This window comes from Escherichia sp. MOD1-EC5495, from assembly GCF_002965965.1.
Taxonomy (GTDB): domain Bacteria; phylum Pseudomonadota; class Gammaproteobacteria; order Enterobacterales; family Enterobacteriaceae; genus Escherichia; species Escherichia ruysiae.
Map to the genome: position 1 here is coordinate 1 of NZ_PTRI01000009.1, position 57,671 is coordinate 57,671.

55 protein-coding genes, 2 pseudogenes and 1 other annotated feature (1 of these 58 running past the window's edge) are annotated in these 57,671 nt (G+C 52.2%); of the genes and pseudogenes, 40 read left to right on the top strand and 17 right to left on the bottom strand.

Going from position 1 to position 57,671, the window contains the following annotated elements:
- Positions 1–354: 354 nt before the first annotated feature.
- Positions 355–1,386: a 16S rRNA (guanine(1207)-N(2))-methyltransferase RsmC gene (gene rsmC, locus BEG40_RS08795; protein ID WP_105285250.1), complete on the bottom strand. Its 1,032-nt coding sequence runs from the start codon at positions 1,384–1,386 to the stop codon at positions 355–357.
- Between the two features lie 102 nt (positions 1,387–1,488).
- Here rsmC and holD point away from each other — a divergent pair, with 102 nt between their 5' ends.
- The 8 genes and pseudogenes from holD to BEG40_RS08835 all read left to right on the top strand — a co-directional run bounded on the left by holD (position 1,489) and on the right by BEG40_RS08835 (position 7,955).
- Complete coding sequence (gene holD, locus BEG40_RS08800) at positions 1,489–1,902, top strand: DNA polymerase III subunit psi (RefSeq protein ID WP_000204035.1); 414 nt, start codon at positions 1,489–1,491, stop codon at positions 1,900–1,902.
- Positions 1,871–2,317 carry a ribosomal protein S18-alanine N-acetyltransferase gene (gene rimI, locus BEG40_RS08805; protein ID WP_105285251.1) on the top strand — a complete coding sequence of 149 codons (447 nt, stop codon included), beginning with the start codon at positions 1,871–1,873 and terminating at the stop codon, positions 2,315–2,317. The genes holD and rimI overlap by 32 nt, the downstream gene beginning before the upstream one ends.
- Positions 2,318–2,331: 14 nt before the next feature.
- Positions 2,332–3,010 (top strand): annotated as a pseudogene (gene yjjG / locus BEG40_RS08810) (pyrimidine 5'-nucleotidase).
- Positions 3,011–3,100: 90 nt separating this feature from the next.
- Positions 3,101–4,690 carry a peptide chain release factor 3 gene (gene prfC, locus BEG40_RS08815; protein WP_000175939.1) on the top strand — a complete coding sequence of 530 codons (1,590 nt, stop codon included), beginning with the start codon at positions 3,101–3,103 and terminating at the stop codon, positions 4,688–4,690.
- Between the two features lie 402 nt (positions 4,691–5,092).
- A complete protein-coding gene (gene osmY / locus BEG40_RS08820; protein WP_105285252.1) occupies positions 5,093–5,698 on the top strand; it encodes a molecular chaperone OsmY in 606 nt (201 codons plus the stop codon).
- 115 nt (positions 5,699–5,813) lie between these two features.
- Positions 5,814–5,975, top strand: coding sequence for a DUF1328 domain-containing protein (locus tag BEG40_RS08825; RefSeq protein WP_000490275.1), 162 nt, complete (start codon positions 5,814–5,816; stop codon positions 5,973–5,975).
- A 121-nt stretch (positions 5,976–6,096) separates the two neighbouring features.
- Positions 6,097–7,170: a patatin-like phospholipase family protein gene (locus tag BEG40_RS08830; RefSeq protein ID WP_010352666.1), complete on the top strand. Its 1,074-nt coding sequence runs from the start codon at positions 6,097–6,099 to the stop codon at positions 7,168–7,170.
- Positions 7,167–7,955 carry a metal-dependent hydrolase gene (locus BEG40_RS08835; RefSeq protein ID WP_105285253.1) on the top strand — a complete coding sequence of 263 codons (789 nt, stop codon included), beginning with the start codon at positions 7,167–7,169 and terminating at the stop codon, positions 7,953–7,955. The genes BEG40_RS08830 and BEG40_RS08835 overlap by 4 nt, the downstream gene beginning before the upstream one ends.
- Positions 7,956–8,069: 114 nt before the next feature.
- Here the strand turns inward: BEG40_RS08835 and BEG40_RS08840 are convergent, their stop codons facing one another.
- Complete coding sequence (locus BEG40_RS08840; protein ID WP_105285254.1) at positions 8,070–8,933, bottom strand: YjjW family glycine radical enzyme activase; 864 nt, start codon at positions 8,931–8,933, stop codon at positions 8,070–8,072.
- Entirely contained in the window at positions 8,905–10,455 is a 1,551-nt protein-coding gene (locus BEG40_RS08845) for a YjjI family glycine radical enzyme (RefSeq protein ID WP_105285255.1), read from the bottom strand. Before BEG40_RS08845 ends, BEG40_RS08840 begins: the two co-directional genes overlap by 29 nt.
- A gap of 257 nt (positions 10,456–10,712) precedes the next feature.
- Here BEG40_RS08845 and deoC point away from each other — a divergent pair, with 257 nt between their 5' ends.
- The 4 genes from deoC to deoD all read left to right on the top strand — a co-directional run bounded on the left by deoC (position 10,713) and on the right by deoD (position 15,121).
- A complete protein-coding gene (gene deoC, locus BEG40_RS08850; protein WP_001295412.1) occupies positions 10,713–11,492 on the top strand; it encodes a deoxyribose-phosphate aldolase in 780 nt (259 codons plus the stop codon).
- Between the two features lie 232 nt (positions 11,493–11,724).
- On the top strand, positions 11,725–13,047 hold the full coding sequence (gene deoA, locus BEG40_RS08855; RefSeq protein ID WP_000477829.1) for a thymidine phosphorylase: 1,323 nt from the start codon (positions 11,725–11,727) through the stop codon (positions 13,045–13,047).
- Positions 13,048–13,098: 51 nt separating this feature from the next.
- Positions 13,099–14,322 (top strand): phosphopentomutase, encoded by a 1,224-nt coding sequence (deoB, locus tag BEG40_RS08860; RefSeq protein WP_000816471.1) that lies wholly within the window; start codon positions 13,099–13,101, stop codon positions 14,320–14,322.
- Between the two features lie 79 nt (positions 14,323–14,401).
- A complete protein-coding gene (gene deoD, locus BEG40_RS08865; RefSeq protein ID WP_000224882.1) occupies positions 14,402–15,121 on the top strand; it encodes a purine-nucleoside phosphorylase in 720 nt (239 codons plus the stop codon).
- A 148-nt stretch (positions 15,122–15,269) separates the two neighbouring features.
- On the opposite strand, the gene BEG40_RS08870 is transcribed toward deoD, so the two are convergent.
- Genes BEG40_RS08870 through BEG40_RS08880 form a run of 3 tightly spaced genes read right to left on the bottom strand, consistent with a single transcriptional unit; the run spans position 15,270 to position 17,253 of the window.
- A complete protein-coding gene (locus BEG40_RS08870; RefSeq protein ID WP_000566148.1) occupies positions 15,270–15,533 on the bottom strand; it encodes a helix-turn-helix domain-containing protein in 264 nt (87 codons plus the stop codon).
- Between the two features lie 31 nt (positions 15,534–15,564).
- Positions 15,565–16,581, bottom strand: a complete 1,017-nt coding sequence (gene lplA, locus BEG40_RS08875; protein WP_105285256.1) for a lipoate--protein ligase — start codon at positions 16,579–16,581, stop codon at positions 15,565–15,567.
- A 27-nt stretch (positions 16,582–16,608) separates the two neighbouring features.
- The gene (locus BEG40_RS08880; protein WP_105285257.1) at positions 16,609–17,253 is read right to left on the bottom strand and encodes a YtjB family periplasmic protein; all 645 of its coding nucleotides are present in this window, start codon (positions 17,251–17,253) and stop codon (positions 16,609–16,611) included.
- Between the two features lie 105 nt (positions 17,254–17,358).
- Between BEG40_RS08880 and serB the strand changes: the two genes are divergently transcribed.
- Genes serB through nadR form a run of 3 tightly spaced genes read left to right on the top strand, consistent with a single transcriptional unit; the run spans position 17,359 to position 21,011 of the window.
- Positions 17,359–18,327 carry a phosphoserine phosphatase gene (serB, locus tag BEG40_RS08885; RefSeq protein ID WP_001132950.1) on the top strand — a complete coding sequence of 323 codons (969 nt, stop codon included), beginning with the start codon at positions 17,359–17,361 and terminating at the stop codon, positions 18,325–18,327.
- A gap of 48 nt (positions 18,328–18,375) precedes the next feature.
- The gene (gene radA / locus BEG40_RS08890) at positions 18,376–19,758 is read left to right on the top strand and encodes a DNA repair protein RadA (RefSeq protein WP_001029698.1); all 1,383 of its coding nucleotides are present in this window, start codon (positions 18,376–18,378) and stop codon (positions 19,756–19,758) included.
- A 20-nt stretch (positions 19,759–19,778) separates the two neighbouring features.
- Positions 19,779–21,011, top strand: a complete 1,233-nt coding sequence (gene nadR / locus BEG40_RS08895) for a multifunctional transcriptional regulator/nicotinamide-nucleotide adenylyltransferase/ribosylnicotinamide kinase NadR (RefSeq protein WP_105285258.1) — start codon at positions 19,779–19,781, stop codon at positions 21,009–21,011.
- A gap of 234 nt (positions 21,012–21,245) precedes the next feature.
- Here the strand turns inward: nadR and ettA are convergent, their stop codons facing one another.
- A complete protein-coding gene (gene ettA, locus BEG40_RS08900; RefSeq protein ID WP_000046760.1) occupies positions 21,246–22,913 on the bottom strand; it encodes an energy-dependent translational throttle protein EttA in 1,668 nt (555 codons plus the stop codon).
- A gap of 210 nt (positions 22,914–23,123) precedes the next feature.
- Here ettA and sltY point away from each other — a divergent pair, with 210 nt between their 5' ends.
- Positions 23,124–25,061, top strand: a complete 1,938-nt coding sequence (gene sltY, locus BEG40_RS08910) for a murein transglycosylase (protein ID WP_105285259.1) — start codon at positions 23,124–23,126, stop codon at positions 25,059–25,061.
- A gap of 89 nt (positions 25,062–25,150) precedes the next feature.
- Complete coding sequence (gene trpR, locus BEG40_RS08915) at positions 25,151–25,477, top strand: trp operon repressor (protein ID WP_000068670.1); 327 nt, start codon at positions 25,151–25,153, stop codon at positions 25,475–25,477.
- Between the two features lie 84 nt (positions 25,478–25,561).
- On the opposite strand, the gene yjjX is transcribed toward trpR, so the two are convergent.
- The gene (gene yjjX, locus BEG40_RS08920) at positions 25,562–26,083 is read right to left on the bottom strand and encodes an inosine/xanthosine triphosphatase (RefSeq protein WP_105285260.1); all 522 of its coding nucleotides are present in this window, start codon (positions 26,081–26,083) and stop codon (positions 25,562–25,564) included.
- A gap of 51 nt (positions 26,084–26,134) precedes the next feature.
- On the opposite strand from yjjX, the gene gpmB reads away from it, so the two are divergent.
- Complete coding sequence (gpmB, locus tag BEG40_RS08925; protein ID WP_000942335.1) at positions 26,135–26,782, top strand: 2,3-diphosphoglycerate-dependent phosphoglycerate mutase GpmB; 648 nt, start codon at positions 26,135–26,137, stop codon at positions 26,780–26,782.
- Here the strand turns inward: gpmB and robA are convergent.
- Positions 26,779–27,648, bottom strand: a complete 870-nt coding sequence (gene robA / locus BEG40_RS08930; RefSeq protein WP_000371672.1) for an MDR efflux pump AcrAB transcriptional activator RobA — start codon at positions 27,646–27,648, stop codon at positions 26,779–26,781. The two genes, gpmB and robA, sit on opposite strands and share 4 nt — an antisense overlap.
- A 211-nt stretch (positions 27,649–27,859) precedes the next feature.
- On the opposite strand from robA, the gene creA reads away from it, so the two are divergent.
- The 4 genes from creA to creD are packed head-to-tail and all read left to right on the top strand — an operon-like array spanning position 27,860 to position 31,869.
- Positions 27,860–28,333: a protein CreA gene (gene creA, locus BEG40_RS08935; RefSeq protein ID WP_000875485.1), complete on the top strand. Its 474-nt coding sequence runs from the start codon at positions 27,860–27,862 to the stop codon at positions 28,331–28,333.
- A 12-nt stretch (positions 28,334–28,345) separates the two neighbouring features.
- Entirely contained in the window at positions 28,346–29,035 is a 690-nt protein-coding gene (gene creB / locus BEG40_RS08940) for a two-component system response regulator CreB (protein WP_001188653.1), read from the top strand.
- Positions 29,035–30,459 (top strand): two-component system sensor histidine kinase CreC, encoded by a 1,425-nt coding sequence (creC, locus tag BEG40_RS08945; RefSeq protein ID WP_105285261.1) that lies wholly within the window; start codon positions 29,035–29,037, stop codon positions 30,457–30,459. Before creB ends, creC begins: the two co-directional genes overlap by 1 nt.
- Before the next feature lie 57 nt (positions 30,460–30,516).
- On the top strand, positions 30,517–31,869 hold the full coding sequence (gene creD, locus BEG40_RS08950; protein WP_105285262.1) for a cell envelope integrity protein CreD: 1,353 nt from the start codon (positions 30,517–30,519) through the stop codon (positions 31,867–31,869).
- Positions 31,870–31,925: 56 nt separating this feature from the next.
- Here the strand turns inward: creD and arcA are convergent, their stop codons facing one another.
- Positions 31,926–32,642, bottom strand: coding sequence for a two-component system response regulator ArcA (gene arcA / locus BEG40_RS08955; protein WP_001194358.1), 717 nt, complete (start codon positions 32,640–32,642; stop codon positions 31,926–31,928).
- A 95-nt stretch (positions 32,643–32,737) separates the two neighbouring features.
- On the opposite strand from arcA, the gene yjjY reads away from it, so the two are divergent.
- The 7 genes from yjjY to BEG40_RS08990 all read left to right on the top strand — a co-directional run bounded on the left by yjjY (position 32,738) and on the right by BEG40_RS08990 (position 39,544).
- On the top strand, positions 32,738–32,878 hold the full coding sequence (gene yjjY, locus BEG40_RS08960) for a YjjY family protein (RefSeq protein ID WP_001303782.1): 141 nt from the start codon (positions 32,738–32,740) through the stop codon (positions 32,876–32,878).
- Between the two features lie 399 nt (positions 32,879–33,277).
- Positions 33,278–33,964, top strand: a complete 687-nt coding sequence (locus tag BEG40_RS08965; RefSeq protein WP_105285263.1) for a tRNA/rRNA methyltransferase — start codon at positions 33,278–33,280, stop codon at positions 33,962–33,964.
- Between the two features lie 213 nt (positions 33,965–34,177).
- Complete coding sequence (gene thrL, locus BEG40_RS08970) at positions 34,178–34,243, top strand: thr operon leader peptide (protein ID WP_001386572.1); 66 nt, start codon at positions 34,178–34,180, stop codon at positions 34,241–34,243.
- Positions 34,179–34,298, top strand: a sequence feature (Thr leader region). Its footprint overlaps the gene before it by 65 nt.
- A 25-nt stretch (positions 34,299–34,323) precedes the next feature.
- Positions 34,324–36,786 carry a bifunctional aspartate kinase/homoserine dehydrogenase I gene (gene thrA, locus BEG40_RS08975; protein WP_001264717.1) on the top strand — a complete coding sequence of 821 codons (2,463 nt, stop codon included), beginning with the start codon at positions 34,324–34,326 and terminating at the stop codon, positions 36,784–36,786.
- Between the two features lies 1 nt (position 36,787).
- On the top strand, positions 36,788–37,720 hold the full coding sequence (gene thrB, locus BEG40_RS08980; protein ID WP_016159427.1) for a homoserine kinase: 933 nt from the start codon (positions 36,788–36,790) through the stop codon (positions 37,718–37,720).
- Positions 37,721–39,007 (top strand): threonine synthase, encoded by a 1,287-nt coding sequence (thrC, locus tag BEG40_RS08985; protein WP_105285264.1) that lies wholly within the window; start codon positions 37,721–37,723, stop codon positions 39,005–39,007.
- A 222-nt stretch (positions 39,008–39,229) separates the two neighbouring features.
- Entirely contained in the window at positions 39,230–39,544 is a 315-nt protein-coding gene (locus BEG40_RS08990) for a DUF2502 domain-containing protein (protein ID WP_194309646.1), read from the top strand.
- A gap of 163 nt (positions 39,545–39,707) precedes the next feature.
- On the opposite strand, the gene yaaA is transcribed toward BEG40_RS08990, so the two are convergent.
- Together yaaA and BEG40_RS09000 are read right to left on the bottom strand one after the other, a co-directional pair.
- Positions 39,708–40,484, bottom strand: coding sequence for a peroxide stress protein YaaA (gene yaaA / locus BEG40_RS08995; protein ID WP_021550163.1), 777 nt, complete (start codon positions 40,482–40,484; stop codon positions 39,708–39,710).
- A gap of 69 nt (positions 40,485–40,553) precedes the next feature.
- Positions 40,554–41,984 carry an alanine/glycine:cation symporter family protein gene (locus tag BEG40_RS09000; RefSeq protein ID WP_105285265.1) on the bottom strand — a complete coding sequence of 477 codons (1,431 nt, stop codon included), beginning with the start codon at positions 41,982–41,984 and terminating at the stop codon, positions 40,554–40,556.
- A 279-nt stretch (positions 41,985–42,263) separates the two neighbouring features.
- Here BEG40_RS09000 and tal point away from each other — a divergent pair, with 279 nt between their 5' ends.
- On the top strand, positions 42,264–43,217 hold the full coding sequence (tal, locus tag BEG40_RS09010) for a transaldolase (protein ID WP_000130187.1): 954 nt from the start codon (positions 42,264–42,266) through the stop codon (positions 43,215–43,217).
- Positions 43,218–43,331: 114 nt separating this feature from the next.
- Positions 43,332–43,919 carry a molybdopterin adenylyltransferase gene (gene mog / locus BEG40_RS09015; protein WP_001295414.1) on the top strand — a complete coding sequence of 196 codons (588 nt, stop codon included), beginning with the start codon at positions 43,332–43,334 and terminating at the stop codon, positions 43,917–43,919.
- A gap of 34 nt (positions 43,920–43,953) precedes the next feature.
- Here mog and satP read toward each other — a convergent pair whose 3' ends face one another.
- The 3 genes from satP to BEG40_RS09030 form a co-directional block, all read right to left on the bottom strand.
- Positions 43,954–44,520, bottom strand: a complete 567-nt coding sequence (gene satP / locus BEG40_RS09020; protein WP_000528538.1) for an acetate uptake transporter — start codon at positions 44,518–44,520, stop codon at positions 43,954–43,956.
- Positions 44,521–44,667: 147 nt separating this feature from the next.
- Positions 44,668–45,381 (bottom strand): acidic protein MsyB, encoded by a 714-nt coding sequence (msyB, locus tag BEG40_RS09025; RefSeq protein WP_105285267.1) that lies wholly within the window; start codon positions 45,379–45,381, stop codon positions 44,668–44,670.
- Positions 45,382–45,407: 26 nt separating this feature from the next.
- Positions 45,408–45,812 carry a DUF2541 family protein gene (locus tag BEG40_RS09030; protein ID WP_000835565.1) on the bottom strand — a complete coding sequence of 135 codons (405 nt, stop codon included), beginning with the start codon at positions 45,810–45,812 and terminating at the stop codon, positions 45,408–45,410.
- Positions 45,813–46,188: 376 nt separating this feature from the next.
- Between BEG40_RS09030 and dnaK the strand changes: the two genes are divergently transcribed.
- Positions 46,189–48,105 (top strand): molecular chaperone DnaK, encoded by a 1,917-nt coding sequence (gene dnaK, locus BEG40_RS09035; protein ID WP_000516135.1) that lies wholly within the window; start codon positions 46,189–46,191, stop codon positions 48,103–48,105.
- A gap of 88 nt (positions 48,106–48,193) precedes the next feature.
- Positions 48,194–49,324: a molecular chaperone DnaJ gene (dnaJ, locus tag BEG40_RS09040; RefSeq protein ID WP_001118464.1), complete on the top strand. Its 1,131-nt coding sequence runs from the start codon at positions 48,194–48,196 to the stop codon at positions 49,322–49,324.
- A 106-nt stretch (positions 49,325–49,430) separates the two neighbouring features.
- Here dnaJ and mokC read toward each other — a convergent pair whose 3' ends face one another.
- Positions 49,431–49,583, bottom strand: a complete 153-nt coding sequence (gene mokC, locus BEG40_RS09045) for a type I toxin-antitoxin system toxin MokC (RefSeq protein ID WP_000809168.1) — start codon at positions 49,581–49,583, stop codon at positions 49,431–49,433.
- Between the two features lie 583 nt (positions 49,584–50,166).
- On the opposite strand from mokC, the gene nhaA reads away from it, so the two are divergent.
- Together nhaA and nhaR are read left to right on the top strand one after the other, a co-directional pair.
- Positions 50,167–51,333 carry a Na+/H+ antiporter NhaA gene (gene nhaA / locus BEG40_RS09055; protein ID WP_000681376.1) on the top strand — a complete coding sequence of 389 codons (1,167 nt, stop codon included), beginning with the start codon at positions 50,167–50,169 and terminating at the stop codon, positions 51,331–51,333.
- 59 nt (positions 51,334–51,392) lie between these two features.
- Positions 51,393–52,298 carry a transcriptional activator NhaR gene (gene nhaR / locus BEG40_RS09060; RefSeq protein WP_000062880.1) on the top strand — a complete coding sequence of 302 codons (906 nt, stop codon included), beginning with the start codon at positions 51,393–51,395 and terminating at the stop codon, positions 52,296–52,298.
- 95 nt (positions 52,299–52,393) lie between these two features.
- Here nhaR and rpsT read toward each other — a convergent pair whose 3' ends face one another.
- Positions 52,394–52,657: a 30S ribosomal protein S20 gene (gene rpsT / locus BEG40_RS09065; protein ID WP_001274019.1), complete on the bottom strand. Its 264-nt coding sequence runs from the start codon at positions 52,655–52,657 to the stop codon at positions 52,394–52,396.
- 102 nt (positions 52,658–52,759) lie between these two features.
- Here rpsT and BEG40_RS09070 point away from each other — a divergent pair.
- From BEG40_RS09070 to fkpB, 5 genes and pseudogenes are all read left to right on the top strand, one after another.
- Positions 52,760–52,977: pseudogene (locus BEG40_RS09070) on the top strand (DUF2575 domain-containing protein).
- A 7-nt stretch (positions 52,978–52,984) separates the two neighbouring features.
- Positions 52,985–53,926 carry a bifunctional riboflavin kinase/FAD synthetase gene (ribF, locus tag BEG40_RS09075; protein WP_016159418.1) on the top strand — a complete coding sequence of 314 codons (942 nt, stop codon included), beginning with the start codon at positions 52,985–52,987 and terminating at the stop codon, positions 53,924–53,926.
- Positions 53,927–53,968: 42 nt separating this feature from the next.
- Positions 53,969–56,785 (top strand): isoleucine--tRNA ligase, encoded by a 2,817-nt coding sequence (gene ileS / locus BEG40_RS09080; RefSeq protein ID WP_105285268.1) that lies wholly within the window; start codon positions 53,969–53,971, stop codon positions 56,783–56,785.
- Positions 56,785–57,279, top strand: a complete 495-nt coding sequence (gene lspA, locus BEG40_RS09085) for a signal peptidase II (protein WP_000083379.1) — start codon at positions 56,785–56,787, stop codon at positions 57,277–57,279. The genes ileS and lspA overlap by 1 nt, the downstream gene beginning before the upstream one ends.
- A gap of 86 nt (positions 57,280–57,365) precedes the next feature.
- Positions 57,366–57,671, top strand: partial view of an FKBP-type peptidyl-prolyl cis-trans isomerase gene (gene fkpB / locus BEG40_RS09090; protein ID WP_000004655.1) — the 5' portion only. Its footprint extends 144 nt past the window's final position; 306 of the gene's 450 nt are visible here — the first part of the coding sequence; the start codon lies at positions 57,366–57,368; the stop codon falls past the right edge of the window.

Consider the following 57,671-nt stretch of genomic DNA (forward strand, 5'->3'; position numbering starts at 1 on the left):
CGTAAGGACACTAACACCTGAAGCTAGCGCGTCTACCAATTCCGCCACCTTCGCATACCATCAATTCTTAAAAAGAATTGCTACCACGGAGGCGCATTCTAGTGGTTTTCAGCTTTTCGTCAATAGTTAATTATCGCCTGATGCGTAATTGCTGGAAAAATGGTCATCAGGAGGCTAACGTGCAGGTTTTGTATGTCGGATAAGGCGTTCACGCCGCATCCGATATGGCATGTGGCAATGGATGCCAGATGCGACGCTGGTGCGTCTTATCTGGCCTACAAAGGGCTAACGAGCAGGTTTGGTAGGTTGGATAAGGCGTTCACGCCGCATCCAACAAGGCTTGCGGCGAGAGACTTAACCTTTCTTCGCCTGGCGGGTCATAATGGCGCGATACACCTTGAAGCGTCCGGTTTGCGCAATGACTTCGTGGAAGCCAAATGTCTCATCCAGCACGTCCGGATAAGGCAGGAAGGCGTTCGCCACAATCCGCAACTCGCCGCCGCTATTAAGATGACGCACCGCACCGCGAATCAGCGTTTGTGCTGCATCCAGGCTGGTTTGCATCCCATCGTGGAACGGTGGGTTGGAGATGATCATATCAAAACGACCTTTCACCTCGGAAAAAACGTTGCTGGCAAAGACTTCACCTTCAACGCTGTTGGCAGCAAGCGTCGCGCGGCTGGCTTCTACCGCCGGTGCAGAGACATCGCACAAGGTGAGACGAATCTTCGGCGAATGGCGCGCAAAGGCAACTGAAAGCACACCCGCACCGCAGCCGACATCCAGCACTTTGCCTTTTGTGTGCGGGGTTAACGTCGAGAGCAGCAACTGGCTGCCGACATCCAGACCGTCGCGGCTAAACACACCAGGCAGCGTTTTGACCGTCAGACCATCGACGCTGTATTCGCCCCAGAATTTATCGGCATCGAACACTGGCTGCTTTTCCAGACGACCAAAATAGAGACCGCAGCGACGGGCGCTGTCTACCTTATTCAATGGCGCATAATCTGCCAGCATTTGCTCGGCGCTGCGCACGCCGCTACGGTTTTCGCCAACGACGAAAATATCTGTCCCCACCGGCAGCAGAGAAAGTAAATTCATCAACTGGAACTGGGCTTCCGGTTTGTTCTTCGGCCAGTAGTAAATCAGCGTATCGCAATCTGCGACATCATCCGCCGTGGCGACCAGACTAAAACGGGCGTTATCTCCCATCTGGCGGCTTAATACCTGCCAGTGGTGGAATTGCTGGGTATGAGCACGACTGGTCGCGGTATCTAAACGCGCGGGCAGGTCATCCTGTAAGTCACCGGCAAACAGAATACGGCTTTGTTCGAAATCATCACTGTGGCGCAGCAAGACTTCACTTGCCGGGGTAAATGCAGACATGGAATGCTCCTCAATTGATACTGGCGGCGATTATAGCCATATGTTGGCGCGGTATCGACGAATTTGCTATATTTGCGCCCCTGACAACAGGAGCGATTCGCTATGACATCCCGACGAGACTGGCAGTTACAGCAGCTGGGCATTACCCAGTGGTCGCTGCGTCGCCCTGGCGCGTTGCAGGGAGAGGTCGCCATTGCGATCCCCGCACACGTTCGTCTGGTGATGGTGGCAAACGATCTTCCCGCCCTGACCGATCCCTTAGTGAGCGACGTTCTGCGCGCATTAACCGTCAGCCCTGATCAAGTGCTGCAACTGACGCCAGAAAAGATCGCGATGTTGCCGCAAGGCAGTCGCTGCAATAGCTGGCGGTTGGGCACTGATGAACCGCTATCACTGGAAGGCGCTCAGGTGGCATCACCGGCGCTCACCGAATTACGGGCAAACCCAACGGCACGCGCCGCGTTATGGCAACAAATTTGCACATATGAACACGATTTTTTCCCTCGAAACGACTGATTTACCTGCGGCTTTCCACATTGAACAACGCGCCCACGCCTTTCCGTGGAGTGAGAAAACCTTTGCCAGCAATCAGGGCGAACGCTATCTCAACTTTCAGTTAACGCAAAACGGCAAAATGGCGGCGTTTGCGATTACGCAAGTGGTGCTGGATGAAGCTACATTGTTCAATATTGCGGTCGATCCCGACTATCAGCGTCAGGGACTGGGAAGGGCGCTGCTTGAACATCTGATCGACGAACTGGAAAAACGCGGCGTGGCGACGCTATGGCTGGAAGTCCGTGCTTCAAATGCTGCCGCCATTGCCCTGTACGAAAGTTTAGGCTTTAACGAGGCGACGATTCGCCGCAATTACTACCCCACCACGGACGGTCGCGAAGACGCCATCATCATGGCGTTGCCAATCAGTATGTAAGACAAGGTGGAATAATGAAGTGGGACTGGATTTTCTTTGATGCCGATGAAACGCTGTTTACTTTTGACTCGTTCACCGGCCTGCAGCGGATGTTTCTTGATTACAGCGTCACCTTTACCGCTGAAGATTTTCAGGACTATCAGGCCGTTAACAAGCCACTGTGGGTGGATTATCAAAACGGCGCGATCACTTCATTACAGCTCCAGCACGGGCGTTTTGAGAGCTGGGCCGAACGGCTGAACGTCGAGCCGGGTAAACTCAACGAGGCCTTCATTAATGCGATGGCGGAAATCTGTACGCCGCTGCCGGGGGGCGGTTTCCCTGCTTAACGCCATTCGTGGCAACGCCAAAATCGGCATCATCACCAACGGCTTTAGCGCCTTGCAACAGGTGCGTCTGGAACGCACGGGGCTGCGTGATTATTTCGATTTGCTGGTGATTTCCGAAGAAGTTGGCGTTGCCAAACCGAATAAGAAAATTTTCGATTATGCGCTGGAACAGGCGGGCAATCCTGACCGTTCACGTGTGCTGATGGTTGGTGACACCGCTGAGTCCGATATTCTCGGTGGCATCAATGCCGGGCTTGCGACCTGCTGGCTGAATGCGCACAATCGCGAGCAACCAGAAGGCATCGTGCCCACCTGGACCGTTTCTTCGTTGCACGAACTGGAGCAGCTCCTGTGTAAACACTGATTGCCTCCCCCCCGTTGATGGGTAAAATAGCCGCAATTTTTCGTTTTCAACAAGCGCGGCGCGATGCCGCTTACTCAAGAAGAAAGAATTATGACGTTGTCTCCTTATTTGCAAGAGGTGGCGAAGCGCCGCACTTTTGCCATTATTTCTCACCCGGACGCCGGTAAAACTACCATCACCGAGAAGGTGCTGCTGTTCGGACAGGCTATTCAGACCGCCGGTACAGTAAAAGGCCGTGGTTCCAACCAGCACGCTAAGTCGGACTGGATGGAGATGGAAAAGCAGCGTGGGATCTCCATTACTACGTCTGTGATGCAGTTTCCGTATCACGACTGCCTGGTTAACTTGCTCGACACCCCGGGGCACGAAGACTTCTCGGAAGATACCTACCGTACCCTGACGGCGGTGGACTGCTGCCTGATGGTTATCGACGCTGCAAAAGGTGTTGAAGATCGTACCCGCAAGCTGATGGAAGTTACCCGTCTGCGCGATACGCCGATCCTCACCTTTATGAACAAACTTGACCGTGATATCCGCGACCCGATGGAACTGCTCGATGAAGTTGAAAACGAGCTGAAAATCGGTTGTGCGCCGATTACCTGGCCGATTGGCTGCGGCAAGCTGTTTAAAGGCGTTTACCACCTATATAAAGATGAAACCTATCTCTATCAGAGCGGTAAAGGCCACACCATTCAGGAAGTACGCATTGTTAAAGGGCTGAACAACCCGGATCTCGACGCTGCGGTCGGTGAAGATCTGGCACAGCAGCTGCGTGACGAACTGGAACTGGTGAAAGGCGCGTCTAACGAGTTCGACAAAGAGCTGTTCCTTGCAGGTGAAATCACCCCGGTATTCTTCGGTACTGCGTTGGGTAACTTCGGTGTTGATCATATGCTGGATGGTCTGGTGGAGTGGGCGCCTGCGCCGATGCCGCGTCAGACCGATACCCGTACCGTAGAGGCGAGCGAAGATAAATTTACCGGCTTCGTATTTAAAATTCAGGCCAACATGGACCCGAAACACCGCGACCGCGTGGCGTTTATGCGTGTGGTATCCGGTAAATATGAAAAAGGCATGAAGCTGCGCCAGGTGCGTACCGCGAAAGATGTGGTGATCTCCGACGCGCTGACCTTTATGGCGGGCGACCGTTCGCACGTTGAGGAAGCGTATCCGGGCGACATCCTTGGTCTGCACAACCATGGCACTATTCAGATCGGCGACACCTTTACCCAGGGTGAGATGATGAAGTTCACCGGTATTCCGAACTTCGCACCGGAACTGTTCCGTCGTATTCGCCTGAAAGATCCGCTGAAGCAAAAACAGCTGCTCAAAGGGCTGGTACAGCTTTCCGAAGAGGGCGCGGTGCAGGTGTTCCGTCCCATCTCCAACAACGATTTGATCGTCGGTGCGGTTGGTATACTGCAGTTTGATGTGGTGGTGTCGCGCCTGAAGAGCGAATACAACGTCGAAGCGGTGTATGAGTCAGTCAACGTCACCACCGCCCGCTGGGTAGAATGCGCGGACGCGAAGAAATTCGAAGAGTTCAAGCGTAAGAACGAAAGCCAACTGGCGCTCGATGGCGGCGATAACCTCGCTTACATCGCTACCAGCATGGTCAATCTGCGCCTGGCGCAGGAACGTTATCCGGACGTTCAGTTCCACCAGACCCGCGAGCATTAATTCTTGCCTCCAGGGCGCGGCAGCCGCTGCGCCCTGTCAATTTCCCTTCCTTATTAGCCGCTTGCGGAATGTTCTTAAAACATTCGCTTTCGCTTATGTTTGCTCGCTTTTTAGCCGATACGGCGAGCGGTTTCAAAATTGTGATCTATATTTAACAAAGCAATGACATTTTTGTCGGCGTTAAATACCGTTATGTATGTAGGTAACAGCATTTAAAACCGTTAACTGTCATTCGATTGATATTAATAACTGATTCAGAAGCTGTAACGGTCGTTATTCATCACCCATCGCTTTTGTGATGGCGACCATTGACTTCTGTCGAGGGTGAAGTCTCTCCCTATTCAGCAATGCAACCTCGTGTTGCCTGGCTCAAATTACGAGCAAACATACAGGAATAAATCGATGACTATGACAAGACTGAAGATTTCGAAAACTCTGCTGGCTGTGATGTTGACCTCTGCCGTCGCGACCGGTTCTGCCTATGCGGAAAACAACGCGCAGACCACCAATGAAAGCGCAGGGCAAAAAGTCGATAGCTCTATGAATAAAGTCGGTAATTTCATGGATGACAGCGCCATCACTGCGAAAGTGAAGGCAGCTCTGGTGGATCATGAAAATATCAAGAGCACTGATATCTCTGTCAAAACCGATCAAAAAGTCGTGACGTTAAGCGGATTTGTTGAAAGCCAGGCACAGGCCGAAGAGGCAGTGAAAGTGGCGAAAGACGTTGAAGGCGTGACCTCCGTCAGTGACAAACTGCACGTTCGCGACGCTAAAGAAGGCTCTGTGAAGGGCTACGCGGGTGACACCGCCACCACCAGTGAAATCAAAGCCAAACTGCTGGCGGACGACATCGTCCCTTCACGTAAAGTGAAAGTTGAAACCACCGATGGCGTGGTTCAGCTCTCCGGTACTGTAGATTCTCAGGCACAGAGTGACCGTGCTGAAAGCATCGCCAAAGCGGTTGATGGTGTGAAAAGCGTTAAAAATGATCTGAAAACTAAGTAATTCGTCGTAATTCGTCCTCCCGAACTTTGTCGGGAGGCGCGATGTGCACCACACTAAAAATATCGCATTGAGTGAATATCAAGCGGTGACATTAACTATGGTAAAGGAGAGGCTTATGTTTCGTTGGGGCATCATATTTCTGGTTATCGCGTTAATCGCCGCCGCACTTGGGTTTGGTGGTCTGGCCGGTACTGCAGCGGGTGCTGCGAAAATTGTCTTTGTCGTCGGGATTATTCTGTTCCTGGTGAGTTTGTTCATGGGCCGAAAACGACCCTAGATTTCAGACGATTAAGAAAATTTTATCCAAAGCCAGTCCAGCGGACTGGCTTTTGCGGTTTTAGCGAATAATAAATTGCGTTACTTTGTCATTCTTTCACAACAAAAACAGGAAGGCAGAGGTGGGGCAGCGAATACCTGTAACGCTTGGTAATATTGCGCCGTTGTCGCTAAGGCCGTTCCAGCCTGGACGAATTGCGCTGGTGTGCGAAGGCGGCGGGCAGCGTGGAATTTTCACGGCTGGTGTGCTGGATGAGTTTATGCGCGCGCAGTTTAATCCTTTCGATCTCTATTTTGGCACGTCCGCCGGGGCGCAAAATCTTTCGGCCTATATCTGCAACCAGCCTGGTTACGCGCGTAAAGTCATCATGCGCTACACCACAAAACGTGAATTTTTCGATCCAGTGCGTTTTGTCCGTGGAGGAAATCTTATCGATCTCGACTGGCTGGTGGAGGCGACTGCAAGCCAGATGCCGTTGCAGATGGATACCGCTGCGCGGTTGTTTGATAGCGGCAAATCGTTTTATATGTGCGCCTGCCGCCAGGACGATTACACGCCGAACTACTTTTTGCCAACCAAACAAAACTGGCTGGATTTGATTCGCGCCTCCAGTGCTATTCCCGGTTTTTATCGCACCGGAGTTTCACTTGATGGGATTAACTATTTTGATGGGGGCGTCAGCGATGCGATCCCGGTTAAAGAAGCGGCAAGACAGGGGGCGAAAACGCTGGTGGTGATCCGCACTGTGCCGTCGCAAATGTACTATACGCCTCAGTGGTTTAAACGTATGGAACGTTGGTTGGGTGACAGTAGCCTACAACCGCTGGTCAATCTGGTGCAGCATCATGAAACCAGTTATCGCGCCATCCAACAATTTATTGAGAAACCGCCCGGCAAGTTACGCATTTTCGAAATTTATCCGCCGAAACCGTTGCATAGCATCGCGCTTGGCAGCCGGCTTCCGGCGCTACGCGATGACTATAAACTTGGGCGTTTATGCGGTCGCTATTTCCTGGCCACAGTCGGTAAAATGCTAACCGAAAAAGCACCGTTCACTCGCCATCTGGTGCCTGTGGCGACGCCGGAACCAATCGTCATTCCGCCTGCGCCAGTCGCCAACGATACGCTGGTTACCGAGGTGATAGACGCCCCGCAGGCGAATGACCCGACATTTAACAATGAGGATCTGGCTTGATTTGCCGTTTTATCGACACCCACTGCCATTTTGATTTTCCGCCGTTTAGCGGTGATGAAGAGGCCAGCCTGCAACGCGCGGCACAAGCGGGCGTAGGCAAGATCATTGTTCCGGCAACCGAGGCGGCAAATTTTGCCCGCGTGCAGGCGTTAGCGGAAAATTATCAGCCGCTGTATGCCGCATTGGGCTTGCATCCTGGTATGTTGGAAAAACATAGCGATGCGTCGCTGGAGCAGTTACAGCAGGCACTGGAAAGGCGCCCGCCGAAGGTGGTGGCAGTAGGGGAGGTAGGCCTGGATCTCTTTGGCGACGATCCACAATTTGATCGCCAACAGCGGTTGCTCGACGAACAACTGAAAATGGCGAAACGCTACGATCTGCCGGTGATCCTTCATTCACGGCGCACGCATGACAAACTGGCGATGCATCTTAAACGCCACGATTTGCCGCGTGCTGGCGTGGTTCACGGATTTTCTGGCAGCCTGCAACAGGCCGAACGGTTTGTGCAACTGGGCTACAAAATCGGCGTAGGCGGCACTATCACTTACCCGCGAGCCAGTAAAACCCGCGATGTCATCGCAAAATTACCGCTGGCGTCGTTGTTGCTGGAAACTGATGCGCCGGATATGCCGCTAAATGGTTTTCAGGGGCAGCCTAACCGCCCGGAGCAGGCCGCCCGTGTGTTTGCCGTGCTTTGTGAGTTACGCCTGGAACCAGCGGATGAAATTGCCGACGTGTTGCTTAATAACACGTATGCGGTGTTTAACGTGCCCGATGGCTGGTAAGGCCGTCCGTAAGTGAACACTGGTGCTGCTTGTTCCCCTCACCCTAACCCTCTCCCCAGAGGGGGTAGGGGACTGATTGTGCTTGATGTTGAGTTTTGCGACATCTCTGGCTTATCACAAATACAGCGCCGGAAATATCAATCGACTTACCCCGCGCTCCTTTAACGCGCCAGCCAACTGCTCAACATCTTCCGGCGTGGCGCTCGGCCAGCTTTGCGCCTCGCCATACACGCCGTGGGCATGAAACGCGTTCAGGCGTACCGGAACATCGCCAAGTCCCTTGATAAACGCCGCCAGCTCATCGATGTGTTGCAAATAATCCACCTGATTGGGGATTACCAATAAACGCAGTTCCGCCAGCTTGCCGCGCTCTGCAAGCAAACTGATGCTGCGCTTAATCTGTTGATTATCTCGTCCGGTTAACTGTTGATGACACGCGCTACCCCACGCTTTGAGATCGAGCATTGCGCCGTCGCATACCGGAAGCAATTTTTCCCAGCCGGTTTCGCTCAACATGCCGTTACTGTCCACAAGACAGGTGAGATGGCGCAATTGTGGATCATTTTTGATAGCAGTAAACAGCGCCACCACAAACGGTCGCTGCGTCGTGGCTTCGCCGCCGCTCACCGTTATCCCTTCAATAAACAACACCGCTTTGCGGATATGACTAAGCACCTCGTCCACGCCCATGGTTTGTGCCATCGGCGTGGCATTCTGCGGGCACATCTTCAGGCAGGTGTCGCACTGCTCGCAGACTGCAACGTTCCACATTACTTTGCCGTCGGCAATCTGCAACGCCTGATGTGGACACTGCGGCACACATTCCCTGCAATCATTGCAGCGTCCCATCGTCCACGGATTGTGACAATTTTTGCAGCGCAGATTGCAGCCCTGTAAAAACAGAGCCAGACGACTGCCTGGCCCGTCAACGCAGGAGAAAGGGATGATCTTACTGACTAAAGCGCATCTGCTGTTCATGGCTTATCACGCGCGGCTGGCGTTCCAGAATACGAGTGTTACGTGCAGCTTCTTCGCCCAGCCAGGTGGTATTGGTACGTGAACCTTTGGCACGATATTTTTCTAAATCCGACAAACGCACCATATAACCGGTAACGCGAACCAGATCGTTACCGCTGACGTTGGCGGTAAATTCACGCATTCCGGCTTTAAAGGCACCGAGGCAAAGCTGTACCAGCGCCTGCGGATTACGTTTGATGGTTTCGTCGAGCGTCAGAATGTCGCTGATCCCGGAGTAATAATATGCATGATGCGGGGCGACGGTTTGCAGATGGGTGATTGGATCTGGCTCATCGCCATACGGCAGGCGCGCCCCCGGCGTGGTGCCGATATCGGAACTGATCCCCGACTGTGCGTGTAACATGGCGCGTTTTTGCCAGCCATATTTCACTGGCGTGCTGGCGACAAACTCCGCCAGTTGCGCGCTGATGCGATAACCCACTTCATTTGCGGTAGCTTCTTTACCGTAGCGCGCGGCAATCCCTTCTTTCTCGCACAGCAAGTTAACCGCTTCCGCCAGCCCGTACATGCCAAACATCGGCGCAAAACGTTCAGGATCAATCAACCCTTCTTTGATCAGGAAGCTATTCTCAAAGAAGTGTGATTGTTGATAGAGAAATTCACATCGCGCATCGATGATGGCGATCTGCTGCTGGCAGTAGTGCGGTAGAGTGCGCGTAAAGAAGTCATCCAGCGATTCACTGCGCTCGGCAATGGCTTTCAGGTTAAGGCGTACCAGCGTACTGCCACCGCCAGCCAGCGGCAGCGAGTTGTAACAGCTTACGATCCCGTAACCCCCTTTTGTGAAAATTTTATCATGCACGGGACCGTTGGCGATGTGCGGTTTGCTACATTCACAGATGTTTTTCGCCACTTCCAACAGCAGGTCATCAGGGGTGATTTCAGGATCGTAGATAAAAGTCAGGTTGGGTGAAACCTGCTTCAGCTCTGCGTCTGCCCGTAAAATCGCACGGGTAATGGGTGAATCAGACGGGCCGATATTGGCGTGCATAAAGGCGTCAGGCAGGGTTCTGTCGAGGTAACGCCAGAAACGTTTTATTCGAATATCGATCTCGTCTTGTGTTAGAATTCTAACATACGGTTGCAACAACGCATCCAGTTGCCCCAGGTAGACCGGCATCGATGTGACCGAAGGAACGTGGTGGTAAAGAATGGTCAGCAGAGAGAGTGCATCATCAAGATCTTTCGCGCCTTCCAGCTCCAGCCATTCAGAACCGTTCGCCAGAAAACGGGCGTAATTGGGTAAGACATAGCGCGGTTTGTACGGCGCATGACCTTCAAACATATCGCAGATTACGCCTTCATCCAGCGCGCGGCGGGCTTCGGCAGGAAGCTGTGGGTAAGGCAGATTGTTTTCTGCTTCCAGCGCCAGAAAATGGCGCTTCTGCTCTGGGCTAAGTACCGGACTGGTGACAATTTGCTGGCAACGTTGTTGCAGCGCAATTTCATGAGAAGTGGGCATCTTCTTTTCCTTTTATGCCGAAGGTGATGCGCCATTGTAAGAAGTTTCGTGATGTTCACTTTGATCCTGATGCGTTTGCCACCACTGGCGCATTCATTTGAAAGTGAATTATTTGAACCAGATCGCATTACCGTAATGCAAATTTGTAAGTAGATTTTCTTAATTGTGATGTATATCGAAGTGTGTTGCGGAGTCGATGTTAGAATACTAACAAACTCGCAAGGTGAATTTTATTGGCGACAAGCCAGGAGAATGAAATGACTGATCTGAAAGCAAGCAGCCTGCGTGCACTGAAATTGATGGACCTGACCACTCTGAATGACGACGACACCGACGAGAAAGTGATCGCCCTGTGTCATCAGGCTAAAACTCCGGTCGGCAATACCGCCGCTATCTGTATCTATCCTCGCTTTATCCCGATTGCTCGCAAAACGCTGAAAGAGCAGGGCACCCCGGAAATCCGTATCGCTACGGTAACCAACTTCCCACACGGTAACGATGACATCGAAATCGCGCTGGCAGAAACCCGTGCGGCAATCGCCTACGGTGCCGATGAAGTTGACGTGGTGTTCCCGTACCGCGCGCTGATGGCGGGCAACGAGCAGGTTGGTTTTGACCTGGTGAAAGCCTGTAAAGAGGCTTGCGCAGCGGCGAACGTGCTGCTGAAAGTGATCATCGAAACCGGTGAACTGAAAGACGAAGCTCTGATCCGCAAAGCGTCTGAAATCTCCATCAAAGCGGGTGCTGACTTCATCAAAACCTCTACTGGTAAAGTCGCGGTGAATGCGACGCCGGAAAGCGCGCGCATCATGATGGAAGTCATCCGCGACATGGGCGTAGAAAAAACCGTTGGTTTCAAACCGGCGGGCGGCGTGCGTACTGCGGAAGATGCGCAGAAATATCTCGCGATTGCAGATGAACTGTTCGGTGCTGACTGGGCAGATGCGCGTCACTATCGCTTTGGCGCTTCCAGCCTGCTGGCAAGCCTGCTGAAAGCTCTGGGCCACGGCGACGGTAAGAGCGCCAGCAGCTACTAAGCTGTCTTTTGCCAGAGGGCGGATGCTACGGGTCGGGTGCCCCTGTAGGACTGATAAGACGCGTCAGCGTCGCATCAGGCTGTCAGCAGTGATGCCGGATGCGGCGCGAACGCCTTATCCGGCCTACGGGGCGAGTGCCGTGTAGGCATGATAAGAAGCGGTCAGCATCAGGCAATAACAACATCCGCCACCTGGCAACAACGCCTTCAAACTTATTCCACGGGAGGTTACCTTGTTTCTCGCACAAGAAATTATTCGTAAAAAACGTGATGGTCATGCGCTGAGTGATGAAGAAATTCGCTTCTTTATCAACGGCATTCGCGACAACACTATCTCCGAAGGGCAGATTGCCGCCCTCGCGATGACCATTTTCTTCCACGATATGACAATGCCGGAGCGTGTCTCGCTGACGATGGCGATGCGAGATTCAGGAACCGTTCTCGACTGGAAAAGCCTGCATCTGAATGGCCCGATTGTTGATAAACACTCCACCGGCGGCGTCGGCGATGTGACTTCGCTGATGTTGGGGCCAATGGTCGCGGCCTGCGGCGGCTATATTCCGATGATCTCTGGTCGTGGCCTCGGCCATACTGGCGGTACGCTCGACAAACTGGAATCAATCCCTGGCTTCGATATCTTCCCGGATGACAACCGTTTCCGCGAAATCATTAAAGATGTTGGCGTGGCAATTATCGGCCAGACCAGCTCACTGGCTCCGGCGGATAAACGTTTCTACGCAACCCGCGATATTACCGCAACCGTGGACTCCATTCCGCTGATCACCGCCTCTATTCTGGCGAAGAAACTTGCGGAAGGTCTGGACGCGCTGGTGATGGACGTGAAAGTGGGTAGCGGCGCGTTTATGCCGACCTACGAACTCTCTGAAGCCCTCGCCGAAGCGATTGTTGGCGTGGCTAACGGCGCTGGCGTGCGCACCACTGCGCTGCTCACCGATATGAATCAGGTCTTGGCATCCAGTGCCGGTAACGCGGTTGAAGTGCGTGAAGCGGTGCAGTTCTTGACGGGTGAGTATCGTAACCCGCGTCTGTTTGATGTCACGATGGCGCTGTGCGTGGAGATGCTTACCTCCGGCAAACTGGCGAAAGATGACGCCGAAGCGCGCGCGAAATTGCAGGCGGTGCTGGACAACGGTAAAGCGGCAGAAGTCTTTGGTCGTATGGTCGCGGCACAAAAAGGCCCGACTGACTTCGTTGAGAACTACGCGAAGTATCTGCCGACAGCCATGCTGACGAAAGCAGTCTATGCTGATACCGAAGGTTTTGTCAGTGAAATGGATACCCGCGCGCTGGGGATGGCAGTGGTTGCAATGGGCGGCGGTCGCCGTCAGGCATCTGACACCATCGATTATAGCGTCGGCTTTACTGATATGGCGCGTCTGGGCGACCAGGTAGACGGTCAGCGTCCGCTGGCGGTTATCCACGCGAAAGACGAAAACAGCTGGCAGGAAGCGGCGAAAGCGGTGAAAGCGGCAATTAAACTTGCCGATAAAGCCCCAGAAAGCACACCAACTGTCTATCGTCGTATCAGTGAATAATTGTATACTGATCTGATCATTTAAATTTGAAGCACTGAGTACGGAGAACATATGAAACGTGCATTTATTATGGTGCTGGACTCATTCGGCATCGGCGCTACAGAAGATGCAGAACGCTTTGGTGACGTCGGGGCTGACACCCTGGGTCATATCGCAGAAGCTTGTGCTAAAGGCGAAGCTGATAATGGTCGTAAAGGGCCACTGAATCTGCCAAATCTGACCCGTCTGGGGCTGGCGAAAGCACACGAAGGTTCTACCGGTTTCATTCCGGCAGGAATGGACGGCAACGCTGAAGTTATCGGCGCGTACGCATGGGCGCACGAAATGTCATCCGGTAAAGATACCCCGTCTGGTCACTGGGAAATCGCCGGTGTACCGGTTCTGTTTGAGTGGGGATATTTCTCCGATCACGAAAACAGCTTCCCGCAAGAACTGCTGGATAAACTGGTCGAACGCGCTAATCTGCCGGGTTACCTTGGTAACTGCCACTCTTCCGGTACGGTCATTCTGGATCAACTGGGCGAAGAGCACATGAAAACCGGCAAGCCGATTTTCTATACCTCCGCTGACTCAGTGTTCCAGATTGCCTGCCATGAAGAAACCTTTGGCCTGGATAAACTCTACGAACTGTGCGAAATCGCCCGTGAAGAGCTGACCAACGGCGGCTACAACATCGGTCGCGTTATCGCCCGTCCGTTTATCGGCGACAAAGCCGGTAACTTCCAGCGTACTGGTAACCGTCACGACCTGGCTGTTGAACCGCCAGCACCGACCGTGCTGCAAAAACTGGTTGATGAAAAACACGGCCAGGTGGTTTCTGTCGGTAAAATTGCGGACATCTACGCTAACTGCGGTATCACCAAAAAAGTGAAAGCGACCGGTCTGGACGCGCTGTTTGACGCCACCATTAAAGAGATGAAGGAAGCGGGTGATAACACCATCGTCTTCACCAACTTCGTTGACTTCGACTCTTCCTGGGGCCACCGTCGCGACGTCGCGGGTTATGCTGCGGGTCTGGAACTGTTTGACCGCCGTCTGCCGGAGCTGATGTCACTGCTGCGCGATGACGATATCCTGATCCTCACCGCTGACCACGGTTGTGACCCGACCTGGACAGGTACTGACCACACCCGTGAACACATTCCGGTACTGGTGTATGGCCCGAAAGTAAAACCGGGTTCACTGGGGCACCGTGAAACCTTCGCAGATATCGGTCAGACTCTGGCAAAATATTTTGGCACTTCTGATATGGAATATGGCAAAGCCATGTTCTGATAATGGGTGCGGCTTGATGCCCTCACCCCGGCCCTCTCCCACAGGGAGAGGGTGAAAACATGTTGATAAGGATAAAACAATGGCTACCCCACATATTAATGCAGAAATGGGCGATTTCGCTGACGTAGTTTTGATGCCAGGCGACCCGCTGCGTGCGAAGTATATTGCTGAAACTTTCCTTGAAGATGTCCGTGAAGTGAACAACGTTCGCGGTATGCTGGGCTTCACCGGTACTTACAAAGGCCGCAAAATTTCCGTAATGGGTCACGGTATGGGTATCCCGTCCTGCTCCATTTACACCAAAGAGCTGATCACCGATTTCGGCGTGAAGAAAATCATCCGCGTGGGTTCCTGTGGTGCTGTTCTGCCGCACGTAAAACTGCGTGACGTGGTGATTGGTATGGGTGCCTGCACCGACTCCAAAGTTAACCGCATCCGTTTTAAAGACCATGACTTTGCCGCTATCGCTGACTTTGACATGGTGCGTAACGCGGTAGACGCGGCTAAAGCTCTGGGCGTTGATGCTCGCGTTGGTAACCTGTTCTCCGCTGACCTGTTCTACTCTCCGGACGGCGAAATGTTCGACGTGATGGAAAAATACGGCATCCTTGGCGTGGAAATGGAAGCCGCTGGCATTTACGGCGTAGCAGCAGAATTTGGTGCGAAAGCCCTGGCTATCTGCACCGTATCTGACCACATCCGCACTCACGAGCAGACCACTGCTGAAGAGCGTCAGACCACCTTCAACGACATGATCAAAATCGCACTGGAATCCGTTCTGCTGGGCGATAAAGAGTAATTGTTTTTCGCTGAAAGGCGATTGTCGTGTTCAGCCGGAGCGGGAGACTGCTCCGGCTTTTTAGTATCTATTCATCAATAGCAACTGATTTATAGATTTACTATTATTTTTCATGTGGATAGAAAATAAAATCCATTCAAGTATCTATTCATGTATGTTCAGCCGTCATCCAGGAAGGGCATATCAGCAACTCTGGCGGACAACCATAAATTCCTGCCATTTTGCTTTTGATGTTTGAGCTAAGCCGCTCCGTCTTTTCGATCCGTTTTAGAGAATTAATCGAGATACCTAACATTTTACTTAATTCAGCAAGCGATAATTTATGCCTGATACGTACAGCGGCTAGCCAGGAAATACGCTGGCTGAACATTAAGTTGATAATCTCCCGCTCCTGGTTTTCCAGATCGATCATATTTCCTTCCTTTGGTATTTTAATCAGCGAGTTACCGCACTGCCCCAGCCATCCACGCCGACAATTCCCGTAGCTCTTTTTCCTGTTCCGGGAAGTCAACCAACAGAGCTTCGCACTCTTGTTGCAGCATATCCGCGCGGTACAGACAGCCTTGCAGTCGCCCGGCGAGAGCTTCCAGCGGTGCGGGGTTGAGGTTATCGGTAAACACCTGAGCGCGGGTGATATGGCCTTTTTCAACGTCGAAGTGCAGTTCCACGCCGCCCCATGTGAAGCGTTCATCCAGCAGATGCGAAAATGCCGGAGCCTGACCGAAGTTCCACTCCCAGCTACTCTGGCGGGCAAAGGTTTCGGCGAAGTTTGGCAGGTCTGGCGTTTTGTCCGGTGAGATGATTTCCGCTTCCACGCGCTCGCCATAATGGGCGAAAAAGGCCTCGGTTATGGCCTCGCAAATTTGCTCATGGGTAATTCCCGGTAGCAATTCGGTCAGATTAGTCACGCGGGAACGTACCGAAGTAATGCCTTTCGCCGCCAGTTTCTTTTTATCCGGATTGAGATAGTTTGCCAGGCGGCTGAGGTCGGCATTGAGCAGTAAAGTACCGTGGTGGAAGCCGCGATCTTTGGTTTCACGATAGGCCGAGCCAGAGACTTTGCGGTCGCCTTCGGCGGTTTTCACCACCAGATCGTTGCGCCCGGAGGCTTCGGCGGTGACGCCGAGCGCGTTCAGCGCATTGAGCACAATCGACGTGGAGATGGTTTTATCGTACTCCGGCTTGCCAGCCATAAAGGTAAAGCAGGTATTGCCGAGATCGTGGAACACCGCGCCACCGCCGCTACTGCGCCGCGCCAGTCGGACGTTATCTTCTTCCATCCGCCGGGTATTACACTCTTTCCACGGGTTCTGCGCGCGACCAATCACTACGGTGTCGGCATTGCGCCAGAGAAACAGAACGCGCTGCGTGGCGGGCATCTGGCGAAAAATACATTCCTCAACCGCCAGGTTAAACCACGGGTCGTAAGAGTCAGAAATAAGCAGGCGTAATGTGGACATAACGATTTCCTTTCTTGTAGTAATGGGTCACTCTTTTTTCTCGCTTTCTTCCTCTTCCGGCACCGGTTTGCTGGCGGTTAACAGGAAGGGGGATTGCTGCCAGCGGGTGCGCTTACCCTGCAACAACGTGCGGGTAAGCACCACGCCGATTGCCAGCGAGAGCAGCAACATCAGGCGTAAAATGTTAGTGGTGTTATCCACCTGTTGGGCTTCGGTGGCGAGCGTATGGGTGTCGAGCGTCAGGCGCAGGTAGCCGAGCGGACTATTTCTCCCGGCAATCGGTTCGACAATCTGCTGGTTAAAATAGCCGCCCGCTTTTTTACCGTCGAGCGCCAGTCGATCGCGCACTTCGACGCTTTCGCCTGCGCGGGCGATAAGATCGCCTTGCTCGTCATACACGCCCGCGTCGAGGATGCGGCTTTCGTCTGTTAACTGGCTGAGGATTGCCTGAATGCGTTTTTCATCCGGAGAGTCGGTACGCATTAGCGGCGCAACGTTCAGCGTCACCTGACGCGCCAGGGTGCGAGCCAGTTCTTCAAGTTGCGGATTACGCTGTCGCTGGTGGTTTTGACTAAACCATGACGCCCCCTGCATCAGCGCCACTAACAAGGCGAGGCAGAACAGGACAATCACTGCCCGATGCAGCCGGAATTTCAGTTTTGTGCGAGCCATCTTCCACCCTTTGAAAATTTGAGACTTAATGTTGCCAGAAGCAATGGATACAAGGTAGCCTCATGCGTTATTTTCCCTGCTTCGAACGATTTTACAGGAGCCTTAATGCCTAACATTACCTGGTGCGACCTGCCTGAAGATGTCTCTTTATGGCCTGGTCTGCCTCTTTCATTAAGTGGTGATGAAGTGATGCCACTGGATTACCACGCAGGTCGTAGCGGCTGGCTGCTGTATGGTCGTGGGCTGGATAAACAACGTCTGACCCAGTACCAGAGCAAACTGGGCGCGGCGATGGTGATTGTTGCCGCCTGGTGCGTGGAAGATTATCAGGTGATTCGTCTGGCAGGTTCGCTCACCGCACGGGCTACGCGCCTGGCCCATGAAGCGCAACTGGATGTCGCGCCGCTGGGGAAAATCCCGCACCTGCGCACGCCGGGTTTGCTGGTGATGGACATGGACTCCACCGCCATCCAGATTGAATGTATCGATGAAATTGCCAAACTGGCCGGAACGGGCGAGATGGTGGCGGAAGTAACCGAACGGGCGATGCGCGGCGAACTTGATTTTACCGCCAGCCTGCGTAGCCGCGTGGCGACGCTGAAAGGCGCTGATGCGAACATTTTGCTTCAGGTACGTGAAAATCTGCCGCTGATGCCAGGCTTAACGCAGCTGGTACTCAAGCTGGAAACGCTGGGCTGGAAAGTGGCGATTGCCTCCGGCGGCTTTACCTTCTTTGCTGAATACCTGCGCGACAAGCTGCGCCTGACCGCCGTAGTAGCCAATGAACTGGAGATCATGGACGGTAAATTTACCGGCAATGTGATCGGCGACATCGTTGACGCGCAATATAAAGCGAAAACCCTGACCCGCCTCGCGCAGGAGTATGAAATCCCGCTGGCGCAGACCGTGGCGATTGGCGATGGTGCCAACGACCTGCCGATGATCAAAGCAGCAGGGCTGGGGATTGCCTACCATGCCAAGCCAAAAGTGAATGAAAAGACGGAAGTCACCATCCGTCACGCTGACCTGATGGGGGTGTTCTGCATCCTCTCCGGCAGCCTGAATCAGAAGTAATTGCACGCCCGTCATCCTGCGGGCAGCACAGCATTAACGAGGTACACCGTGGCAAAAGCTCCAAAACGCGCCTTTGTTTGTAATGAATGCGGGGCAGATTATCCGCGCTGGCAGGGGCAGTGCAGCGCCTGTCATGCCTGGAACACCATCACCGAGGTGCGTCTTGCTGCGTCGCCAACGGTGGCGCGTAACGAGCGTCTCAGTGGCTATGCTGGTAGCGCGGGAGTGGCGAAAGTCCAGAAACTCTCCGATATCAGTCTTGAAGAACTGCCGCGTTTTTCCACCGGATTTAAAGAGTTCGACCGCGTATTAGGCGGCGGGGTAGTGCCGGGAAGCGCCATTCTGATTGGCGGTAACCCAGGTGCGGGGAAATCCACGCTGCTACTGCAAACGCTGTGCAAACTGGCCCAGCAGATGAAAACGCTGTATGTCACTGGCGAAGAGTCGCTGCAACAGGTGGCAATGCGCGCTCATCGTCTCGGCCTGCCGACTGACAATCTCAATATGCTGTCGGAAACCAGCATCGAACAGATCTGCCTGATTGCCGAAGAAGAGCAGCCGAAGCTGATGGTGATCGACTCCATCCAGGTGATGCATATGGCGGATGTTCAGTCTTCGCCTGGCAGCGTGGCGCAGGTGCGTGAAACGGCGGCTTATCTGACGCGATTCGCTAAAACGCGCGGCGTGGCGATTGTCATGGTCGGGCACGTAACTAAAGATGGCTCGCTGGCTGGTCCGAAAGTGCTGGAACACTGTATTGACTGTTCGGTGCTGCTGGACGGCGACGCCGACTCCCGTTTTCGCACCTTACGCAGCCATAAAAACCGCTTCGGCGCGGTGAATGAGCTGGGCGTATTCGCGATGACCGAACAGGGACTGCGTGAAGTCAGCAATCCTTCGGCAATCTTCTTAAGCCGTGGCGATGAAGTGACCTCTGGCAGTTCAGTGATGGTGGTATGGGAAGGGACGCGCCCGCTGCTGGTGGAGATTCAGGCGCTGGTCGATCACTCGATGATGGCGAACCCACGCCGCGTGGCGGTCGGGCTGGAACAAAACCGTCTGGCGATCCTGCTGGCGGTGCTGCACCGTCACGGCGGTCTGCAAATGGCTGATCAGGATGTCTTTGTGAACGTGGTCGGCGGCGTGAAGGTAACGGAAACCAGCGCCGACTTAGCGTTACTGCTGGCGATGGTTTCCAGCCTGCGCGACAGGCCGCTGCCGCAGGATCTGGTGGTGTTTGGCGAAGTGGGGCTGGCAGGAGAGATCCGCCCAGTGCCCAGCGGTCAGGAACGAATCTCTGAAGCGGCGAAACACGGTTTTCGCCGGGCGATTGTTCCTGCGGCCAACGTGCCGAAAAAAGCGCCGGAAGGGATGCAGATTTTTGGCGTTAAGAAACTCTCCGACGCGCTTAGCGTGTTCGACGACTTATAATGAGAGATACGGAGGGAGATATGTCGTCATTTGATTACCTGAAAACCGCTATTAAGCAACAAGGCTGCACGTTACAGCAGGTTGCTGATGCCAGCGGTATGACCAAAGGGTATTTAAGCCAGTTACTGAATGCCAAAATCAAAAGCCCCAGCGCACAAAAGCTGGAGGCGTTGCACCGTTTTTTGGGGCTTGAATTTCCCCGGCAGAAGAAAACCATTGGTGTCGTATTCGGTAAGTTCTACCCGCTGCATACCGGACATATCTACCTTATCCAGCGCGCCTGTAGCCAGGTTGACGAGCTGCATATCATTATGGGCTTTGACGATACCCGCGACCGCGCGTTGTTTGAAGACAGCGCCATGTCGCAGCAGCCAACGGTGCCGGATCGTCTGCGCTGGTTATTGCAAACCTTTAAATATCAGAAAAATATCCGTATTCATGCCTTCAACGAAGAGGGCATGGAGCCGTATCCGCACGGCTGGGACGTGTGGAGCAACGGCATCAAAAATTTTATGGCCGAAAAAGGCATTCAGCCGGATCTGATCTACACCTCGGAAGAGACCGACGCACCACAGTACCTGGAACATCTGGGGATCGAAACGGTGCTTGTCGATCCGAAACGTACCTTTATGAGTATCAGCGGTGCGCAGATCCGCGAAAATCCGTTCCGCTACTGGGAATACATTCCTACCGAAGTGAAGCCGTTCTTTGTGCGTACCGTGGCGATCCTCGGCGGCGAGTCGAGCGGTAAATCTACCCTGGTAAACAAACTCGCCAACATCTTCAACACCACCAGTGCGTGGGAATATGGTCGCGATTATGTCTTTTCGCACCTCGGTGGTGATGAGATCGCATTGCAGTATTCCGACTACGATAAAATCGCGCTGGGCCACGCACAATATATTGATTTTGCAGTAAAATATGCCAATAAAGTGGCGTTTATTGACACTGATTTTGTCACTACCCAGGCGTTCTGCAAAAAGTACGAAGGGCGTGAGCATCCGTTCGTGCAGGCGTTGATTGATGAGTACCGTTTCGATCTGGTGATCCTGCTGGAGAACAACACGCCGTGGGTGGCAGATGGTTTACGCAGCCTCGGCAGTTCGGTGGATCGTAAAGAGTTCCAGAATTTGCTGGTGGAGATGCTGGAAGAGAACAATATCGAATTTGTGCGGGTTGAAGAGGACGATTACGACAGCCGTTTCCTGCGCTGCGTGGAGCTGGTGCGGGAGATGATGGGGGAGCAGGGTTAAGACCCAATGCCTGATGCGACGCTGACGCGTCTTATCAGGCCTGCTGTTTTACAACCTATTGAAATAACTGGGCTTGTAGGCCGGATAAGGCGTTCACGCCGCATCCGGCATTCGGAGTCCAATGCCTGATGCGACGCTGACGCGTCTTATCAGGCCTACTGTTTCGCAACGTATTGAAATCGCTGAGCTTGTAGGCCGGATAAGGCGTTCACGCCGCATCCGGCATCTTACAAATTACTTCGCAATACGCTTGTACTTGATACGCTTCGGCTCCAGCGCGTCTGCGCCCAGCGTGCGTTTCTTATACTCTTCGTACTCGGTAAAGTTACCTTCGAAGAACTCAACTTTACCTTCATCCTGATAATCCAGAATGTGCGTCGCGATACGGTCGAGGAACCAACGGTCGTGCGAGATAACCATCGCGCAGCCCGGGAACTCCAGCAGGGCGTTTTCCAGCGCGCGCAGGGTTTCGATATCCAGGTCGTTGGTCGGTTCGTCGAGCAGCAGCATGTTGCCGCCAACCTGCAGCAGCTTCGCCAGATGCAGACGACCGCGCTCACCACCGGAAAGTTCGCCAACGCGTTTACCTTGATCAACCCCTTTAAAGTTAAAGCGGCCTACGTAGGCACGGCTCGGCATCTCGGTGTTACCGATCTTCATGATATCCAGTCCGCCGGAAACTTCTTCCCAAACGGTTTTGCTGTTATCCATTGAGTCACGGAACTGATCAACAGATGCCAGTTTCACCGTTTCACCTAAAGTGATGGTGCCGCTGTCCGGCTGTTCCTGACCAGAGATCATACGGAACAGGGTCGATTTACCCGCACCGTTCGGCCCGATGATCCCGACGATTGCCCCTTTCGGGATCGAGAAGCTCAGGGAGTCAATCAGCAGGCGATCGCCGTAGGATTTACGCAGGTTGCTGACTTCCAACACTTTATCGCCCAGACGCGGTCCAGGTGGAATAAACAGTTCGTTGGTTTCGTTACGTTTCTGGTATTCGGTGTTGTTCAGCTCTTCAAAGCGCGCCAGACGTGCTTTACCTTTCGACTGACGGCCTTTAGTCCCCTGACGTACCCACTCCAGCTCTTTTTCAATCGACTTACGACGTGCTGCTTCTTGCGAAGCTTCCTGTGCCAGACGCTGATCTTTCTGCTCCAGCCAGGAGGAGTAGTTACCTTCCCACGGAATACCTTCGCCACGGTCAAGTTCGAGGATCCAGCCCGCAACGTTATCGAGGAAGTAACGGTCGTGGGTAATCGCCACAACGGTGCCTTCGAAGTCGTGCAGGAAGCGTTCCAGCCACGCTACGGATTCGGCATCCAGGTGGTTAGTTGGTTCGTCGAGCAGCAGCATGTCTGGTTTTTCCAGCAGCAGGCGGCACAATGCCACGCGACGACGCTCACCACCGGAGAGGTTAGCGATTTTCGCCTCCCAGTCTGGCAGACGCAGCGCATCCGCCGCACGCTCCAGTTGCACATTCAGGTTATGACCGTCGTGAGCCTGAATGATCTCTTCCAGACGACCCTGTTCAGCGGCCAGCTTGTCGAAATCGGCATCCGGATCGGCGTATAACGCATACACTTCATCCAGGCGTTTCAGGGCGTTAACCACTTCAGAGACCGCTTCTTCAATGGACTCACGCACGGTGTGTTCCGGGTTCAGCTGCGGTTCCTGCGGCAGATAACCAATCTTGATATCCGGCTGCGGACGCGCTTCACCTTCGATATCTTTATCGATGCCCGCCATAATGCGCAGCAGGGTGGACTTACCGGCGCCGTTCAGACCCAGGACGCCGATTTTTGCCCCAGGGAAGAAACTCAGAGAGATGTTTTTCAAAATATGACGTTTCGGCGGAACAACTTTGCCGACACGATGCATGGTATAAACGAATTGAGCCACGTTGGACTTCGCCTCTATGTTTATCGTGATGATGAGTTTTCAAAGGCGAAGTGTAGCCTGTTTCCTTATCTAATCCCAGCCGGTCGATCACCCTCCCGATAAAAGTAAAAAAGTGTCCATAACGTGGCGCAAACGGCAATGACTGGTTAGCATAAATCTATTAGGCGGCATGACGCTGCATTGATGTATTTACACTTAGAGGATGCGCTTGTGGAAAAAGCCAAACAAGTTACCTGGCGGCTGTTGGCTGCCGGTGTCTGTCTGCTGACGGTCAGCAGCGTGGCGCGAGCCGACTCACTGGATGAGCAGCGTAGCCGTTACGCGCAAATCAAGCAGGCCTGGGATAATCGACAAATGGACGTGGTCGAACAAATGATGCCATCCCTGAAGGATTATCCACTTTATCCCTACCTGGAATACCGCCAGATCACCGATGATCTGATGAATCAACCGGCGGTCACGGTCACTAACTTTGTTCGTGCTAACCCAACGCTTCCTCCGGCTCGCGCACTACAATCTCGTTTCGTCAATGAACTGGCGCGGCGTGAAGACTGGCGTGGCTTGTTAGCTTTTAGCCCGGAAAAACCAGGGACTACCGAAGCGCAATGTAATTACTACTATGCAAAATGGAACACCGGGCAGAGTGAAGAAGCCTGGCAAGGGGCGAAAAAGCTGTGGCTAACCGGCAAGAGCCAGCCTAACGCTTGCGATAAGTTGTTTAGCGTCTGGCGCGCGTCCGGTAAGCAAGAACCACTGGCTTATTTAGAGCGTATCCGCCTGGCGATGAAAGCGGGCAATACCGGATTGGTGACAGTACTCGCAGGGCAGATGCCTGCCGATTATCAAACTATCGCCTCGGCGATTATTTCACTGGCGAACAACCCTAATACGGTACTGACCTTCGCACGTACTACCGGAGCGACTGATTTTACCCGCCAGATGGCAGCGGTGGCGTTTGCCAGCGTGGCGCGCCAGGATGCAGAAAACGCACGGCTGCTGATCCCGTCGCTTGCCCAGGCGCAGCAGCTTAATGAAGAGCAGATTCAGGAGCTACGCGATATCGTCGCTTGGCGTCTGATGGGCAATGACGTCACCGACGAGCAGGCGAAATGGCGCGATGACGCCATTATGCGTTCGCAATCCACGTCGTTAATTGAACGACGCGTGCGGATGGCGCTTGGCACTGGCGACCGTTCTGGCCTGAATACCTGGCTGGCACGCTTGCCGATGGAAGCGAAAGAGAAAGATGAATGGCGCTACTGGCAAGCGGATTTACTGCTGGAACGCGGTCGTGAAGCGGAAGCAAAAGAGATTTTGCATCAACTCATGCAACAGCGTGGTTTCTACCCGATGGTTGCTGCACAGCGGATCGGCGAAGAGTATGAGCTGAAGATTGATAAAGCGCCGCAGAATATCGACAGTGCTCTGACTCAGGGGCCGGAGATGGCGCGCGTGCGCGAGTTGATGTACTGGAATCTCGATAACACCGCGCGTAGCGAGTGGGCCAATCTGGTGAAGAGCAAGTCAAAAACAGAGCAGGCACAGCTGGCGCGGTATGCTTTCAACAACCAATGGTGGGATCTTAGCGTTCAGGCGACGATCGCCGGGAAACTGTGGGATCATCTGGAAGAGCGATTCCCGCTGGCCTACAACGATCTTTTCAAACGCTACACCAGTGGCAAAGATATCCCGCAAAGCTATGCAATGGCGATTGCTCGCCAGGAGAGCGCCTGGAATCCGAAAGTGAAGTCGCCGGTAGGCGCCAGCGGTCTGATGCAGATTATGCCGGGCACAGCGACCCATACGGTGAAAATGTTCTCAATTCCAGGTTACAGCAGCCCAGGACAATTGCTGGATCCGGAAACGAACATCAACATTGGCACCAGTTACCTGCAATATGTTTATCAGCAGTTTGGTAATAACCGCATTTTCTCATCGGCAGCCTATAACGCTGGACCAGGACGGGTACGCACCTGGCTTGGCAACAGCGCCGGGCGTATCGACGCTGTGGCATTTGTCGAGAGTATTCCGTTCTCCGAGACGCGCGGTTATGTGAAGAACGTGCTGGCTTATGACGCGTATTATCGCTATTTCATGGGCGATAAATCGATGCTTTTGAGCGCCACAGAATGGGGGCGTCGTTACTGAACCGCCCGTTTATGATATGCTATCGTACTCTTTTGCGAGTACAACCGGGGGAGGCATTTTGCTTCCCCCGCTAACAATGGCGACACACTATGGCTCAACAATCACCCTATTCAGCAGCGATGGCAGAACAGCGTCACCAGGAGTGGTTACGTTTTGTTGACCTGCTTAAGAATGCCTACGAAAACGATCTCCATTTACCGCTGTTAAACCTGATGCTGACGCCGGATGAGCGCGAAGCGTTGGGGACTCGCGTGCGTATCGTAGAAGAGTTGTTGCGCGGTGAAATGAGCCAGCGTGAGTTAAAAAACGAACTCGGCGCGGGCATTGCGACCATTACTCGTGGATCGAACAGCCTGAAAGCCGCACCCGTCGAGTTGCGCCAGTGGCTGGAAGAAGTGCTGCTGAAAAGCGATTGATTTTGTAGGCCTGATAAGACGCGCCAGCGTCTTATCAGGCATCGTGCACCGAATGCCGGATGCGGCGTGAACGCCTTCTCCGTCCTACAATGGCTGATACACCGCATTATGAAACGGACTCAGCGCCAGGATCACCGCCTGGTGATAGACGCTGGTGCGGGTGAGTTTCCCGGCGGTAAACACGCCGATTGCTCCTTCTTTACGACCAATCTCATCAATGCCGGTATAGCGCGACATCACGGGGCCAAGCGCCTCACCTTCACGCACTTTCTCCAGAATCATCGCAGGCAACGGCAAAGTTGCTGAACGCGCTTCACCACGCTGGCTGGCGTTTTCAATCACCACCCAACTGAAGGTGCTGTCACCATCAATACCCGCTTCAATCGCTACCCAAAAATCAGCCTCTGGGCGTAAATGACGGGAATTTGCTACCCGATTTCGTGCGCCAGCGCGCGTTTCCTCACTGCCAAAGGGCTGTTCCGGTACGCCGCTCTCGACGGCAACGGACTCAATGTGGCAGGATCCTTCGCCGAAGATCTCGTGAAATGCCTGCAGAATGGCCTGAATTTTAGCGGGATTGGTGGTCGCACAGACAACATGGTGCATAATCAGGATTACTCACAAAATTAACGTTAAAGCAGTATACGGAAAAAAAGCATGTTACAGGTATACCTTGTCCGCCACGGTGAAACCCAGTGGAACGCCGAGCGACGTATTCAGGGCCAGTCTGACAGCCCGCTGACTGCAAAAGGTGAGCAACAGGCAATGCAGGTGGCGAACCGTGCCAAAGAGCTTGGCATTACGCATATCATCAGTAGTGATTTAGGCCGCACCCGGCGTACGGCGGAAATCATCGCCCAGGCTTGTGGTTGTGACATCATCTTTGATTCCCGCTTGCGTGAGTTAAATATGGGCGTGCTGGAGAAAAGACACATTGACTCTCTGACTGAAGAAGAAGAGAACTGGCGTCGTCAGCTCGTCAATGGCACCGTTGACGGGCGTATTCCTGAAGGCGAGTCGATGCAGGAACTTAGCGATCGCGTTAACGCAGCACTGGAATCTTGTCGGGATTTACCACCGGGAAGTCGACCGCTGCTGGTGAGCCACGGTATTGCGCTGGGATGCCTGGTGAGTACCATTCTGGGCTTACCGGCATGGGCAGAACGACGCTTACGTCTGCGTAACTGTTCTATTTCGCGCGTGGATTATCAGGAAAGCCTGTGGCTGGCATCTGGCTGGGTAGTTGAAACTGCAGGGGACATCTCTCATCTGGACGCCCCTGCATTAGACGAACTACAGCGTTAACGACGTATCGGAATAAGCAGCTCGCAGCGCAGATTAATTGGGCGATCTCCCGCTTTGGCATCTTCTGCCGGGTAGTATCGCTCAATATCCTGACCTTTACGGCGAGTCAGGTTGAGCATCGGCATACAGGTTCCGTATACCGTCAGAATAAACTCCTGCACGCCGGTTCCCAGACCTTCGTAGGTAAACATCACATAGTCGCCGCCCTGCAACAGCACCGGATGCCCGGTCAGTACATAGCCGTCGGCTTGATCCCGAGCCAGAGCCGTGGTGTAAAACACTTCTTGCTCGTCGTCTTTATCCTGGCTTGGACGCGTTTCGTTCAAACCGTAAAGCACTGGCGGAATGGTTGGCGAGTTACCGAGAAAATCGTGCCAGAACTGGTAGCGCATTTCATGGCGGAAATCAGAGATTTGCTCCAGCGAGCAGGAGTAGCTCTGGGTAACACCAATCAGCGGCGTATCTTCCAGGGTGACAAATTTGTGCTCTGGCATGGTAAATTCACCCAGACGTAGCGGCGGGCGAATACCAAAGGCGCTCCATTCAGGAGAACGGCGGTAAAGTGCGGGAGTCTGGGCAAACTGCTTCTTGAATGCGCGGGTAAATGTCTGTTGAGAGTCGAAGCGGTATTGCAGCGCGATATCCAGAATCGGACGCGCAGTCAGGCGTAGTGCGACCGCCGATTTCGACAAACGACGAGCACGAATATACGCGCCAATAGCATGGCCAGTGACATCTTTAAACATTCTCTGTAAGTGCCACTTGGAATAACCTGCTTTCGCCGCTACATTGTCGAGCGACAGGGGCTGATCCAGATGACCTTCCAGCCAGATTAAAAGGTCGCGAATAATGCCGGCCTGATCCATAAAATATCCTCATCCTTTCAACAACGAGCACCTGACATCAGGTAATTGGATAATAGCATTTTTTGCTGTTTTAGCATTCAGTGTTTTTTTCTTAGCAGAGTATGTTTTAGGTCTTGACGGAGATAAAAGAATTGAGATTTTGTTCTTAATCAATATGTTATTTATCGTGACGAACTAATTGCTCAGTGTAACTTATAAAAATGGTAACAATATGAAATACAAGCATTTGATCTTGTCCTTAAGCCTGATAATGCTGGGGCCATTGGCTCATGCGGAAGAAATTGGTTCGGTCGACACCGTATTTAAAATGATCGGCCCGGATCACAAAATTGTCGTAGAAGCCTTTGACGATCCCGATGTGAAAAACGTCACCTGTTATGTGAGTCGGGCGAAAACCGGCGGTATTAAAGGAGGATTAGGTCTGGCGGAAGATACTTCCGATGCGGCCATTTCCTGCCAGCAGGTAGGGCCGATTGAACTGTCGGATCGCATTAAAAACGGCAAAGCTCAGGGTGAAGTCGTGTTCAAAAAACGGACTTCTCTGGTCTTTAAGTCGTTACAGGTCGTGCGTTTCTATGACGCCAAACGCAACGCGCTCGCTTACCTGGCTTACTCCGACAAAGTTGTTGATGGTTCACCGAAAAATGCCATCAGCGCCGTTCCTGTCATGCCGTGGCGACAATAACAGAGGCGATTTATGCAACGGGAAACGGTCTGGTTAGTGGAAGACGAGCAAGGGATAGCCGACACGCTGGTCTACATGTTGCAGCAGGAAGGTTTTGCCGTCGAATTCTTTGAACGGGGCTTACCGGCGCTGGATAAAGCGCGCCTGCAGGTTCCTGACGTTATCATTCTCGATGTCGGCCTGCCTGATATTAGCGGTTTCGAACTGTGTCGCCAGTTGCTGGCGCTGCATCCTGCGTTGCCCGTGCTGTTTCTGACCGCCCGTAGTGAAGAGGTGGATCGCCTGCTTGGGCTGGAGATTGGCGCTGACGACTACGTGGCTAAACCATTTTCACCCCGCGAAGTGTGCGCCAGAGTGCGCACCTTACTGCGTCGGGTGAAGAAGTTTTCTACGCCGTCTCCCGTCATCCGTATTGGTCATTTTGAACTGAATGAACCTGCGGCGCAGATAAGCTGGTTTGACACGCCATTAACGCTGACGCGGTACGAATTTTTGTTGTTGAAAACGTTACTCAAGTCGCCAGGCCGTGTCTGGTCACGCCAGCAATTGATGGATAGCGTCTGGGAAGATGCACAGGACACTTACGATCGCACCGTCGATACTCACATCAAAACGCTGCGCGCCAAACTGCGCGCTATAAATCCCGACCTTTCGCCGATTAATACTCATCGCGGAATGGGATACAGTCTGAGGAGCCTGTAATGCGCATCGGGATGCGCCTGTTGCTGGGCTATTTTTTACTGGTGGCGGTGGCGGCCTGGTTCGTACTGGCAATTTTTGTCAAAGAAGTTAAACCTGGCGTGCGAAGGGCGACGGAAGGGACGCTGATCGACACCGCAACGTTGCTGGCGGAGCTGGCGCGTCCCGATTTGCTCTCTGGTGACCCCGAGCATGGACAACTGGCGCAGGCGTTTAACCAGCTACAAAATCGCCCGTTTCGCGCCAATATCGGCGGCATTAACAAAGTGCGCAATGAATACCATGTCTATATGACCGATGCGCAGGGCAAAGTATTGTTCGATTCGGCAAATAAAGCCGTGGGGCAGGATTATTCCCGCTGGAATGATGTCTGGTTAACGTTGCGTGGTCAGTATGGCGCGCGTAGCACGTTGCAAAATCCTGCCGATCCCGAAAGTTCTGTAATGTATGTTGCCGCGCCGATTATGGACGGTTCGCGGCTAATTGGTGTTTTGAGCGTAGGCAAACCGAACGCAGCGATGGCGCCGGTCATTAAACGCAGTGAGCGGCGAATTTTATGGGCGAGTACCATTTTGTTGGGGATTGCGCTGGTGATTGGCGCGGGAATGGTTTGGTGGATCAACCGCTCCATTGCCCGGCTCACCCGCTATGCTGATTCCGTTACCGACAATAAGCCCGTTCCTCTCCCTGAACTCGGCAGTAGCGAGCTGCGTAAGTTAGCGCAGGCTCTGGAAAGTATGCGCGTGAAGCTGGAAGGGAAAAACTATATTGAGCAGTATGTTTACGCATTAACCCATGAGCTAAAAAGCCCACTGGCGGCGATTCGTGGCGCGGCGGAAATTTTACGTGAAGGCCCACCGCCGGAAGTAGTGGCTCGCTTTACCGATAATATTTTGACGCAAAATGCGCGAATGCAGGCGCTGGTTGAAACGTTATTACGCCAGGCAAGACTGGAGAATCGCCAGGAAGTGGTTCTTTCTGCGGTTGATGTAGCGGCATTATTTAACCGCATCAGCGAAGCGCGCACCGTGCAGCTGGCAGAAAAAAATATCACTCTGCATGTTATGCCCATTGAGGTTAACGTTGCTGCTGAACCTGCGTTACTGGAGCAGGCGCTGGGGAATTTACTGGATAACGCCATCGATTTCACTCCCGATCATGGCTGCATAACGCTTAGTGCTGTGGCAGATCAGGAGCAAGTCACGCTTAAGGTGCAGGATACCGGCAGTGGCATTCCTGACTACGCGCTGCCGCGCATTTTTGAACGTTTTTACTCTTTGCCACGTGCAAATGGGCAAAAAAGCAGTGGTCTGGGGCTGGCGTTTGTCAGCGAAGTTGCCCGTTTGCTCAATGGCGAAGTCACGCTGCACAACATGCCGGAAGGCGGTGTGCAGGCCTCGCTTCGGCTTCACCGTCACTTCACATAACTTCAAATTCTTCCCACATAGCCTTCATACACTGCCGCCATTGTAAAGGAGAAGACTATGTTGAAATCCCCCCTGTTCTGGAAAATGACCACTTTGTTTGGCGCGGTGTTGCTGTTGTTAATTCCATTAATGTTGATTCGGCAGGTGATTGTCGAACGTGCCGATTACCGTAGCGATGTTGAAGATGCAATTCGTCAAAGCACCAGCGGGCCACAAAAGTTGGTTGGGCCGCTTATCGCTATTCCTGTGACCGAGCTTTATACGGTGCAGGAAGAGGATAAAACTGTGGAGCGCAAGCGGAGTTTTATCCGTTTCTGGTTACCGGAGTCGTTGATGGTTGATGGCAATCAGAATGTGGAAGAACGGAAGATCGGTATTTATTCCGGCCAGGTCTGGCACAGTGATTTAACGCTGAAAGCCGATTTTGACGTTTCGCGTCTTAGCGAACTTAATGCGCCAAATATCACCTTAGGCAAGCCGTTTATCGTGATTAGCGTTGGTGATGCGCGTGGCATTGGCGTGGTGAAAGCGCCTGAACTTAACGGAACTGCGCTGACTATTGAACCTGGCACCGGGTTAGGGCAAGGCGGGCAGGGCGTGCATATCCCTTTACCCGAAGGAGACTGGCTGAAGCAGAACCTGAAGCTGAATATGGCGCTTAATTTAAGCGGTACTGGTGATTTTTCTGTGGTGCCGACGGGACGTAATAGCGAGATGACCTTAACCAGCAACTGGCCGCACCCCAGTTTTTTAGGCGATTTTTTGCCAGCGAAGCGGGAAATAAGTGCATCCGGTTTTCAGGCGCAATGGCAAAGTAGCTGGTTTGCTAATAATCTCGGTGAGCGTTTTGCTTCAGGCAATGATAGCGGCTGGGAAAATTTCCCGGCGTTTAGCGTCGCAGTCACTACGCCAGCCGATCAGTATCAATTAACGGATCGGGCGACCAAGTACGCCATTTTGCTGATCTCGCTAACTTTTATGGCCTTCTTTGTCTTTGAAACATTAACGGCAAAGCGTTTACACCCGATGCAATATTTGCTGGTAGGGCTGTCATTGGTGATGTTTTATTTGCTCTTGTTGGCGCTTTCTGAACATACCGGTTTTACCGTGGCCTGGATAATCGCCAGTCTGATTGGGGCGTTAATGAACGGTATTTACTTGCAGGCAGTATTAAAAGGCTGGCGGAACAGCATGTTGTTTACCTTCGCGCTGTTATTGCTGGATGGCGTGATGTGGGGACTGCTGAATTCTGCCGATAGCGCGCTGTTGTTGGGAACCAGTGTGCTGGTGGTGGCGCTGGCAGGCATGATGTTTGTGACACGTAATATCGACTGGTATGCGTTTTCACTGCCGAAAATGAAAACCAGTAAAGAAGTCACAACGGACGATGAGTTACGCATCTGGAAATAATGTTGAAAATAAAAACGGCGCTAAAAAGCGCCGTTTTTTTGACGGTGGTAAGCCGATTAATCTTCCAGATCACCGCAGAAGCGATAACCTTCACCGTGAATGGTGGCGATGATTTCCGGCGTATCCGGCGTAGATTCGAAATGCTTACGAATACGACGGATTGTCACGTCTACAGTACGGTCGTGCGGCTTCAGCTCACGGCCGGTCATTTTCTTCAGCAGTTCAGCACGAGACTGAATTTTGCCTGGGTTTTCACAGAAGTGAAGCATGGCGCGGAACTCGCTGCGCGGCAGTTTGTACTGCTCGCCATCAGGGCCGATCAACGAACGGCTGTTGATGTCCAGTTCCCAACCATTGAACTTGTAGCTTTCAACGCTACGACGTTCTTCGCTGACAGTACCCAGATTCATGGTACGAGACAGCAAGTTGCGTGCACGGATAGTCAGTTCACGCGGGTTGAACGGTTTGGTGATGTAATCGTCTGCACCGATTTCGAGGCCGAGAATTTTATCGACTTCGTTGTCACGGCCAGTCAGGAACATCAACGCAACATTCGCCTGCTCGCGCAGTTCACGCGCTAACAGAAGACCGTTCTTACCCGGCAGATTGATATCCATGATCACCAGGTTGATGTCATATTCAGAGAGGATCTGATGCATTTCCGCGCCATCTGTCGCTTCGAAAACATCATAGCCTTCCGCTTCGAAAATACTTTTCAACGTGTTGCGTGTTACCAACTCGTCTTCAACGATAAGAATGTGCGGGGTCTGCATGTTTGCTACCTAAATTGCCAACTAAATCGAAACAGGAAGTACAAAAGTCCCTGACCTGCCTGATACATGCTGCAAATTAACATGATCGGCGTAACATGACTAAAGTACGTAATTGCGTTCTTGATGCACTTTCCATCAACGTCAACAACATCATTAGCTTGGTCGTGGGTACTTTCCCTCAGGACCCGACAGTGTCAAAAACGGCTGTCATCCTAACCATTTTAACAGCGACATAACAGGCTAAGACGTGCCGGACACCCAATAAAACTACGCTTCGTTGACATATATCAAGTTCAATTGTAGCACGTTAACAGTTTGATGAAATCATCGTATCTAAATGCTAGCTTTCGTCACATTATTTTAATAATCCAACTAGTTGCATCCTACAACTAATAAACGTGGTGAATCCAATTGTCGAGATTTATTTTTTATAAAATTATCCTAAGTAAACAGAAAGATATGTAGCGTTTTTTAACAATTGAACGGTTAGTACAGTCAAGAAATAGTTTAGCTTTTTTTAAGTTAAGTAAAGGGCTTTTTCTGCGACTTGCGTTAATATTTTGTAAATTCTCTCCGCGCAGTAAGTTGACATTCATCACTCTATTCGCGGTTATTTGGTCAAGAAGAGTAGCAACATGCGTTTGACGATTATTCTGGTCGCACCCGCCAGAGCAGAAAATATTGGGGCAGCAGCGCGGGCAATGAAAACGATGGGTTTTAGCGAACTGCGGATTGTCGATAGTCAGGCACACCTGGAGCCAGCCACCCGATGGGTTGCACATGGATCCGGTGATATTATTGATAATATTAAAGTTTTTTCAACGCTGGCTGAATCGTTACATGACGTAGATTTCACTGTTGCCACCACAGCGCGTAGTCGGGCGAAATATCATTACTACGCGACACCGGTGGAACTGGTGCCATTGTTGGAAGAAAAATCGGCGTGGATGAATCACGTGGCGCTGGTCTTTGGTCGTGAAGATTCCGGGCTGACCAACGAGGAACTGGCACTGGCTGATATTCTTACCGGTGTGCCAATGGTGGCAGATTACCCTTCGCTCAATCTGGGGCAGGCGGTGATGGTCTATTGCTATCAATTAGCAACATTAATACAACAACCGACGAAAAGTAACGCAACGGCAGACCAACATCAACTGCGCGCTTTACGCGAACGTGCCATGTCGTTGTTAACGACGTTAGCGGTGGCAGATGACACAAAACTGGTCGACTGGTTACAGCAACGTCTGGGGCTTTTAGAGCAACGGGATACCGCAATGTTGCATCGTTTGTTGCATGATATTGAAAAAAATATCACCAAATAAAAAACGCCACGTCATGTGGTTTTTAGGTTTTCATTCTGACTGCAACGGGAAATCTGTCTCTGAGTGGATTAAAAAAAGAGTACCTGCCAGCAGCTTATGAACTGGTTGCCTTCCGTGAGTAAATTAAAATTTTATTGACTTAGGTCACTAAATACTTTAACCAATATAGGCATAGCGCACAGACAGATAAAAATTACAGAGTACACAACATCCATGAAACGCATCAGCACCACCATTACCACCACCATCACCATTACCACAGGTAACGGTGCGGGCTGACGCGTACAGGAAACACAGAAAAAAGCCCGCACCTGACAGTGCGGGCTTTTTTTTCGACCAAAGATAACGAGGTAACAACCATGCGAGTGTTGAAGTTCGGCGGTACATCAGTGGCAAATGCAGAACGTTTTCTGCGGGTTGCCGATATTCTGGAAAGCAATGCCAGGCAGGGGCAGGTGGCTACAGTCCTCTCTGCTCCCGCCAAAATAACCAACCATCTGGTGGCGATGATTGAAAAAACGATTAGCGGCCAGGATGCTTTGCCTAATATCAGCGATGCCGAACGTATTTTTGCCGAACTTCTGACGGGACTCGCCGCCGCCCAGCCGGGTTTTCCGCTGGCGCAACTGAAAACTTTCGTCGATCAAGAATTTGCCCAAATCAAACATGTTCTGCATGGTATCAGCCTGTTGGGACAGTGCCCGGACAGCATCAACGCTGCGTTGATCTGCCGTGGTGAAAAAATGTCGATCGCCATTATGGCCGGTGTACTGGAAGCGCGCGGTCACAACGTTACCGTTATCGATCCAGTCGAAAAACTGCTGGCTGTCGGTCACTACCTCGAATCTACCGTCGATATTGCTGAATCCACCCGCCGTATTGCTGCAAGCCGCATTCCGGCTGACCACATGGTGCTGATGGCAGGCTTCACCGCCGGTAATGAAAAAGGCGAACTGGTGGTGCTGGGACGCAATGGTTCCGACTACTCCGCTGCGGTGCTGGCTGCTTGTTTACGTGCCGATTGTTGCGAAATCTGGACGGACGTCGACGGGGTCTATACCTGCGACCCGCGTCAGGTGCCCGATGCGAGGTTGTTAAAGTCGATGTCCTATCAGGAAGCGATGGAGCTTTCCTATTTCGGCGCTAAAGTTCTTCACCCCCGCACCATTACCCCCATCGCTCAGTTCCAGATCCCTTGCCTGATTAAAAACACCGGAAATCCACAAGCGCCAGGGACGCTCATTGGTGCCAGCCGTGATGAAGATGAATTACCGGTCAAGGGTATTTCCAATCTGAATAACATGGCGATGTTCAGCGTTTCTGGTCCCGGAATGAAAGGGATGGTCGGCATGGCGGCGCGCGTCTTTGCAGCAATGTCACGCGCCCGCATTTCAGTGGTGCTGATTACGCAATCGTCTTCCGAATACAGCATCAGTTTCTGCGTTCCACAAAGCGACTGTGTGCGAGCTGAACGGGCAATGCAGGAAGAGTTCTATCTTGAACTGAAAGAAGGCTTACTGGAGCCGCTGGCAGTGACAGAACGGCTGGCTATTATCTCGGTGGTGGGCGATGGTATGCGCACGCTGCGTGGGATCTCGGCGAAATTCTTTGCCGCGCTGGCTCGCGCTAATATCAACATTGTCGCCATTGCCCAAGGGTCTTCTGAACGTTCAATCTCCGTGGTGGTAAATAACGATGATGCGACCACTGGCGTGCGCGTTACTCATCAGATGCTGTTCAATACCGATCAGGTTATCGAAGTGTTTGTGATTGGCGTCGGTGGCGTTGGCGGCGCGCTGCTGGAGCAACTGAAGCGTCAGCAAAGCTGGCTGAAGAGTAAACATATTGATTTACGAGTCTGTGGCGTTGCCAACTCGAAGGCGTTGCTGACCAATGTGCATGGTCTTAACCTGGAAAACTGGCAGGAAGAACTGGCGCAAGCTAAAGAGCCGTTCAACCTTGGGCGCTTAATTCGCCTGGTGAAAGAATATCATCTGCTGAATCCGGTTATTGTTGACTGCACCTCCAGCCAGGCGGTGGCGGATCAATATGCCGACTTCCTCCGCGAAGGTTTCCACGTGGTGACTCCGAACAAAAAGGCCAACACCTCGTCGATGGATTATTACCACCAGTTGCGTTACGCGGCGGAAAAGTCGCGGCGTAAATTCCTCTATGACACCAACGTCGGTGCGGGATTACCGGTCATTGAGAATCTGCAAAACCTGCTCAACGCAGGTGATGAGTTGATGAAGTTCTCCGGCATTCTTTCAGGTTCGCTTTCTTATATCTTCGGCAAGTTAGACGAAGGCATGAGTTTCTCCGAGGCGACCACGCTGGCGCGGGAAATGGGCTATACCGAGCCGGATCCGCGTGATGATCTTTCTGGTATGGATGTGGCGCGCAAACTGTTGATTCTCGCCCGTGAAACTGGACGTGAACTGGAATTAGCGGATATTGAGATCGAACCTGTGCTGCCCGCAGAGTTTAACGCAGAGGGTGATGTTGCAGCTTTTATGGCGAATCTGTCACAGCTCGACGATCTCTTTGCCGCACGCGTGGCGAAGGCTCGTGATGAGGGCAAAGTTTTGCGTTATGTTGGCAATATTGATGACGATGGCGTCTGCCGCGTGAAAATTGCTGAAGTGGATGGTAACGATCCGCTGTTCAAAGTGAAAAATGGCGAAAATGCCCTGGCCTTCTATAGCCACTATTATCAGCCGCTGCCGTTGGTTCTGCGCGGATATGGGGCGGGCAATGACGTTACGGCTGCCGGTGTCTTTGCCGATTTGCTACGCACCCTCTCATGGAAGTTAGGAGTCTGACATGGTTAAAGTTTATGCTCCGGCTTCCAGTGCCAATATGAGCGTTGGGTTTGATGTGCTCGGCGCGGCGGTAACGCCTGTTGATGGCGAGTTGCTTGGGGATGTGGTGACGGTTGATGCGGCAGAGACATTCAGTCTCAACAACCTTGGACGGTTTGCCGACAAGCTACCGTCAGAGCCACGAGAAAATATCGTTTATCAGTGCTGGGAGCGTTTTTGCCAGGAATTGGGCAAGCAAATTCCAGTGGCGATGACCCTGGAAAAGAATATGCCGATCGGTTCTGGCTTAGGTTCCAGCGCCTGTTCGGTGGTCGCGGCACTGGTAGCGATGAATGAACACTGCGGCAAGCCGCTCAATGATACCCGCTTACTGGCCTTGATGGGCGAGCTGGAAGGGCGTATCTCTGGCAGCATTCATTATGACAACGTGGCACCGTGTTTTCTTGGTGGTATGCAGTTGATGATCGAAGAAAACGACATCATCAGCCAGCAAGTGCCCGGGTTTGATGAGTGGCTGTGGGTGCTGGCGTATCCGGGGATTAAAGTCTCGACGGCAGAAGCCCGGGCTATTTTACCGGCGCAGTATCGCCGCCAGGATTGCATTGCGCACGGGCGACATCTGGCAGGCTTCATTCACGCCTGCTATTCCCGTCAGCCTGAGCTTGCCGCGAAGCTGATGAAAGATGTTATCGCTGAACCCTACCGTGAACGGTTACTGCCTGGCTTCCGGCAGGCGCGGCAGGCGGTTGCGGAAATCGGCGCGGTAGCGAGCGGTATCTCTGGCTCCGGTCCGACCTTGTTCGCTTTGTGTGACAAGCCGGATACCGCCCAGCGCGTTGCCGACTGGTTGGGTAAGAACTACCTGCAAAATCAGGAAGGTTTTGTTCATATTTGCCGGCTGGATACGGCGGGCGCACGAGTACTGGAAAAATAAATGAAACTCTACAATCTGAAAGATCACAACGAGCAGGTCAGCTTTGCGCAAGCCGTAACGCAGGGGTTGGGCAAAAATCAGGGGCTGTTTTTTCCGCACGATCTGCCGGAATTCGGCCTGACCGAAATTGATGAGATGCTGAAACTGGATTTCGTCACCCGTAGCGCGAAGATCCTTTCGGCGTTTATTGGTGATGAAATCCCGCAGGACGCACTGGAAGAGCGCGTTCGCGCGGCGTTTGCCTTTCCGGCTCCGGTTGCCAAAGTTGAAAGCGATGTCGGTTGTCTGGAACTGTTCCACGGGCCAACGCTGGCATTTAAAGATTTCGGCGGTCGCTTTATGGCGCAAATGCTGACCCACATAGCGGGCGATAAGCCAGTGACCATTCTGACTGCAACCTCCGGCGATACCGGGTCGGCAGTGGCTCACGCTTTCTACGGTTTACCGAATGTAAAAGTGGTTATCCTCTATCCGCGCGGCAAAATCAGTCCCCTGCAAGAAAAGCTGTTCTGTACGCTGGGCGGCAATATTGAAACCGTTGCCATCGACGGCGATTTCGATGCCTGTCAGGCTCTGGTGAAGCAGGCGTTTGATGATGAAGAACTGAAAGTGGCGCTGGGGTTAAACTCCGCTAACTCCATTAACATCAGCCGCTTGCTGGCACAAATTTGCTACTACTTTGAAGCTGTGGCGCAGTTGCCGCAGGAAGCGCGCAACCAGCTGGTTGTCTCGGTGCCGAGCGGTAACTTCGGCGATTTGACGGCAGGCCTGCTGGCGAAATCTCTCGGTCTGCCGGTGAAGCGTTTTATCGCTGCCACTAACGTGAACGATACAGTGCCGCGTTTCCTGCACGACGGGCAGTGGTCGCCAAAAGCCACCCAGGCGACGTTATCCAATGCGATGGATGTTAGCCAGCCGAATAACTGGCCGCGTGTGGAAGAGTTGTTCCGCCGGAAAGTCTGGCAACTGAAAGAGCTGGGTTATGCAGCGGTGGATGATGAAACCACGCAACAGACGATGCGCGAGTTAAAAGAGCTGGGCTATACCTCAGAACCGCACGCTGCTGTGGCTTACCGTGCGCTGCGTGACCAGTTGCATCCAGGCGAATATGGTCTGTTCCTCGGCACCGCACATCCGGCGAAGTTTAAAGAGAGTGTGGAAGCGATTCTCGGTGAATCGCTGGCGCTGCCAAAAGAGCTGGCAGAACGAGCTGAATTACCGCTGCTTTCTCATTATCTGCCCGCCGATTTCGCCGCGTTGCGCAAGCTGATGATGAATCATAAGTAGTATCCATTAATTTCCTGAAAATGGCCGGACTTGCGTTTATGCAGTTCGGCTTTTTTATGGAGAAAACATGAGAAAAATCGACAGAAAAAAAGGAGAAATTTTCAATAAATGCGGTAACTTAGCTCTTTCAATTGTAGAGAATGACAACGGGGATTCTTTTACCGTAAGCTCCTGATATCGGCCCATAACTGGCAATGATAAAAGGAGTCACCTGTGAAAAAGATGCAACCTATCCTACTCGCACTTTCCCTGATTCTGGTCGCTCCTATGGCAGCGCAGGCTGGGGAAATAATGCTAGTACCTTCAGTGACATTACAGATTGGCGATCGCGACCACCGTGGTTACTACTGGGATGGCGGTTACTGGCGTGACCGTGACTGGTGGTATCGAAATTATGAATGGCGAGACAATCGCTGGCACCCACACGGATCGCCGCGTCATAATTGGTATAATGATCATCGAAATGATCACCGTGGAGATCATCGACACGATCACGGCGGCGATCATCGTCCAGGTCCGGACAGTCACCATCGGTAAATATAAATGCCGGATGACCTCCGGCATTTGAGACTGATGACAAACGCCAAATTGCCTGATGCGCTACGCTTATCAGGCCTACGTGATCTCTACAATATATTGAATCTACATGTTTTGTAGACCGGATAAGGCGTTTACGCCGCATCCGGCATTTACCACAAACTTAACGCAGTTCGTAGCGTTTAAACACCAGTTCGCCATTGCTGGAGCTGGCTTCATCGAAGAAGTAACCTTCACTATTAAAACCAGTCAGTTGCTCTGGTTTGGTCAGGCGATTTTCAATAATAAAACGACTCATCAGGCCACGCGCTTTCTTAGCGTAGAAGCTAATAACCTTAAACTTACCGTTCTTCTCATCGAGGAACACCGGCTTGATAATCTCAGCATTCAGTTTCTTCGGTTTCACTGATTTAAAATACTCATCTGATGCCAGGTTAATCACTACCTGATCGCCTTGCGCTTCGAGCGCCTCGTTCAGCTTGTTGGTGATCACATCACCCCAGAATTGGTACAGATCTTTACCCCTGGCGTTCTCAAGACGGATACCCATCTCCAGACGATATGGCTGCATTAAATCGAGCGGGCGCAGTACGCCATACAAACCGGAAAGCATACGCAAATGCTGCTGGGCAAAAGCGAAATCGTCTTCACCGAAGGTTTCGGCCTGTAAACCGGTGTAGACATCGCCTTTGAACGCCAGAATCGCCTGTCGGGCATTCTCTGGCGTGAAATCTGGCTGCCAGTCATGAAAGCGAGCGGCGTTGATACCTGCCAGTTTGTCGCTGATGCGCATCAGCGTGCTAATCTGCGGGGGCGTCAGCTTCCGCGCTTCGTGAATAAGCTGCTGTGAGTGATCTAACAGCTCCGGCAACGTATAGCGCGTGGTAGCCAACGGGCTTTGATAATCAAGCGTTTTCGCAGGTGAAATCAGAATCAGCATATCCAGTCCTTGCAGGAAATTTACAGCGACTGTAGCAAAAAAAGCGGATGAATTGATCGATAGTTGTGATTAGTCCCGCGAAACATCATCCCACGTATCAGGCGCGAGTTGCTGGTCGATATCTGGGTAGCGCAGTGGATCAAACACCGGACGCACACCAAGTTTACGCTGGCGAAGATAATCACTGGCAATGGTATGCACTACCGGAGAGAGCAGCAAAATAGCGGTCAGATTAGTGATAGCCATACACGCCATAATAATATCAGCCAGTTGCCACATCATGGGTAGGCTAAGTAGCGTGCCACCAATCACGGTGGTAAAGATGCAGATACGCAGGCACCAGATCGCTTTGGGGCAGTTCAGGCGTAAAAAGAAAAGGTTATTTTCTGCATAAATGTAATTGGCGACGATGGAGCTGAAGGCAAACAGAATTACCACTATTGTGACAAACTCTGCCCCCCAGGAACCCATTAGTGCTTGCATCGCTTTCTGGAGAAGTTGTATACCCTCCAGCGGCATATAGGTTGTACCGTTTCCGGCCAGTAATATCAGCATGGCGCTCGCCGTGCAGATGACCAGGGTGTCGATAAAAATGCCGATCATCTGGACAATGCCTTGCGCAGCCGGATGCGGCGGCCAGGATGCCGCTGCCGCCGCTGCGTTTGGTGTCGAACCCATTCCCGCCTCATTAGAAAACATACTGCGCTGAAAGCCGTTTGTAACCGCCTGACTCAGGGTGTAGCCCGCCGCGCCGCCTGCCGCTTCCTGCCAGCCAAAGGCGCTTTCAAAAATAGACCAAATGACGTGAGGAAGTTGCTCGATATTCATCGCACAAATGACCAGACTGGCGAGTACCCAGATTAATGCCATCGCGGGGACAAACCATTGCATCAGTCGGGCTACGCCATGAATACCGTGGGTTATCGCCAACAGGGTAAAGACGGCGAGAATGATGCCAGTTACTAATGGTGGAACATCAAACGCAAAATTCATCGCGCGGGCAACGGCGTTTGCCTGAACACCGCTGAAAATCAATCCGTAGGCAATGAGCAAAAAGATAGCGAATAGCACGCCCATCCAGCGCATCCCCAATCCACGCGCCATATACCATGCTGGACCACCGCGAAACTGCCCATTAGCGTCACGTTCTTTATAAAGCTGGGCAAGGGAACATTCTGCAAAAGAGGTCGCCATGCCGATAAATGCGGCAATCCACATCCAGAAGATAGCACCGGGTCCACCGGCAGTAATGGCCAACGCAACACCTGCGAGGTTACCGCTGCCGACGCGCGCGGCAAGGCTGGTGCACAGTGACTGAAAAGAGGTTAAGCCACCCGGTTGGGGATGAACGCTATTTTTGAGACTTTTGCCAAACTGGCGAATATAGCGAAACTGAACGAATCCGGTGCGAAAAGTGAACCAGCAACCTGCACCGAAGAGCAGGTAGATCATCACTGATCCCCATAGGACATTGTTAATAAAAGAGAAAAAATCAGGCATTCGTATCCCTCTTGTCGCCGGCACGCGGTTACATTCCTGTGTAAACGTTACCAATTGATTAAGAATTATATACGATGTGCATTGGTAGATAACGCTTGGGTAACATACTCGAGTTTTTGTTTAAAAATGGCGAGCGATATCAACGCAGTGTCAGAAAACCTAAACAGTCTCGCCTGGCTATAACCCTCTCGTCTGCGGTTGCGCTGTCGTTGCGTCGTGATATCATCAGGGCAGACCGGTTACATCCCCCTAACAAGCTGTTTAAAGAGAAATACTATCATGACGGACAAATTGACCTCCCTTCGTCAGTACACCACTGTAGTGGCCGACACTGGGGACATCGCGGCAATGAAGCTGTATCAACCGCAGGATGCCACAACCAACCCTTCTCTCATTCTTAATGCAGCGCAGATTCCGGAATACCGCAAGTTGATTGATGATGCTGTCGCATGGGCGAAACAGCAGAGCAACGATCGCGCACAGCAAATCGTGGACGCGACTGACAAACTGGCCGTAAACATTGGTCTGGAAATCCTGAAACTGGTTCCTGGCCGTATCTCCACTGAGGTTGATGCGCGTCTTTCTTATGACACTGAAGCGTCAATTGCGAAAGCAAAACGCCTGATCAAACTCTACAACGATGCGGGCATCAGCAACGATCGTATTCTGATCAAACTGGCGTCTACCTGGCAGGGTATCCGTGCTGCTGAACAGCTGGAAAAAGAAGGTATCAACTGTAACCTGACTCTGCTGTTCTCCTTCGCTCAGGCGCGTGCTTGTGCGGAAGCGGGCGTGTTCCTGATCTCTCCGTTCGTTGGTCGTATTCTGGATTGGTACAAAGCCAATACCGATAAGAAAGAGTACGCTCCGGCAGAAGATCCGGGCGTGGTATCTGTATCGGAAATCTACCAGTACTACAAAGAGCACGGTTATGAAACCGTGGTTATGGGCGCAAGCTTCCGTAATATCGGCGAAATTCTGGAACTGGCAGGCTGCGACCGTCTGACCATCGCACCGGCACTGCTGAAAGAGCTGGCTGAGAGCGAAGGGGCTATCGAACGTAAACTGTCTTACACCGGCGAAGTGAAAGCGCGTCCGGCGCGCATCACCGAGTCCGAGTTCCTGTGGCAGCACAACCAGGATCCAATGGCAGTAGATAAACTGGCGGAAGGTATCCGTAAGTTTGCTGTTGACCAGGAAAAACTGGAAAAAATGATCGGCGATCTGCTGTAATCATTCTTAGCGTGACCGGGAAGTCGGTCACGCTACCTCTTCTGAAGCCTGTCTGTCACTCCCTTCGCAGTGTATCATTCTGTTTAACGAGACTGTTTAAACGGAAAAATCTTGATGAATACTTTACGTATCGGCTTAGTTTCCATCTCTGATCGCGCGTCCAGCGGCGTTTATCAGGATAAAGGTATCCCTGCACTGGAAGAATGGCTGACATCGGCGCTCACCACGCCGTTTGAACTGGAAACCCGCTTAATCCCCGATGAGCAGGCGATCATCGAGCAAACGTTGTGTGAGCTGGTGGATGAAATGAGTTGCCATCTGGTGCTCACCACGGGCGGAACTGGCCCGGCGCGTCGTGACGTAACGCCCGATGCGACGCTGGCAGTAGCGGACCGCGAGATGCCGGGCTTTGGTGAACAGATGCGCCAGATCAGCCTGCATTTTGTACCAACTGCGATCCTTTCGCGTCAGGTGGGCGTGATTCGCAAACAGGCGCTGATCCTTAACTTACCCGGTCAGCCCAAGTCTATTAAAGAGACGCTGGAAGGTGTGAAGGACGCTGAGGGTAACGTTGTGGTACACGGTATTTTTGCCAGCGTACCGTACTGCATTCAGTTGCTGGAAGGGCCATACGTTGAAACGGCACCAGAAGTGGTTGCTGCATTCAGACCGAAGAGTGCAAGACGCGACGTTAGCGAATAAAAAAATCCCCCCGAGCGGGGGGATCTCAAAACAATTAGTGGGATTCACCAATCGGCAGAACGGTACGACCAAACTGCTCGTTCAGTACTTCACCCATCGCCAGATAGATTGCGCTGGCACCGCAGATCAGACCAATCCAGCCGGCAAAGTGGATGATTGCGGCGTTACCGGCAATGTTACCGATCGCCAGCAGGGCAAACAGCACGGTCAGGCTAAAGAAAACGAATTGCAGAACGCGTGCGCCTTTCAGCGTGCCGAAGAACATAAACAGCGTAAATACGCCCCACAGACCCAGGTAGACACCAAGGAACTGTGCATTTGGCGCATCGGTCAGACCCAGTTTCGGCATCAGCAGAATCGCAACCAGCGTCAGCCAGAAAGAACCGTAAGAGGTAAAGGCGGTTAAACCGAAAGTATTGCCTTTTTTGTACTCCAGCAGACCGGCAAAAATTTGCGCGATGCCGCCGTAGAAGATGCCCATAGCAAGAATAATACCGTCCAGGGCGAAATAACCCACGTTGTGCAGGTTAAGCAGAATGGTGGTCATGCCGAAGCCCATCAGGCCCAGCGGTGCCGGATTAGCCAACTTAGTGTTGCCCATAATTCCTCAAAATCATCATCGAATGAATGGTGAAATAATTTCCCTGAATAACTGTAGTGTTTTCAGGGCGCGGCATAATAATCAGCCAATGGAGCAGTGTCTATGATCTTTTGAGGGGAAAATGAAAATTTTCCCCTGTGTCAGGTATCAGGGCTGAGTGGCGCTAACCATTCGCCGCAGACAGGCGATTTGCAACACCGCTGGAATTGTCACCCGAAAGGCAGTGCCGCTAACGGCTTTAACCCCATTTAATGCTGCACCCACCGACCCTCCCAGACCCGCGCCGCGTAGCAGACCATGCCCAAGCACGCTCATCGCAGCGTGGGTACGCAAAATGCGGGTCAGCTGGCTGGAAAGCAGATGCGACACGCCTTTGGCCAGTTGTTTGTCTTTCATCAATAACGGCAGCAGCTCTTCCAGTTCGTTAACCTTCGCGTTAACGGCCTGCAAAAACTCCTTTTTATGCGTCTCGTCCATTTTCTTCCAGGTATTGCGCAGAAAATGTTCGAGTAACTGTTGCTCAATTTCAAAGGTAGACATCTCTTTATCGGCTTTCAGTTTCAGCCGTTTGGAGACATCGAGTAAAATAGCGCGATACCGTTTGCCGTGTCCGCGCAGTTTGTTAGCGATGCTATCGCCGCCAAAATGTTGTAATTCCCCAGCAATTAGCTGCCAGTTGCGGCGATGCTGCTCGGGATGCCCTTCCATCGATTTAAACAGTTCGTTGCGCATTAATACGCTGGACAGGCGGGTTTTGCCTTTTTCATTATGAGTGAGTAAGCGGGTAAAGTTTGCCAGCTGTTCTTCGCTGCAATGCTGTAGAAAATCTAAGTCCGAATCATGTAGATAGTTGACGTTCATGTCATTGTGGCTTCTGTATTAAAAGGTTAGTCGTCGCCGATAATTTTCAGCGTGGCCATATCCGATGAGTTCACCGTATGACCGGAAAAGGTGATTTTTGACACGCAGCGTTTGTTGTCGTTATCGCTGTTAATGTTGATCCAGCCGGTGGTTTGCCCTTCTTTGATTTCAGCCGGAATGTTCAGGCTTTGGCTGGCGCTACGGGCTGCTTTGAAATAAACCGACGCGGCACTTAACTGTAAATCGCCATGATCGGCAGTGAGTTGTATGCGTTTTACAATGCGGCAAACGGGGAGTTTCAACGTCAGATCGTTGGTCTCGTTACGCGGCATGGCAATGACGCCGAGGATTTTATGGTCGTTGGCCTGCGCGGTGCAGCACAGCATCAGGCCGAGCACGAGGCTGGCGGAAATCATAAAAATGGATTTCATTAAGATTCTCTTAGCGGGGAGTAGTCGGGGGAAGAATAGCCATTAGTTTACTGCTGACTAAAAGAAGATTCAGGTACGTAATCTTTTCTTTTTATTACAATTTTCTAGTGAATAATTTGTGTAAAATTCATTATTTACGTGAATGTTATTGATCCCTTTTTTTTCAGTTCTTCCGGCATATCGTGAAATTTCTGCGCAAAAGCACAAAAAATTTTTGCATCTCCCCCTTGATGACGTGGGTTACGACCCCATTTAGTAGTCAACCGCAGTGAGTGAGTCTGCAAAAAAATGAAATTGGGCAGTTGAAACCAGACGTTTCGCCCCTATTACAGACTCACAACCACATGATGACCGAATATATAGTGGAGACGTTTAGATGGGTAAAATAATTGGTATCGACCTGGGTACTACCAACTCTTGTGTAGCGATTATGGATGGCACCACTCCTCGTGTGCTGGAGAACGCCGAAGGCGATCGCACCACGCCTTCTATCATTGCCTATACCCAGGATGGTGAAACTCTGGTTGGTCAGCCGGCTAAACGTCAGGCAGTGACGAACCCGCAAAACACCCTGTTTGCGATTAAACGCCTGATTGGCCGCCGCTTCCAGGACGAAGAAGTACAGCGTGATGTTTCCATCATGCCATTCAAAATTATTGCTGCTGATAACGGCGACGCATGGGTCGAAGTTAAAGGCCAGAAAATGGCACCGCCGCAGATTTCTGCTGAAGTGCTGAAAAAAATGAAGAAAACTGCAGAAGATTACCTGGGCGAACCGGTAACTGAAGCAGTTATCACTGTACCGGCATACTTTAACGATGCTCAGCGTCAGGCAACTAAAGACGCAGGCCGTATCGCTGGTCTGGAAGTAAAACGTATCATCAACGAACCGACCGCTGCTGCACTGGCTTACGGTCTGGACAAAGGTACTGGCAACCGCACTATCGCGGTTTATGACCTGGGTGGTGGTACTTTCGATATTTCCATTATCGAAATCGACGAAGTTGATGGCGAAAAAACCTTCGAAGTTCTGGCAACCAACGGTGATACCCACCTGGGTGGTGAAGACTTCGACAGCCGTCTGATCAACTACCTGGTTGAAGAATTCAAGAAAGATCAGGGCATTGACCTGCGCAACGATCCGCTGGCAATGCAGCGTCTGAAAGAAGCGGCAGAAAAAGCGAAAATTGAACTGTCTTCCGCTCAGCAGACCGACGTTAACCTGCCGTACATCACCGCAGACGCGACCGGTCCGAAACACATGAACATCAAAGTGACTCGTGCAAAACTGGAAAGCCTGGTCGAAGACCTGGTGAACCGTTCCATTGAGCCGCTGAAAGTTGCTCTGCAGGACGCTGGCCTGTCCGTATCTGATATCGACGATGTTATCCTCGTTGGTGGTCAGACTCGTATGCCAATGGTTCAGAAGAAAGTTGCTGAGTTCTTTGGTAAAGAGCCGCGTAAAGACGTTAACCCGGACGAAGCTGTGGCAATCGGTGCTGCCGTTCAGGGTGGTGTACTGACTGGCGACGTGAAAGACGTACTGCTGCTGGACGTTACCCCGCTGTCTCTGGGTATCGAAACCATGGGTGGTGTGATGACGACGCTGATCGCGAAAAACACCACTATCCCGACCAAGCACAGCCAGGTGTTCTCTACCGCTGAAGACAACCAGTCTGCGGTAACCATCCACGTGCTGCAGGGTGAACGTAAACGTGCGGCTGATAACAAATCTCTGGGTCAGTTCAACCTGGATGGTATCAACCCGGCTCCGCGCGGTATGCCGCAGATCGAAGTTACCTTCGATATCGATGCTGACGGTATCCTGCACGTTTCCGCAAAAGACAAAAACAGCGGTAAAGAGCAGAAGATCACCATCAAGGCTTCTTCTGGTCTGAACGAAGATGAAATCCAGAAAATGGTACGCGACGCGGAAGCTAACGCCGAAGCAGACCGTAAGTTTGAAGAGCTGGTACAGACTCGCAACCAGGGCGACCATCTGCTGCACAGCACCCGTAAGCAGGTTGAAGAAGCTGGCGACAAACTGCCGGCTGACGACAAAACTGCTATCGAGTCTGCGCTGACTGCACTGGAAACTGCTCTGAAAGGTGAAGACAAAGCCGCTATCGAAGCGAAAATGCAGGAACTGGCACAGGTTTCCCAGAAACTGATGGAAATCGCCCAGCAGCAACATGCACAGCAGCAGACTGCTGGTGCTGATGCTTCTGCAAACAACGCGAAAGATGACGATGTTGTCGACGCCGAGTTTGAAGAAGTCAAAGACAAAAAATAATCGCCCTATAAACGGGTAATTATACTGACACGGGCGAAGGGGATTTTCCTCTCCGCCCGTGCATTCATCTAGGGGCAAATCAAAAAAAATGGCTAAGCAAGATTATTACGAGATTTTAGGCGTTTCCAAAACAGCGGAAGAGCGTGAAATCAAAAAGGCCTATAAACGCCTGGCCATGAAATATCACCCGGACCGTAACCAGGGTGACAAAGAGGCCGAGGCGAAATTTAAAGAGATCAAGGAAGCTTATGAAGTTCTGACCGACTCGCAAAAACGCGCGGCATATGATCAGTACGGTCATGCGGCGTTTGAGCAAGGCGGCATGGGCGGCGGCGGTTTTGGCGGCGGCGCAGACTTCAGCGATATTTTTGGTGACGTTTTCGGCGATATTTTTGGCGGCGGACGTGGTCGTCAACGTGCGGCGCGTGGTGCTGATTTACGCTATAACATGGAGCTCACCCTCGAAGAAGCTGTACGTGGCGTGACCAAAGAGATCCGCATTCCGACTCTGGAAGAGTGTGACGTTTGCCACGGTAGCGGTGCAAAACCAGGCACGCAGCCGCAGACCTGTCCGACCTGTCATGGTTCTGGTCAGGTGCAAATGCGCCAAGGCTTCTTCGCTGTACAGCAGACCTGTCCGCACTGTCAGGGGCGCGGTACGCTTATCAAAGATCCGTGCAACAAATGCCATGGTCATGGCCGTGTTGAGCGTAGCAAAACGCTGTCCGTTAAAATCCCGGCAGGGGTGGATACTGGAGACCGCATCCGTCTTGCGGGCGAAGGTGAAGCAGGCGAACATGGCGCACCGGCAGGCGATCTGTACGTTCAGGTTCAGGTTAAACAGCACCCGATTTTCGAGCGTGAAGGCAACAACCTGTATTGCGAAGTACCGATCAACTTCGCAATGGCAGCGTTGGGCGGTGAAATCGAAGTGCCGACCCTTGATGGTCGCGTAAAACTGAAAGTGCCTGGCGAAACCCAGACCGGTAAGTTGTTCCGTATGCGCGGTAAAGGCGTCAAGTCTGTTCGCGGCGGTGCACAGGGCGATTTGCTGTGCCGCGTTGTCGTCGAAACACCGGTAGGTCTGAACGAGAAGCAGAAACAGCTGCTGCAAGAGCTGCAAGAAAGCTTCGGTGGCCCAACCGGCGAGCACAACAGCCCACGCTCGAAGAGTTTCTTTGATGGCGTGAAGAAGTTTTTTGACGACCTGACTCGCTAATTTCCCCAAAGGCCTGCCCGTGGGCAGGCCAGGGTAAAAAAAATAGGGTGCGTTGAAGATATGCGGGCACCTGTAAAGTGGCGGGGATCGCTCCCCGCCGTTGCTCTTACTCGGATTCGTAAGCCGTGAAAACAGCAACCTCCGTCTGGCCAGTTCGGATGTGAACCTCACAGAGGTCTTTTCTCGTTACCAGCGCCGCCACTACGGCGGTGATACAGATGACGATCAGGGCGACTATCATCGCCTTATGCTGCTTCATTGCTCTCTTCTCCTTGACCTTACGGTCAGTAAGAGGCACTCTACATGGGTCTGCATATAGGGGGCCTCGGGTTGATGGTAAAATATCACTCGGGGCTTTTCTCTATCTGCCATCCAGCTAATGCCTGAGACAGACAGCCTCAAGCACCCGCCGTTATTATACTGCTCTCTTTAATCCATTCTGTTTTATCGATTCTAATCCTGAAGACGCCTCGCATTTTTATGGCGTAATTTTTAAAGGATTCAATTATTTAACGTTGATTTAGCTTTTTATTGCGATTATTGACGATAAATTGGAGATATTTGAAATATCGCCTTAACAAACAGCTCCGGTTTATTGCAAATTAATTATTACTTATTCCGAATAAACCCCTCAGAAATCTTGACATTAAGCTATGATTATCAGGGCTTGAGGTCATCAGCCACCGCTTTCGGGCGCCAAAAACACTCCCTCTGCTGGTGACGCAATCTTCTTTATAGATCGTTAAAAGCGAATTATTCCTACACTATAATCTGATTTTAACGATGATTCGTGCAGAGTAAAATAGTAAAAACGATCTATTCACCTGAAAGAGAAATAAAAAGTGAAACATCTGCATCGATTCTTTAGCAGTGATGCCTCGGGAGGCATTATTCTCATCATTGCCGCTGTTCTGGCGATGATTATGGCCAACAGCGGTGCAACCAGTGGATGGTATCACGACTTTCTTGAGACGCCGGTTCAGCTGCGGGTAGGTTCTCTTGAAATCAATAAAAACATGCTGTTATGGATAAATGACGCGCTAATGGCGATATTTTTCCTGTTAGTTGGTCTGGAAGTTAAACGCGAGCTGATGCAAGGATCGCTGGCTAGTTTACGCCAGGCTGCGTTTCCGGTTATTGCCGCAATCGGTGGGATGATTGTCCCGGCATTGCTCTATTTGGCCTTTAACTACGCCGATCCTATCACTCGTGAAGGGTGGGCAATCCCGGCAGCGACTGATATTGCCTTTGCCCTCGGTGTCCTGGCGTTATTGGGAAGCCGTGTACCGTTAGCACTGAAGATCTTTTTGATGGCGCTGGCTATTATCGACGATCTTGGAGCCATCATTATCATCGCCTTGTTTTACACTAATGACTTGTCGATGGCCTCTCTTGGCGTTGCAGCGGTAGCAATTGCGGTGCTCGCGGTGCTGAACATTTGTGGTGTTCGCCGCACGGGCGTTTATATTCTGGTCGGCGTGGTGTTGTGGACTGCAGTGTTGAAATCAGGCGTCCACGCAACGCTGGCAGGCGTCATTGTCGGTTTCTTTATTCCATTGAAAGAGAAGCATGGACGTTCTCCGGCGAAGCGCCTGGAGCATGTATTGCATCCGTGGGTGGCTTATCTGATTTTGCCGCTGTTTGCTTTTGCCAATGCCGGCGTTTCTCTGCAAGGCGTGACGCTGGATGGCCTGACCTCCATCCTGCCATTAGGGATCATCGCCGGTTTGCTGATTGGCAAGCCGTTGGGTATTAGTTTGTTCTGCTGGCTGGCGCTGCGTTTGAAACTGGCGCATTTGCCGGAGGGAACCACTTATCAGCAAATTATGGCGGTTGGTATCCTGTGTGGTATCGGTTTTACTATGTCTATCTTTATCGCCAGCCTGGCCTTTGGTAGCGTAGATCCAGAACTGATTAACTGGGCGAAATTGGGCATTCTGGTTGGCTCAATCTCTTCGGCGGTAATTGGATATAGCTGGTTACGCATTCGCTTACGTCCATCAGTTTGACTGGACGATGTTCCGGGGAGCCATAAATGGCTCCCTTTTCATTCTTATCAGGGAGAGAAATGAGCATGTCTCATATCAATTACAACCACTTGTATTACTTCTGGCATGTCTACAAAGAAGGCTCTGTGGTTGGCGCAGCGGAGGCGCTTTATTTAACACCACAAACCATTACCGGACAGATCCGGGCGCTGGAAGAGCGCCTGCAAGGGAAATTATTTAAGCGTAAAGGACGCGGTCTGGAACCCAGTGAACTGGGGGAACTGGTCTATCGCTATGCCGATAAAATGTTCACGCTAAGCCAGGAAATGCTGGATATCGTCAACTATCGCAAAGAGTCCAACTTATTGTTTGATGTTGGTGTGGCTGATGCCCTTTCCAAACGCCTGGTCAGCAGTGTTCTGGATGCCGCAGTTGTAGAAGACGAGCAGATTCATCTACGCTGTTTCGAATCGACGCACGAGATGCTGTTAGAGCAGTTGAGTCAGCATAAGCTGGATATGATCATCTCTGACTGTCCGATCGACTCCACCCAACAAGAAGGGCTGTTTTCCATGAAAATTGGCGAGTGTGGCGTCAGTTTCTGGTGCACTAACCCGCTGCCGGAAAAGCCGTTTCCTGCCTGTCTGGAAGAGCGTCGTTTACTTATTCCGGGGCGTCGCTCAATGTTGGGACGCAAGCTATTAAACTGGTTTAACTCTCAGGGCTTAAACGTTGAAATTCTGGGGGAGTTTGATGATGCGGCGTTGATGAAAGCCTTTGGGGCGACGCATAACGCTATTTTCGTTGCACCTTCGCTGTATGCCAATGATTTTTATAATGATAATTCGGTTGTGGAGATAGGGCGAGTTGAGAACGTCATGGAAGAGTACCATGCGATTTTTGCCGAAAGGATGATTCAACACCCTGCGGTACAGCGTATTTGCAATGCCGATTACTCTGCGCTGTTTACGCCAGCCGCGAAATAACCATTTGTACTTTGCAGGCTGCAGTTTTGGCCTGCTGGAGACATAAAAAAACCCGCTTACGCGGGTTTTTTTACAAAGCTGACAACAAAAGACGATTAAGCCAGTTTGTTGATCTGCGCAGTCAGGTTAGCCTTATGACGTGCAGCTTTGTTTTTGTGGATCAGACCTTTAGCAGCCTGACGGTCCACGATCGGTTGCATTTCGTTAAATGCTTTCAGTGCAGCAGCTTTGTCGCCAGCTTCGATAGCTGCGTATACTTTCTTGATGAAAGTACGCATCATAGAGCGACGGCTTGCGTTGTGCTTACGAGCCTTTTCAGACTGAATGGCGCGCTTCTTAGCTGATTTGATATTAGCCAAGGTCCAACTCCCAAATGTGTTCTATATGGACAATTCAAAGGCCGAGGAATATGCCCTTTTAGCCTTCTTTTGTCAATGGATTTGTGCAAATAAGCGCCGTTAATATGGCGGCGCTCGTTACGTAGTGATGGCGCAGGATTCTACCAGCTTGCGTGGTGTGAATACAGCTTTTCCGCGATAAAATTGCAGCAGGTCGTTAGTTTCTTACCGTGATTTGCGCCATGGCAATGAAAAGCCACTTCTTTCTGATTTCAGTACTCAATCGCCGGTTAACCTTGACCGCTGTACAAGGTATACTCGGACGATTTTCACTGTTTTGAGCCAGACATGAAGCTGATACGCGGCATACATAATCTCAGCCAGGCCCCGCAAGAAGGGTGTGTGCTGACTATTGGTAATTTCGACGGCGTGCATCGCGGTCATCGCGCGCTGTTGCAGGGGTTGCAGGAAGAAGGGCGCAAGCGCAACTTACCGGTGATGGTGATGCTTTTTGAGCCTCAACCGCTGGAACTGTTTGCTACCGATAAAGCCCCGGCACGCCTGACCCGACTGCGGGAAAAACTGCGTTACCTCGCAGAGTGCGGCGTGGAGTATGTGCTGTGCGTGCGTTTCGACAGGCGTTTTGCGGCGCTGACGGCGCAAAACTTTATCAGCGATCTACTGGTAAAGCATTTGCGGGTAAAATTTCTGGCTGTTGGTGATGATTTCCGCTTTGGCGCTGGTCGTGAAGGTGATTTCTTGTTATTACAGAAAGCTGGCGCGGAATACGGCTTCGACATCACCAGTACGCAAACTTTTTGCGAAGGCGGCGTGCGTATCAGCAGTACCGCTGTGCGTCAGGCATTGGCAGATGACAACCTTGCTCTGGCGGAAAGTTTATTGGGGCACCCGTTTGCCATCTCCGGGCGCGTTGTCCACGGTGATGAGTTAGGGCGCACCATTGGTTTCCCGACGGCGAATGTACCGCTACGCCGTCAGGTCTCCCCGGTGAAAGGGGTTTATGCGGTGGAAGTGCTGGGCCTCGGTGAAAAGCCGTTACCCGGCGTTGCAAACATCGGCACGCGCCCAACGGTTGCCGGTATCCGCCAGCAGCTGGAAGTGCATTTGTTAGATGTTGCAATGGACCTGTACGGTCGCCATATACAAGTAGTGCTGCGTAAAAAAATACGCAGTGAGCAGCGATTTGCGTCGCTGGACGAACTGAAAGCGCAGATTGCGCGTGATGAATTAACCGCCCGCGAATTTTTTGGGCTAACAAAACCGGCTTAAGCCTGTTATGTAATCAAACCGAAATACGGAACCGAGAATCTGATGAGTGACTATAAATCAACCCTGAATTTGCCGGAAACAGGGTTCCCGATGCGTGGCGATCTCGCCAAGCGCGAACCGGGAATGCTGGCGCGTTGGACTGATGATGATCTGTACGGCATCATTCGTGCGGCTAAAAAAGGCAAAAAAACCTTCATTCTGCATGATGGCCCTCCATATGCGAATGGCAGCATTCATATTGGTCACTCGGTTAACAAGATTCTGAAAGACATAATCATCAAGTCCAAAGGGCTTTCCGGTTATGACTCGCCATATGTGCCTGGCTGGGACTGTCACGGTCTGCCGATCGAGCTGAAAGTAGAGCAAGAATACGGTAAGCCGGGTGAGAAATTCACCGCCGCCGAGTTCCGCGCCAAGTGCCGCGAATACGCGGCGACCCAGGTTGACGGTCAACGCAAAGACTTTATTCGTCTGGGCGTGCTGGGCGACTGGTCGCACCCGTACCTGACCATGGACTTCAAAACTGAAGCCAATATCATCCGCGCGCTGGGCAAAATCATCGGCAACGGTCACCTGCACAAAGGTGCGAAGCCGGTACACTGGTGCGTTGACTGCCGTTCTGCGCTGGCTGAAGCGGAAGTTGAGTATTACGACAAAACCTCTCCGTCCATCGACGTTGCTTTCCAGGCAGTCGATCAAGATGCGCTGAAAGCGAAATTTGCCGTCAGCAACGTTAACGGCCCAATCTCGCTGGTTATCTGGACTACTACGCCGTGGACTCTGCCTGCAAACCGCGCAATCTCCATTGCACCTGATTTCGACTATGCGCTGGTGCAGATCGACGGTCAGGCCGTGATTCTGGCGAAAGATCTGGTTGAAAGCGTAATGCAGCGTATCGGCGTGACCGATTACACCATTCTCGGCACGGTAAAAGGTGCGGAGCTGGAACTGCTGCGCTTTACCCATCCGTTTATGGGCTTCGACGTTCCGGCAATCCTCGGCGATCACGTTACGCTGGATGCCGGTACGGGGGCTGTTCACACCGCGCCTGGCCACGGCCCGGACGACTATGTGATTGGGCAGAAATATGGCCTGGAAACCGCTAACCCGGTTGGCCCGGACGGCACTTATCTGCCGGGTACTTACCCGACTCTGGATGGTGTGAACGTCTTCAAAGCGAACGACATTGTCGTTGCGCTGCTACAGGAAAAAGGCGCGCTGCTGCACGTTGAGAAAATGCAGCACAGCTATCCGTGCTGCTGGCGTCACAAAACGCCGATCATCTTCCGTGCAACCCCGCAGTGGTTCGTCAGCATGGATCAGAAAGGTCTGCGTGCACAGTCACTGAAAGAGATCAAAGGCGTGCAGTGGATCCCGGACTGGGGCCAGGCGCGTATCGAGTCGATGGTTGCTAACCGTCCTGACTGGTGTATCTCTCGTCAGCGTACCTGGGGCGTACCGATGTCACTGTTCGTGCACAAAGACACGGAAGAGCTGCATCCGCGTACCCTCGAACTGATGGAAGAAGTGGCAAAACGCGTTGAAGTTGATGGCATCCAGGCGTGGTGGGATCTCGATGCGAAAGAGATCCTCGGCGATGAAGCTGATCAGTACGTGAAAGTGCCGGATACGCTGGACGTGTGGTTTGACTCTGGATCTACCCACTCTTCCGTTGTTGACGTGCGTCCGGAATTTGCCGGTCACGCAGCGGATATGTATCTGGAAGGTTCAGACCAGCACCGTGGCTGGTTCATGTCTTCCCTGATGATCTCCACAGCGATGAAGGGCAAAGCGCCGTATCGTCAGGTACTGACCCACGGCTTTACCGTGGATGGTCAGGGTCGCAAGATGTCTAAATCCATCGGCAACACCGTTTCGCCGCAGGATGTGATGAACAAACTGGGCGCGGATATTCTGCGTCTGTGGGTGGCATCAACCGACTACACCGGCGAAATGGCCGTTTCTGACGAGATCCTGAAACGTGCTGCCGACAGCTATCGTCGTATCCGTAACACCGCGCGCTTCCTGCTGGCAAACCTGAACGGTTTCGATCCAGCAAAAGATATGGTGAAACCGGAAGAGATGGTGGTACTGGATCGCTGGGCCGTAGGTTGCGCGAAAGCGGCACAGGAAGACATCCTCAAGGCGTACGAAGCATACGATTTCCACGAAGTGGTACAGCGTCTGATGCGCTTCTGCTCCGTTGAGATGGGTTCCTTCTACCTCGACATCATCAAAGACCGTCAGTACACCGCGAAAGCGGATAGCGTAGCGCGTCGTAGCTGCCAGACTGCGCTGTATCACATCGCAGAAGCGCTGGTTCGCTGGATGGCGCCGATCCTCTCCTTCACCGCTGATGAAGTGTGGGGCTACCTGCCGGGCGAACGTGAAAAATACGTCTTCACCGGTGAGTGGTACGAAGGCCTGTTTGGTCTGGCAGACAGCGAAGCGATGAACGATGCGTTCTGGGACGAGCTGCTGAAAGTGCGTGGCGAAGTGAACAAAGTCATCGAGCAGGCACGTGCCGACAAGAAAGTTGGTGGCTCGCTGGAAGCGGCGGTAACGCTGTACGCAGAACCCGAACTGGCGGCGAAGCTGACCGCGCTGGGTGATGAATTACGATTTGTCCTGTTGACCTCTGGCGCTGCCGTTGCAGACTATAACGACGCACCTGCTGATGCGCAGCAGAGCGAAGTACTCAAAGGGCTGAAAGTCGCGTTGAGTAAAGCCGAAGGTGATAAGTGCCCACGCTGCTGGCACTACACCCAGGATGTCGGCAAGGTGGCGGAACACGCAGAAATCTGCGGCCGCTGTGTCAGCAACGTCGCCGGTGACGGTGAAAAACGTAAGTTTGCCTGATGAGTCAATCGATCTGTTCAACAGGGCTACGCTGGCTGTGGCTGGTAGTGGTCGTGCTGATTATCGATCTGGGCAGCAAATACCTGATCCTCCAGAACTTTGCTCTGGGGGATACGGTTCCGCTGTTCCCGTCGCTTAATCTGCATTATGCGCGTAACTATGGCGCAGCGTTTAGTTTCCTTGCCGATAGCGGCGGCTGGCAGCGTTGGTTCTTTGCCGGTATTGCGATTGGTATTAGTGTGATCCTGACGGTGATGATGTATCGCTCGAAGGCTACGCAAAAGCTAAACAATATCGCTTACGCGCTGATTATTGGCGGCGCACTGGGCAACCTGTTCGACCGTCTGTGGCACGGCTTTGTGGTCGATATGATCGACTTCTACGTCGGCGACTGGCATTTCGCCACCTTCAACCTCGCCGATACTGCAATCTGTGTCGGTGCGGCATTGATTGTGCTGGAAGGTTTTTTGCCTTCGAAAGCGAAAAAACAATAATAAAACCTGCCGGATGCAGCCTACCGATTGCTGCGAAATCGTAGGCCGCATCCGGCAAAAATCCTCAAATACAAGAGCAAACCTGCATGTCTGAATCTGTACAGAGCAATAGCGCCGTCCTGGTGCACTTCACGCTAAAACTCGACGATGGCACCACCGCCGAGTCTACCCGCAACAACGGTAAACCGGCGCTGTTCCGCCTGGGTGATGCTTCTCTTTCTGAAGGGCTGGAGCAACATCTGCTGGGGCTGAAAGTGGGCGATAAAACCACCTTCTCGCTGGAGCCAGATGCGGCGTTTGGCGTGCCGTCACCGGACCTGATTCAGTACTTCTCCCGCCGTGAGTTTATGGATGCAGGCGAGCCAGAAATTGGCGCAATTATGCTTTTTACC

Coding starts and splice junctions, on each gene's coding strand:
- lplA (WP_105285256.1), bottom strand. CDS start 16,581: ATGTCCACATTACGCCTGCTTATTTCTGACTCTTACGACCCGTGGTTT.
- BEG40_RS08965 (WP_105285263.1), top strand. CDS start 33,278: ATGCGTTTGACGATTATTCTGGTCGCACCCGCCAGAGCAGAAAATATT.
- creA (WP_000875485.1), top strand. CDS start 27,860: ATGAAATACAAGCATTTGATCTTGTCCTTAAGCCTGATAATGCTGGGG.
- ribF (WP_016159418.1), top strand. CDS start 52,985: ATGAAGCTGATACGCGGCATACATAATCTCAGCCAGGCCCCGCAAGAA.
- BEG40_RS08825 (WP_000490275.1), top strand. CDS start 5,814: ATGTTTCGTTGGGGCATCATATTTCTGGTTATCGCGTTAATCGCCGCC.
- holD (WP_000204035.1), top strand. CDS start 1,489: ATGACATCCCGACGAGACTGGCAGTTACAGCAGCTGGGCATTACCCAG.
- osmY (WP_105285252.1), top strand. CDS start 5,093: ATGACTATGACAAGACTGAAGATTTCGAAAACTCTGCTGGCTGTGATG.
- nhaR (WP_000062880.1), top strand. CDS start 51,393: ATGAGCATGTCTCATATCAATTACAACCACTTGTATTACTTCTGGCAT.
- creC (WP_105285261.1), top strand. CDS start 29,035: ATGCGCATCGGGATGCGCCTGTTGCTGGGCTATTTTTTACTGGTGGCG.
- tal (WP_000130187.1), top strand. CDS start 42,264: ATGACGGACAAATTGACCTCCCTTCGTCAGTACACCACTGTAGTGGCC.
- mokC (WP_000809168.1), bottom strand. CDS start 49,583: ATGAAGCAGCATAAGGCGATGATAGTCGCCCTGATCGTCATCTGTATC.
- dnaJ (WP_001118464.1), top strand. CDS start 48,194: ATGGCTAAGCAAGATTATTACGAGATTTTAGGCGTTTCCAAAACAGCG.
- thrC (WP_105285264.1), top strand. CDS start 37,721: ATGAAACTCTACAATCTGAAAGATCACAACGAGCAGGTCAGCTTTGCG.
- mog (WP_001295414.1), top strand. CDS start 43,332: ATGAATACTTTACGTATCGGCTTAGTTTCCATCTCTGATCGCGCGTCC.
- deoD (WP_000224882.1), top strand. CDS start 14,402: ATGGCTACCCCACATATTAATGCAGAAATGGGCGATTTCGCTGACGTA.
- nadR (WP_105285258.1), top strand. CDS start 19,779: ATGTCGTCATTTGATTACCTGAAAACCGCTATTAAGCAACAAGGCTGC.
- ileS (WP_105285268.1), top strand. CDS start 53,969: ATGAGTGACTATAAATCAACCCTGAATTTGCCGGAAACAGGGTTCCCG.
- BEG40_RS08845 (WP_105285255.1), bottom strand. CDS start 10,455: ATGCCCACTTCTCATGAAATTGCGCTGCAACAACGTTGCCAGCAAATT.
- lspA (WP_000083379.1), top strand. CDS start 56,785: ATGAGTCAATCGATCTGTTCAACAGGGCTACGCTGGCTGTGGCTGGTA.
- deoC (WP_001295412.1), top strand. CDS start 10,713: ATGACTGATCTGAAAGCAAGCAGCCTGCGTGCACTGAAATTGATGGAC.
- creB (WP_001188653.1), top strand. CDS start 28,346: ATGCAACGGGAAACGGTCTGGTTAGTGGAAGACGAGCAAGGGATAGCC.
- prfC (WP_000175939.1), top strand. CDS start 3,101: ATGACGTTGTCTCCTTATTTGCAAGAGGTGGCGAAGCGCCGCACTTTT.
- BEG40_RS08880 (WP_105285257.1), bottom strand. CDS start 17,253: ATGGCTCGCACAAAACTGAAATTCCGGCTGCATCGGGCAGTGATTGTC.
- BEG40_RS08870 (WP_000566148.1), bottom strand. CDS start 15,533: ATGATCGATCTGGAAAACCAGGAGCGGGAGATTATCAACTTAATGTTC.
- yjjX (WP_105285260.1), bottom strand. CDS start 26,083: ATGCACCATGTTGTCTGTGCGACCACCAATCCCGCTAAAATTCAGGCC.
- msyB (WP_105285267.1), bottom strand. CDS start 45,381: ATGAACGTCAACTATCTACATGATTCGGACTTAGATTTTCTACAGCAT.
- yjjY (WP_001303782.1), top strand. CDS start 32,738: ATGACTAAAGTACGTAATTGCGTTCTTGATGCACTTTCCATCAACGTC.
- BEG40_RS09000 (WP_105285265.1), bottom strand. CDS start 41,984: ATGCCTGATTTTTTCTCTTTTATTAACAATGTCCTATGGGGATCAGTG.
- BEG40_RS08840 (WP_105285254.1), bottom strand. CDS start 8,933: ATGAACAGCAGATGCGCTTTAGTCAGTAAGATCATCCCTTTCTCCTGC.
- thrA (WP_001264717.1), top strand. CDS start 34,324: ATGCGAGTGTTGAAGTTCGGCGGTACATCAGTGGCAAATGCAGAACGT.
- BEG40_RS09030 (WP_000835565.1), bottom strand. CDS start 45,812: ATGAAATCCATTTTTATGATTTCCGCCAGCCTCGTGCTCGGCCTGATG.
- thrB (WP_016159427.1), top strand. CDS start 36,788: ATGGTTAAAGTTTATGCTCCGGCTTCCAGTGCCAATATGAGCGTTGGG.
- robA (WP_000371672.1), bottom strand. CDS start 27,648: ATGGATCAGGCCGGCATTATTCGCGACCTTTTAATCTGGCTGGAAGGT.
- deoB (WP_000816471.1), top strand. CDS start 13,099: ATGAAACGTGCATTTATTATGGTGCTGGACTCATTCGGCATCGGCGCT.
- gpmB (WP_000942335.1), top strand. CDS start 26,135: ATGTTACAGGTATACCTTGTCCGCCACGGTGAAACCCAGTGGAACGCC.
- satP (WP_000528538.1), bottom strand. CDS start 44,520: ATGGGCAACACTAAGTTGGCTAATCCGGCACCGCTGGGCCTGATGGGC.
- arcA (WP_001194358.1), bottom strand. CDS start 32,642: ATGCAGACCCCGCACATTCTTATCGTTGAAGACGAGTTGGTAACACGC.
- creD (WP_105285262.1), top strand. CDS start 30,517: ATGTTGAAATCCCCCCTGTTCTGGAAAATGACCACTTTGTTTGGCGCG.
- trpR (WP_000068670.1), top strand. CDS start 25,151: ATGGCTCAACAATCACCCTATTCAGCAGCGATGGCAGAACAGCGTCAC.
- BEG40_RS08990 (WP_194309646.1), top strand. CDS start 39,230: ATGCAACCTATCCTACTCGCACTTTCCCTGATTCTGGTCGCTCCTATG.
- yaaA (WP_021550163.1), bottom strand. CDS start 40,484: ATGCTGATTCTGATTTCACCTGCGAAAACGCTTGATTATCAAAGCCCG.
- dnaK (WP_000516135.1), top strand. CDS start 46,189: ATGGGTAAAATAATTGGTATCGACCTGGGTACTACCAACTCTTGTGTA.
- serB (WP_001132950.1), top strand. CDS start 17,359: ATGCCTAACATTACCTGGTGCGACCTGCCTGAAGATGTCTCTTTATGG.
- rsmC (WP_105285250.1), bottom strand. CDS start 1,386: ATGTCTGCATTTACCCCGGCAAGTGAAGTCTTGCTGCGCCACAGTGAT.
- rimI (WP_105285251.1), top strand. CDS start 1,871: ATGAACACGATTTTTTCCCTCGAAACGACTGATTTACCTGCGGCTTTC.